General features: G+C 44.9%; 56 protein-coding genes and 1 riboswitch (2 of these 57 cut by a window edge). Of the genes, 17 read left to right on the top strand and 39 right to left on the bottom strand.

Annotated elements, in window-relative coordinates:
- Both ACFWMP_RS07140 and ACFWMP_RS07145 read right to left on the bottom strand, forming a co-directional pair.
- On the bottom strand, positions 1-369 hold the 5' end (the start) of the coding sequence (locus ACFWMP_RS07140) for an alginate lyase family protein (protein ID WP_379422734.1). The gene continues 1794 nt to the left of window position 1, outside the view; the window shows 369 of its 2163 coding nt (coding positions 1-369); the start codon lies at positions 367-369; its stop codon lies beyond the left edge, outside the window.
- Positions 359-1480, bottom strand: a complete 1122-nt coding sequence (locus tag ACFWMP_RS07145) for a glycoside hydrolase family 88 protein (RefSeq protein WP_379422736.1) — start codon at positions 1478-1480, stop codon at positions 359-361. The genes ACFWMP_RS07140 and ACFWMP_RS07145 overlap by 11 nt, the downstream gene beginning before the upstream one ends.
- A gap of 209 nt (positions 1481-1689) precedes the next feature.
- Between ACFWMP_RS07145 and ACFWMP_RS07150 the strand changes: the two genes are divergently transcribed.
- Positions 1690-2952 carry a TraB/GumN family protein gene (locus ACFWMP_RS07150; protein ID WP_379422738.1) on the top strand — a complete coding sequence of 421 codons (1263 nt, stop codon included), beginning with the start codon at positions 1690-1692 and terminating at the stop codon, positions 2950-2952.
- Between the two features lie 300 nt (positions 2953-3252).
- Here the strand turns inward: ACFWMP_RS07150 and ACFWMP_RS07155 are convergent, their stop codons facing one another.
- Positions 3253-4539 carry a Gfo/Idh/MocA family protein gene (locus ACFWMP_RS07155; RefSeq protein WP_379422740.1) on the bottom strand — a complete coding sequence of 429 codons (1287 nt, stop codon included), beginning with the start codon at positions 4537-4539 and terminating at the stop codon, positions 3253-3255.
- 146 nt (positions 4540-4685) lie between these two features.
- On the opposite strand from ACFWMP_RS07155, the gene ACFWMP_RS07160 reads away from it, so the two are divergent.
- On the top strand, positions 4686-5513 hold the full coding sequence (locus ACFWMP_RS07160; RefSeq protein WP_339269678.1) for a helix-turn-helix transcriptional regulator: 828 nt from the start codon (positions 4686-4688) through the stop codon (positions 5511-5513).
- Positions 5514-5516: 3 nt separating this feature from the next.
- Here the strand turns inward: ACFWMP_RS07160 and fucU are convergent, their stop codons facing one another.
- From fucU to ACFWMP_RS07180, 4 genes are read right to left on the bottom strand one after another with little or no spacing between them, the layout of a single operon-like run.
- A complete protein-coding gene (gene fucU, locus ACFWMP_RS07165) occupies positions 5517-5945 on the bottom strand; it encodes an L-fucose mutarotase (RefSeq protein ID WP_076284304.1) in 429 nt (142 codons plus the stop codon).
- Between the two features lie 12 nt (positions 5946-5957).
- Complete coding sequence (locus ACFWMP_RS07170) at positions 5958-6608, bottom strand: class II aldolase/adducin family protein (RefSeq protein WP_076284305.1); 651 nt, start codon at positions 6606-6608, stop codon at positions 5958-5960.
- Between the two features lie 18 nt (positions 6609-6626).
- Positions 6627-8072 carry a rhamnulokinase gene (locus ACFWMP_RS07175; protein ID WP_379422743.1) on the bottom strand — a complete coding sequence of 482 codons (1446 nt, stop codon included), beginning with the start codon at positions 8070-8072 and terminating at the stop codon, positions 6627-6629.
- A 30-nt stretch (positions 8073-8102) separates the two neighbouring features.
- Positions 8103-9869 carry an L-fucose isomerase gene (locus tag ACFWMP_RS07180; protein WP_379422745.1) on the bottom strand — a complete coding sequence of 589 codons (1767 nt, stop codon included), beginning with the start codon at positions 9867-9869 and terminating at the stop codon, positions 8103-8105.
- Positions 9870-10107: 238 nt separating this feature from the next.
- On the opposite strand from ACFWMP_RS07180, the gene ACFWMP_RS07185 reads away from it, so the two are divergent.
- Positions 10108-10878: a DeoR/GlpR family DNA-binding transcription regulator gene (locus tag ACFWMP_RS07185; RefSeq protein WP_042193458.1), complete on the top strand. Its 771-nt coding sequence runs from the start codon at positions 10108-10110 to the stop codon at positions 10876-10878.
- A gap of 43 nt (positions 10879-10921) precedes the next feature.
- On the opposite strand, the gene ACFWMP_RS07190 is transcribed toward ACFWMP_RS07185, so the two are convergent.
- Entirely contained in the window at positions 10922-11590 is a 669-nt protein-coding gene (locus ACFWMP_RS07190) for an SGNH/GDSL hydrolase family protein (RefSeq protein WP_379422747.1), read from the bottom strand.
- 109 nt (positions 11591-11699) lie between these two features.
- On the opposite strand from ACFWMP_RS07190, the gene ACFWMP_RS07195 reads away from it, so the two are divergent.
- Entirely contained in the window at positions 11700-12674 is a 975-nt protein-coding gene (locus ACFWMP_RS07195; protein ID WP_379422749.1) for an aldo/keto reductase family protein, read from the top strand.
- Positions 12675-12732: 58 nt separating this feature from the next.
- Here ACFWMP_RS07195 and ACFWMP_RS07200 read toward each other — a convergent pair whose 3' ends face one another.
- Positions 12733-15408: a YhgE/Pip domain-containing protein gene (locus ACFWMP_RS07200; protein WP_379422751.1), complete on the bottom strand. Its 2676-nt coding sequence runs from the start codon at positions 15406-15408 to the stop codon at positions 12733-12735.
- Between the two features lie 235 nt (positions 15409-15643).
- Here ACFWMP_RS07200 and ACFWMP_RS07205 point away from each other — a divergent pair, with 235 nt between their 5' ends.
- Positions 15644-16171: a hypothetical protein gene (locus tag ACFWMP_RS07205; RefSeq protein ID WP_149647879.1), complete on the top strand. Its 528-nt coding sequence runs from the start codon at positions 15644-15646 to the stop codon at positions 16169-16171.
- Positions 16172-16264: 93 nt separating this feature from the next.
- Here ACFWMP_RS07205 and ACFWMP_RS07210 read toward each other — a convergent pair whose 3' ends face one another.
- Complete coding sequence (locus tag ACFWMP_RS07210) at positions 16265-17224, bottom strand: glycoside hydrolase family 43 protein (protein WP_379422753.1); 960 nt, start codon at positions 17222-17224, stop codon at positions 16265-16267.
- Between the two features lie 12 nt (positions 17225-17236).
- The gene (locus ACFWMP_RS07215) at positions 17237-18502 is read right to left on the bottom strand and encodes a glycoside hydrolase family 27 protein (protein WP_379423542.1); all 1266 of its coding nucleotides are present in this window, start codon (positions 18500-18502) and stop codon (positions 17237-17239) included.
- 326 nt (positions 18503-18828) lie between these two features.
- Between ACFWMP_RS07215 and ACFWMP_RS07220 the strand changes: the two genes are divergently transcribed.
- Together ACFWMP_RS07220 and ACFWMP_RS07225 are read left to right on the top strand one after the other, a co-directional pair.
- Positions 18829-19785 (top strand): ArsR/SmtB family transcription factor, encoded by a 957-nt coding sequence (locus tag ACFWMP_RS07220; protein WP_042131966.1) that lies wholly within the window; start codon positions 18829-18831, stop codon positions 19783-19785.
- 130 nt (positions 19786-19915) lie between these two features.
- Entirely contained in the window at positions 19916-20074 is a 159-nt protein-coding gene (locus ACFWMP_RS07225; protein WP_036675694.1) for a hypothetical protein, read from the top strand.
- 264 nt (positions 20075-20338) lie between these two features.
- Here ACFWMP_RS07225 and ACFWMP_RS07230 read toward each other — a convergent pair whose 3' ends face one another.
- The 15 genes from ACFWMP_RS07230 to spoVAC all read right to left on the bottom strand — a co-directional run bounded on the left by ACFWMP_RS07230 (position 20339) and on the right by spoVAC (position 33157).
- Positions 20339-21109, bottom strand: a complete 771-nt coding sequence (locus ACFWMP_RS07230; RefSeq protein ID WP_042185976.1) for a class I SAM-dependent DNA methyltransferase — start codon at positions 21107-21109, stop codon at positions 20339-20341.
- Between the two features lie 100 nt (positions 21110-21209).
- A complete protein-coding gene (locus ACFWMP_RS07235) occupies positions 21210-22130 on the bottom strand; it encodes a CvfB family protein (RefSeq protein ID WP_042185974.1) in 921 nt (306 codons plus the stop codon).
- Complete coding sequence (gene rsfS, locus ACFWMP_RS07240; protein WP_042185972.1) at positions 22127-22474, bottom strand: ribosome silencing factor; 348 nt, start codon at positions 22472-22474, stop codon at positions 22127-22129. Before rsfS ends, ACFWMP_RS07235 begins: the two co-directional genes overlap by 4 nt.
- Positions 22471-23049, bottom strand: a complete 579-nt coding sequence (gene yqeK, locus ACFWMP_RS07245; protein WP_042185970.1) for a bis(5'-nucleosyl)-tetraphosphatase (symmetrical) YqeK — start codon at positions 23047-23049, stop codon at positions 22471-22473. The genes rsfS and yqeK overlap by 4 nt, the downstream gene beginning before the upstream one ends.
- Positions 23021-23623 carry a nicotinate-nucleotide adenylyltransferase gene (locus tag ACFWMP_RS07250; RefSeq protein ID WP_379422758.1) on the bottom strand — a complete coding sequence of 201 codons (603 nt, stop codon included), beginning with the start codon at positions 23621-23623 and terminating at the stop codon, positions 23021-23023. The genes yqeK and ACFWMP_RS07250 overlap by 29 nt, the downstream gene beginning before the upstream one ends.
- Before the next feature lie 34 nt (positions 23624-23657).
- On the bottom strand, positions 23658-23951 hold the full coding sequence (gene yhbY / locus ACFWMP_RS07255) for a ribosome assembly RNA-binding protein YhbY (protein ID WP_042185967.1): 294 nt from the start codon (positions 23949-23951) through the stop codon (positions 23658-23660).
- A 57-nt stretch (positions 23952-24008) separates the two neighbouring features.
- The gene (aroE, locus tag ACFWMP_RS07260) at positions 24009-24884 is read right to left on the bottom strand and encodes a shikimate dehydrogenase (protein ID WP_269321813.1); all 876 of its coding nucleotides are present in this window, start codon (positions 24882-24884) and stop codon (positions 24009-24011) included.
- Between the two features lie 15 nt (positions 24885-24899).
- The gene (gene yqeH / locus ACFWMP_RS07265; protein WP_379422761.1) at positions 24900-26027 is read right to left on the bottom strand and encodes a ribosome biogenesis GTPase YqeH; all 1128 of its coding nucleotides are present in this window, start codon (positions 26025-26027) and stop codon (positions 24900-24902) included.
- 2 nt (positions 26028-26029) lie between these two features.
- The gene (locus ACFWMP_RS07270) at positions 26030-26551 is read right to left on the bottom strand and encodes a YqeG family HAD IIIA-type phosphatase (protein ID WP_379423544.1); all 522 of its coding nucleotides are present in this window, start codon (positions 26549-26551) and stop codon (positions 26030-26032) included.
- Between the two features lie 88 nt (positions 26552-26639).
- A complete protein-coding gene (locus tag ACFWMP_RS07275) occupies positions 26640-28877 on the bottom strand; it encodes a DUF4129 domain-containing transglutaminase family protein (RefSeq protein WP_379422763.1) in 2238 nt (745 codons plus the stop codon).
- 1 nt (position 28878) lies between these two features.
- Positions 28879-30123, bottom strand: a complete 1245-nt coding sequence (locus ACFWMP_RS07280) for a DUF58 domain-containing protein (RefSeq protein WP_379422765.1) — start codon at positions 30121-30123, stop codon at positions 28879-28881.
- Between the two features lies 1 nt (position 30124).
- Positions 30125-31081, bottom strand: coding sequence for an AAA family ATPase (locus tag ACFWMP_RS07285; RefSeq protein ID WP_076284318.1), 957 nt, complete (start codon positions 31079-31081; stop codon positions 30125-30127).
- A gap of 191 nt (positions 31082-31272) precedes the next feature.
- Positions 31273-31623, bottom strand: coding sequence for a stage V sporulation protein AE (spoVAE, locus tag ACFWMP_RS07290; protein WP_036675923.1), 351 nt, complete (start codon positions 31621-31623; stop codon positions 31273-31275).
- A gap of 2 nt (positions 31624-31625) precedes the next feature.
- A complete protein-coding gene (spoVAD, locus tag ACFWMP_RS07295) occupies positions 31626-32657 on the bottom strand; it encodes a stage V sporulation protein AD (protein ID WP_339269651.1) in 1032 nt (343 codons plus the stop codon).
- Positions 32654-33157, bottom strand: a complete 504-nt coding sequence (gene spoVAC, locus ACFWMP_RS07300; RefSeq protein WP_042185955.1) for a stage V sporulation protein AC — start codon at positions 33155-33157, stop codon at positions 32654-32656. Before spoVAC ends, spoVAD begins: the two co-directional genes overlap by 4 nt.
- Before the next feature lie 548 nt (positions 33158-33705).
- On the opposite strand from spoVAC, the gene ACFWMP_RS07305 reads away from it, so the two are divergent.
- Entirely contained in the window at positions 33706-34779 is a 1074-nt protein-coding gene (locus ACFWMP_RS07305) for a M42 family metallopeptidase (protein ID WP_042185952.1), read from the top strand.
- 79 nt (positions 34780-34858) lie between these two features.
- Here the strand turns inward: ACFWMP_RS07305 and ACFWMP_RS07310 are convergent, their stop codons facing one another.
- The 4 genes from ACFWMP_RS07310 to ACFWMP_RS07325 form a co-directional block, all read right to left on the bottom strand.
- Positions 34859-35758, bottom strand: a complete 900-nt coding sequence (locus ACFWMP_RS07310; RefSeq protein WP_379422768.1) for an aldo/keto reductase — start codon at positions 35756-35758, stop codon at positions 34859-34861.
- Between the two features lie 134 nt (positions 35759-35892).
- Entirely contained in the window at positions 35893-36207 is a 315-nt protein-coding gene (locus tag ACFWMP_RS07315) for a DMT family transporter (RefSeq protein WP_042125359.1), read from the bottom strand.
- Entirely contained in the window at positions 36208-36552 is a 345-nt protein-coding gene (locus ACFWMP_RS07320; protein ID WP_042125357.1) for a DMT family transporter, read from the bottom strand.
- An 86-nt stretch (positions 36553-36638) separates the two neighbouring features.
- Positions 36639-36747, bottom strand: a riboswitch (guanidine-I (ykkC/yxkD leader).
- Positions 36748-36868: 121 nt separating this feature from the next.
- A complete protein-coding gene (locus tag ACFWMP_RS07325; RefSeq protein ID WP_379422771.1) occupies positions 36869-40996 on the bottom strand; it encodes an S-layer homology domain-containing protein in 4128 nt (1375 codons plus the stop codon).
- A gap of 273 nt (positions 40997-41269) precedes the next feature.
- On the opposite strand from ACFWMP_RS07325, the gene ACFWMP_RS07330 reads away from it, so the two are divergent.
- The gene (locus ACFWMP_RS07330) at positions 41270-41605 is read left to right on the top strand and encodes a hypothetical protein (protein ID WP_379422773.1); all 336 of its coding nucleotides are present in this window, start codon (positions 41270-41272) and stop codon (positions 41603-41605) included.
- A 69-nt stretch (positions 41606-41674) separates the two neighbouring features.
- On the opposite strand, the gene ACFWMP_RS07335 is transcribed toward ACFWMP_RS07330, so the two are convergent.
- From ACFWMP_RS07335 to ACFWMP_RS07365, 7 genes are all read right to left on the bottom strand, one after another.
- Positions 41675-42088, bottom strand: a complete 414-nt coding sequence (locus ACFWMP_RS07335; protein ID WP_379422775.1) for an HIT family protein — start codon at positions 42086-42088, stop codon at positions 41675-41677.
- A 37-nt stretch (positions 42089-42125) separates the two neighbouring features.
- A complete protein-coding gene (locus ACFWMP_RS07340) occupies positions 42126-44957 on the bottom strand; it encodes a glycoside hydrolase family 3 protein (RefSeq protein WP_379422777.1) in 2832 nt (943 codons plus the stop codon).
- A 152-nt stretch (positions 44958-45109) separates the two neighbouring features.
- Positions 45110-45529 carry a hypothetical protein gene (locus ACFWMP_RS07345; protein WP_379422779.1) on the bottom strand — a complete coding sequence of 140 codons (420 nt, stop codon included), beginning with the start codon at positions 45527-45529 and terminating at the stop codon, positions 45110-45112.
- Positions 45530-46207, bottom strand: coding sequence for a winged helix-turn-helix domain-containing protein (locus ACFWMP_RS07350; protein WP_379422781.1), 678 nt, complete (start codon positions 46205-46207; stop codon positions 45530-45532).
- Positions 46208-46468: 261 nt separating this feature from the next.
- On the bottom strand, positions 46469-46813 hold the full coding sequence (locus tag ACFWMP_RS07355; protein WP_379422783.1) for a rhodanese-like domain-containing protein: 345 nt from the start codon (positions 46811-46813) through the stop codon (positions 46469-46471).
- Between the two features lie 17 nt (positions 46814-46830).
- A complete protein-coding gene (locus tag ACFWMP_RS07360) occupies positions 46831-47244 on the bottom strand; it encodes a rhodanese-like domain-containing protein (RefSeq protein WP_197071272.1) in 414 nt (137 codons plus the stop codon).
- A 9-nt stretch (positions 47245-47253) separates the two neighbouring features.
- Positions 47254-47574 (bottom strand): rhodanese-like domain-containing protein, encoded by a 321-nt coding sequence (locus ACFWMP_RS07365; protein WP_076298156.1) that lies wholly within the window; start codon positions 47572-47574, stop codon positions 47254-47256.
- 102 nt (positions 47575-47676) lie between these two features.
- Between ACFWMP_RS07365 and ACFWMP_RS07370 the strand changes: the two genes are divergently transcribed.
- The 6 genes from ACFWMP_RS07370 (at position 47677) to ACFWMP_RS07395 (ending at position 54147) form a co-directional block, all read left to right on the top strand.
- Complete coding sequence (locus ACFWMP_RS07370; RefSeq protein WP_379422786.1) at positions 47677-47961, top strand: ArsR/SmtB family transcription factor; 285 nt, start codon at positions 47677-47679, stop codon at positions 47959-47961.
- A gap of 6 nt (positions 47962-47967) precedes the next feature.
- Positions 47968-50538: an FAD-dependent oxidoreductase gene (locus ACFWMP_RS07375; RefSeq protein ID WP_379422788.1), complete on the top strand. Its 2571-nt coding sequence runs from the start codon at positions 47968-47970 to the stop codon at positions 50536-50538.
- A 209-nt stretch (positions 50539-50747) separates the two neighbouring features.
- Entirely contained in the window at positions 50748-51440 is a 693-nt protein-coding gene (locus tag ACFWMP_RS07380; protein WP_379422790.1) for a response regulator transcription factor, read from the top strand.
- An 82-nt stretch (positions 51441-51522) separates the two neighbouring features.
- A complete protein-coding gene (locus ACFWMP_RS07385) occupies positions 51523-52446 on the top strand; it encodes an ABC transporter ATP-binding protein (RefSeq protein ID WP_076220426.1) in 924 nt (307 codons plus the stop codon).
- Complete coding sequence (locus tag ACFWMP_RS07390; RefSeq protein ID WP_341125900.1) at positions 52439-53200, top strand: ABC transporter permease; 762 nt, start codon at positions 52439-52441, stop codon at positions 53198-53200. Before ACFWMP_RS07385 ends, ACFWMP_RS07390 begins: the two co-directional genes overlap by 8 nt.
- Before the next feature lie 20 nt (positions 53201-53220).
- Complete coding sequence (locus ACFWMP_RS07395; RefSeq protein WP_379422793.1) at positions 53221-54147, top strand: sensor histidine kinase; 927 nt, start codon at positions 53221-53223, stop codon at positions 54145-54147.
- 132 nt (positions 54148-54279) lie between these two features.
- Here the strand turns inward: ACFWMP_RS07395 and ACFWMP_RS07400 are convergent, their stop codons facing one another.
- The gene (locus tag ACFWMP_RS07400) at positions 54280-54738 is read right to left on the bottom strand and encodes an Lrp/AsnC family transcriptional regulator (RefSeq protein WP_076298160.1); all 459 of its coding nucleotides are present in this window, start codon (positions 54736-54738) and stop codon (positions 54280-54282) included.
- A 172-nt stretch (positions 54739-54910) separates the two neighbouring features.
- On the opposite strand from ACFWMP_RS07400, the gene ACFWMP_RS07405 reads away from it, so the two are divergent.
- Positions 54911-56086 (top strand): serine hydrolase domain-containing protein, encoded by a 1176-nt coding sequence (locus ACFWMP_RS07405; RefSeq protein ID WP_379422795.1) that lies wholly within the window; start codon positions 54911-54913, stop codon positions 56084-56086.
- 121 nt (positions 56087-56207) lie between these two features.
- Positions 56208-57416 carry an MFS transporter gene (locus ACFWMP_RS07410; protein WP_379422797.1) on the top strand — a complete coding sequence of 403 codons (1209 nt, stop codon included), beginning with the start codon at positions 56208-56210 and terminating at the stop codon, positions 57414-57416.
- Between the two features lie 166 nt (positions 57417-57582).
- Here ACFWMP_RS07410 and ACFWMP_RS07415 read toward each other — a convergent pair whose 3' ends face one another.
- Positions 57583-57671 carry the 3' portion of a beta-glucosidase family protein gene (locus ACFWMP_RS07415; protein WP_379422799.1) on the bottom strand. It continues 2176 nt past the right edge of the window, so the window shows 89 of its 2265 coding nt (coding positions 2177-2265); its start codon lies off the right edge, out of view; the stop codon is at positions 57583-57585.

Raw genomic sequence — 57671 nt, forward strand, 5'->3', positions numbered from 1 at the left:
TACATCCTTATCCGGAATATAACGCCAGTCAATTTCTTCCTCAAAGGTAACCGGAATGCGGCTGCGCTCCATATCCCAGGGAAACCGAAAAAGAAACGTCTGCTCCATAACTTCATCCGCCGTCTTTATTACGACTTCCAGCTCATCTGCGCAATATTGCTGTATATAATCGATATGCTGCTGTTTCCGACTGTCCTCTGCCCGCCAGCCCGGCGTGCTCCGACTAGTCAAATACCGATGCAATTCAGTCAGCGCATCGTCCTGCCGTGCTTGGCTGAGCGCATCCTTCACGGGCGCTAGAGCAGGTAACTCAAGGTCGAGTAGCGTAAAGACAGCATAGGGAGAGGTTGATCGGACATCAGCGTTCATACCAGTACCCCCTGGTGCCTTTTTGCAGCCGCAGTAACGCTTCGAGGTAGAAATAATCTCCCCAGATCATGAAATCATCCGGAGACAGACCGCCGCGTACATGGTAAGAGCCGTGCTTCAGCAGCCCCTCCGCATCTTCACCGATCGTGGAATAGTTCTGCACAAGTGAAGTCATCGACTGTATTAATCCCTGCTGAAAATAAGCCCGTTCGGGATCTCCCTCTTCCATTAGCTCCAGCAGTTCCTGTAGTCCAGCCGCAACAATTGCAGAGGCCGAGCTATCCCGGTACGTATCCGCAGACACTGGAGCATTAAAGTCCCAGTAAGCGACATGATCCTGTGGCAAATGCTCCAGAAAATAGCGGGCCATCCGCTTGGACGTTTCCAAATACAACGGATCCTTAGTATAGCGGTAAGACAATGCAAAACCGTAGACGCCCCAGGCTTGCCCGCGTGTCCAAGTCGATCCGTTAGTATAACCTTGGTGTGTAGCACCGCCAATCGGCTCTCCGGTCTTCTGGTCGAAGAAAAACGTATGGTAGGAGCTGTCATCTCCCCGCACCAGATAACGTTTCGTCTTATCCGCCTGCATGACCGCCACCTGCCGATATAGGGAATCACCGGTCTGTTGTTCCGCCCAATACAGAAGAGGGAGATTCAACAGACAATCAATAATGATGCGCCCACCTTCCTGGGCATCTCCCACAGGTCCCCAAGCCTGAATATAACCGCCGCCTGTGCGCCAGCGCTTCAGTAATAAGTCCGCCGCCTGCAGTGTCAACTGACGCGCGGATTCGTCTTTATCTATAATCCACTGGGCCTTGGAGGATAACGAATACAAAAATCCGATGTCGTGATGATCAAGGACCGTCTTTGCCGCGAAACGGCGGCGGAAATCCTCTACGGTATGAGATGCCGCGATACGAAAGCTGTCATCCTGCGTATATTCATAGCACAACCACAACATGCCGCTCCAGAATCCATTGGTCCAGTCGTCATTGTTATTGAGCTGGTAAGTTCCATTCATGCTCACATGAGGGAATCTGCCCCCGAATCGGTCTATATTCTTACGTACCTTCTCTATCGCATCTTCAATCGCATTGCTCCACATAAGTTCCTTGCTCCCTTCGGGCTCTTCGTTTCTTATGTTTCATGATAAGGAGAGTCAACAGGATCTAATAGGGGCGATTTTTGCTTTGATGTGCATTATTTTGACTTTTGTACGAAGTAACAAAACGTATAACTATTTATGGAAAAATACGTTAAAATCAGAAAGTGACTTACAACTTTCATTTTTTTTAGAAACGGAGTGTCCTATTAATGAAAAAGCTAGGTGCATTATTTTTATCCATTTTCATGGTTATGTCTGTCTTTACCACTGCCCATGCGGCTGAAAAGCCTGTCGGTGTGTGGATTGATGGAACAGAAGTAAAGTTAGGAAATTCTAACCCTGTTGTAGAAAAAGGAACTACCTTGGTTCCTATGCGTCCACTCCTAGAGAAGCTTAATGTAAATATGAATTGGAATAAAAAGACCCAAACCGTAACGGGGACCAAAAATGGACTAGCCCTCTCTCTGACTATCGGCAGCACCACAGCAACGGTAAACGGGGAGAAGAAAAAACTAGAGGTGGCTCCTAAAACCATCAACAATGTCACCTATGTTCCTGTCCGCTTTATCGGTGAAACTATCGGCTATAAGGTAGAATGGAATGCGGCGCAGCGCACCATCACCTTTGCAGCTAATAACGAGGCTGCAGGGAGCACCGGATTCTTATGGAAAGTGGAGAACAACGGTAATACCGTCTATCTACTTGGCTCTATCCATGTGGCTAACGACAAAATGTACCCGCTACGCCCGGAAATTGAAGCTGCTTTTGAAGCATCTCAATATCTCGGGGTCGAAGTTGACTTAACAAAGGTTGATCAAACGGAGATGCAAAAGTTCCTTACGGAGAAAGGTTCTTATACAGATGGGACCAAGCTCAAGGATCACGTTTCCGCTGATACCTATAACAAAGTTGTTGCGCTTCTGAAAGCGAATGGTCTTGCAGGAAATGCATTCGATTCCTATAAGCCATGGGTCGTTACTCAAGGTATCTCAAGCCTACAAATGCAAACAACAGATTATACACCGGATACGGGTATCGACCTATATTTCACACAGAAGGCAGGTAAACTGAATAAACCTATCATTGAATTGGAAAATATGCAATTGCAGCTGAACATGTTCAATCAATTCTCAGATGGATTGCAAGAAAAGCTTCTCCTTGATACACTCGATAGCCTCAAGCAAACGGACAAAGCTGCAGCAACGGCATCGCTGGATGCATTATCCCAAATGTGGATGCAGGGGGATGAACAATCCCTCGTAGCTATGACACAAGCGGTCGCTAAGGAGCCAGAATACTATAAGGGTCTTGTTTCGGATCGGAATGCCAACATGGCGAAGCATGTAAAAGAGTATTTAAATAGTGATAAAAAAGCGACTTATCTTGTCGTTGTTGGTGCACTACACATGCTGGGTGATGATGGCATTGTGACTCAATTGCAAAAAGACGGCTTTAACGTCGTCAAACAATAAATACTAGTGTCAAAATAAATAAGGCTGTCTCTTAGTCATCTACAATGACTATGGAGGCAGCCTTTTATTTTTACTTTTTTAGCTCAATCTAAAAATAGTAGTAAATTGACGTGAAGACAGAGCGGAGGGGTGGAGGGATTCTGGAGAAACGCCAGTGTTCGCCTTTAAAGACCCATTTCAACTGCTAATCTTTCTACTATTCAGAAATTGGGCTTTAACAGCGATCGTAAGAACCCTCCACTCCGCAGCGGTTTATTCACAAACAGGCTACTACTATTTTTGGTTTTGAGCTTTTTCCTTCTACCATTTGATTAACTGATCCACCTTCACCGGAAGTCCAGTAGCGATCGAACGATTAGCCGCAATCCCGGTCATAATGGACAACGCCCCATCCACATGGGAAGCTGCACGATTAAACCGATCCTCCACAGGTCGTTCAAAAATATCACGAAGCATGACCGGATCTCCGCCCCCATGTCCCCCAACGCCTTCTTCAATTTCAACTTCATAAGGCGGCGCAAAATGAGGGAATACAGTTATTTGCTTGTCCTTTAGTGCCCCTTCATCTTCTTTCTTCCCCCCGGCGTTTACATAGGACTGTTCAACAACCTTAACTTCCATCCGCCCCTTCGTCCCATTAAATACTACAATGAAGCCTTCCCAAGGCAAATAAGCATTAAGTGAATAGTTCATAATCATCTTGTTTTTGTATTTGACCATGACTGCCATCGTATCCTCAATGCTGATATTATCACCGAATACACTTTGATCTCGCAGGTACCCATCTTCATGCTCGGCATCCAGATACATTTGCTTAAGCTGCTCGTTGTCTTTTAGATGAAGCGCAAAGGGATCATTTTCCGCTGCACTACTACCATGGGCACGCTGATAAAACTCTGTCCCCCCGCGCTTCTCCGCATTCTCTCTGCCATAGAACCTTAAATCTCCCATGGCATAGACCGTATCCGGACGAGAGCCCAACCAGAAATTCATCAAATCGAAATGATGTGTTGATTTATGAACCAACAGCCCTCCGCTGTTCCGTTTATCCCGATGCCATCTGCGGAAGTAATCCGCCCCATGCTGTGTATTTAGCAGCCACTCAAAATTAACAGATAACACTTCTCCAATCGCCCCATCCATGATCAATTCACGGATTTTGGTATTGTGCGGGGCATAGCGGTAATTGAAAGTAACACGCAGTTTTTTCCCCGTCTTCTCAATCGCTTCAAGAATTTCCTGACATTTCTCTTCATCTACCGTCATTGGTTTCTCCGAAATCACATCACAGCCAAGCTCCATCGCCCGGATAATATAATGGTGATGTGTGCGGTCAATACTCGTAACGATAACTACATCCGGCTTAGTCTCTTCAATCATACGATCAAACTCATGAGCTTTATAAGTAGGAACCGCATGATACTGATATTTCCCTTTCAGTAATCGATTCGCATAATCCATTCTTGCCCCATTCACATCGCAAAAGCCTACAATTTCTGAAGTTTCACGATAATTCGTAGTTATCTCACCATAGAAGAACTCCGCTCGGCCACCGGTACCTACGAATACATATTTCTTCTTCGACACAAGGATCACTCCATCGCTATTGATTTTGATGCCGTTTCTTCTTATAGTTTATAGTATAAAATACATTCAAATCTAAGCGATTATTAGCAAAAATAGCGAAAACTTTGCATATATTAGCTTCATTATCTGAAAGGGGCAAATCTACAATGGAACAGGAGCTAGAACCTCCATTTATCATTGAACAAATCAAAAGAGCCGGCCCATTCAGCATGGATTCCGACCATTATCACGATACATATGAAATTTATTATTTACTCGCAGGAGAGCGCAGCTATTATATCAACAATCTGATTTATACCTTACGCAAAGGTGATTTGATATTTATTAACAAAAATGAACTCCATCGCACCACTTCTAAGGGCTCAGCACGCCATGAGCGAATATTGATTAACTTTGAGGAGGACTTTCTGCAAAAAACATTGGCGAACTACGACCTAAGCATTCCTTTTCTAACTACACAAAGCTTACTTCTGCGTCCCGGAGTACATGAACAAGGAGCCATCGAATCTATCCTTTTCTCCATGCTAAAAGAACAAGAAGAACATCGATCACAGCAAATCCCCTATCTTCAGACACTTCTCATCCAGTTATTTATTGAAATGAACAGAGTACAAGAAATAAGCCGCGAGCCCATCGCTCCTGAGAGCAGTGAGAAGCAGCTTAAAGTCTACGAAATGATCGATTATTTACAGGCACATTATGTTGAAAAGCTTACATTAGAGCAGCTATCCGAAACTTTTTTCATCAGCAGTACCTATCTTTGCCGTTTATTCAAACAGACCACTGGCTTCACCATTGTTGAATATCTAAACTACATTCGGATCAAGGAAGCCCAACGACTCTTGCAGAGCACTAACACTAAAGTCACTGCCATTGCAGAGAATACAGGCTTTGACAGCATCGCCCACTTTGGGCGGGTGTTTAAGCAAATCGCCAAATGCTCACCTCTGCAATACCGCAAGCAGAATCGCTGATCATCAGGCCTTGATTACACCTTTTTTGATAATAATATTTCCATAAAGTGCTTCTTCACCTGTGACTACAACAGCATAACTTTGCTTAGAACGATTGTAGAAATCAAACCGCTCCTCATATTTAATCGTCGCTTCAGCGTCATGTTTGGCGATTATCGACTCGTACGTGGACCAGATCACCGGCACCGTAGGATCTCCCTCAACCACAGCCATAAACGCCACCTGATGTTCCACATAATGATCTAGGGGCAGCAGTTCCAATATTGCATCCAAAAGATCAGGTATCCCAATACCATCATATCTTAGTACTTTTGAGTTTAAGGAGTGTCCTGGATAATTAGCATCTGCCAGTACAAGCTCATCACCATGACCCATTTCCATCATCACACGTACCAGTTCCGGAGATAGTAGCTTAGGAATTTTTTTCAACATCCAAGCACCTCATTACTTCCCATAAAAAGATCTCAAAGCAACCAGCTCATCAATCCGATGCTGTGGCAGCTCTCTCTCCCCGTCAATCATACGTGTAATAAAGGTAATCTTGGCTGTATATTCGAGTCTCTCCATATTCAGATAAGCCTCCATAACATCCGTTCCCCAAGTAAGTGCTCCGTGATTTTCGAGCAGGACTGCTGTTTTTTTGCCAAGGAAAGGCATCACTGAGTCCGGGATTTCTTCTGTTGAAGGTGTTCCGTATTCCGCCAAAGGAATATCCCCGATCATGATAACCGACTCTGGCATCATCATTTTATCGAGCGCCTCACCTTTAATGGCAAAAGCGGTAGCATACGGGGGATGTGCATGAACCACACCATTCATCTCAGGTAGCTCATTATAAATTCTCAAATGCATTTTGGTTTCCGTTGAAGGTCTGTATCCTTCCGCCGCTTCAAGAACTTCACCTTGCAAGTTTACTTTTACAATCATATGTGGCTCTAAATATCCCTTGCTTACCGCTCTGGGGGTAGTGAGAATTTCATTCTCTGATAACCGTGCTGAAATATTCCCATCATTGGCGGCAATGAAATCTTTATTAAACAAATTTCTGCCAATATCACAAATCTGCGAACGTAGTTTTTGTTCCAAGTTATCCATAAGTTCTCTCCTAGTATCCTATTTTTTAGAGTTTTTCACCAAAGAAGGCTGGTATGTCTTAAAGGTAAAAGATCGTGCCACGAACTCTTTCGCCTTAGAAACTTCCAATTTTCCCAGGGCAGCCAGCTGGACAATGATATTGCCAATTCCACTGGCCTCCACTGGCCCTGCAACGACTTCTCTACCCGTAGCATCAGCGGTGAGCTGGCATAATAGCTCATTTTGAATCCCACCGCCAACCATATGAATGATAGTGATTATCTTGCCGGTGATCTCTTCCATTTCTTCAATCGTTCTACAGTATGATTGCGCAAGGCTCTCAAGGATAACGCGTATAAACTCAGCTTTCGTATTAGGCGACTGTTGCCCCGTTCGCTCACAATATTCCTGAATCCGCTGCATCATCACACCAGGTGTGCTGAAAAGCTGGTCATTCGGGTCAATGATCGCTGGCGCCCCATTAATCGTTTGGGCTAATTCCACCATTTCACTTTGACTAAAATTCTCTCCTGCTTTCGCCCAATTCCTCTGGAGCTCCTGTAGAATCCATAGTCCCGTTGTGTTTTTTAGCAAACGATTAGAATTACCGTAGCAACGTTCATTTGTGAAACCATATTCATAGCTTTTCTCTGAAATGACCGGCTCAGGCGTCTCCATACCAACCAACGACCACGTACCACAGCTTAAAAATGCTGCTTCATCCTTACGAGTATAAGGGATCGAAGCTACTGCTGAAGCCGTGTCATGTGAAGCGCCGGCTATCACTTTCATCGGGCCTATATTAAGCTCCTCTTGAATAATCGGCAGGATAGATCCAATAACTGTTCCCGCATGAACCTGTTGTGGAACTAGACTACTCGGAATCCCAAGTCTGTTAAATAATTCAGAGGAGAGCTCTCCCGTTACAGCATCCACTAAGCCGCTTGTACTCCAGATACTGCTTTCTGCTGCTTTTATACCTGAAAACAGGTAATGAAATAGATCTGGCATCATTAAAATCGTATCCGCGGTCTCCATAAGAGAATCATTATCCTGAAAATCAGAGAACAGCTGATAAAGTGTATTAATGACACTTGGCTGAAGACCGGTCATACGGAATTGCTCTGCAGGTGACAGTAGCGCTTCCAATTTAAGAAGGTGAGCCTCCATCCTCCGATCCCTGTAATGATGGGGGGAATAGAGCATCATTCCTTTTTTATCAATAAACCCGTAGTCGACTCCCCATGTATCCACACTTAAGGACGTCAGTTCTCCATGTTGCCTAAAGGCTTTTTGAACCCCTTGCTTCATTTCATGGAAGAGCCTTAGAGTATCCCAATATAAATGCCCGTTGACCTGTACCGGCGTATTCTCAAACCGATGAATTTCTTCCATTTGCAGCTTATCGCCATCATATATCCCCAGCATAACTCTTCCGGAACTGGCGCCGAGATCTATGGCTAGAAGCTTAATCGTATCACCCATTGTTCACCACACCTGCTTCACAGGAAGATTTTAATAGAGGGGTCCAAAGTTCTGACATGCTCTGTAATCTGCTCCCTCCAGATCTTCGGTACCAAATAACGACCATACCCGAGGTCTAAAAATACGTGATTCCTCAACGTTATGCATGCTGACCGGAATGCGCAGAATAGACGCCAGCGTAATCAAATCTGCCCCAATATGCCCATAACTGATCGCTCCATGATTTGCGCCCCAATTATTCATGACATCATACACTGATTGGAAAGAACCACTATTGGTTAACTTAGGTGCAAACCAGGTTGTTGGCCAAGTCGGATCTGTTCTTTGATCCAGTGTATGGTGAACATCTTCAGGCAGCTCAACCGTGTGCCCCTCTACAAGCTGAAGAACAGGTCCAAGCCCTTTAACCAAGTTCATCCGTGCCATAGTAACTGGCATCCCGCCTTTAGTTAAATAATCCGTAGAGAAGCCGCCCCCGCGGAAATATTCTTGAGAAGCCGGGCGGAATTGGGTATGGCTCAAACATGCTTCTACCTCATCCTCCGAAATTTCCCAAAAAGGTTTAATCGCAGGTTTACCCTCTATCGTCTGCTCACCCGTGCCATCAAGTGCAGCCGAACCCGAGTTGATCAAGTGAAGTATTCCGTGTGCTGCCTCACCTTCCAATTGATGACCCGTTACTCGCTTAACTGCATCCGGACTCCAAAAGGTTCGAACATCCGCAAAAATTTGTGCAGTATTCGTAAGCAAATAATTGAACAGCATCGTTACTCCGTTCAGGCTATCATTCTCTGTCGCTACGATATAAGGTGTACGTTTGCCATTCCAGTCAAAAGAGGAGTTCAGTATCGTTTCCATGAAATCCCCATTAGGAAAATGATCCGTCCATTGGCGTTGACCTTGGAACCCACCCACAATCGCATTATGACCGTTGGCCTCTTCCTCAAAGCCCAACTCAGCGAGAACAGGATTTCCGATCATCAGATCACGGGCGATCAATGTCATTTTCACACAAGTCTCCCACTGCTTCTCTTTCTCATCATCACTTATTTGCAGATGCTTCGGATTATTATCGGCACCAACTTGGCAGTTTTCTTTGGTCCACGCGAGTGCTCGCTTATATTCCTCTTTATCATAAATCTCCTCTTCAAAGCGGCGTACATATTCTGACATATCTATATATTCATTACGCATTCCCAGATACTCTTGGAAGAACTGTTCATTCACAATCGATCCAGCAATCCCCATCGAAACAGAACCCATTGATAAATAGGATTTCCCTCGCATTTGAGCGACAGCCAACCCAGCTTTGGCGAACTGCAGCAATTTAGTCTGCACATCCGCTGGAATCTCCTCACTGCTAGACTCCTGAACATCCTCACCATAGATACCGAACGCCGGAATTCCTTTTTGTGCATAAGCAGAGAGAACAGCAGCTAGATATACCGCACCTGGGCGTTCCGTTCCGTTAAATCCCCAAACCGCATGTGGGATTGAGGCATCCATATCCATCGTTTCAGAACCATAACACCAGCAAGGGGTCACAGTAATCGATACGCCAACATTAGCCCCAGCAAATTTCTGAGCCGCAGCAGCAGCTTCTTTAACACCACCAATCGTAGAATCGGCAATGATGCACTCTACGGGGCGGCCATCCGGATAAAATAAGTTCTCTTCAATAAACTTAGCTACCCGCTGAGCCATACCCATGGTTTGAGCTTCTAACGATTCGCGAACCCCTCTTCTTCTGCCATCAATGGTCGGGCGGATGCCAATTTTCGGATAGTTTTCTATCACTGCTGTTCCTCCTCAAGATCATCTTAGTATCATCGGTAATGGACCTATTTCTCCTTCATCATAAAATATGGAAACGCTTTAGTCAACATAAAACAACATATTTATAGATAAATTATGTGGTTTTATGTGGTATTAATATTATTATACTGTGGTATTATGTGAATATGAGGTTATTTCTTTGATTTATTGGGCAATGTAGTAAACTAGGAAGTAGATGATGATAGAGGTGAGTGAACGGATGAAAGCATTTGAACGGCGGGATTTAATCATTAATGAGCTGTATAGACAAAAGAAAGTCCATGTCGCTCAGCTGGCGCAAAAATTCAATGTCTCGGAAGAGACCATTCGGCGGGATCTGGATAAACTGGATAAGGAAGGACTTGCCAAGAAAAATTATGGCGGTGCAATCCTTAATGCCCACACGAATGAGGACCCTCCCTATGTGAGTAGACATCAGGTAAATATAGAGGCCAAACGTACGATAGCTGATCATGTTCTCCAATTAATTAATGATGGGGACAGTTTGGTGACGGATACGAGTTCAACAGTTTTTGAGGCTTTACGGAGAATTATAGAGGAGAAAAACAATCTGACGATTATTACGAATTCTTTGGTTGTATTATCCGAATTTCAACATTCTGGGCAAAAGCTAATTTCTACTGGTGGAATACTAGGCCCCGAGACTAGCTCCTTCGTTGGACATACCGCCTCACAGACTATTCAAAAATATAATGTGGACGTAGCCATATTCAGCTGTAAAGCGTTGTCTATGACTGGTGGGCTCAGTGATTCGAACGAAGAAGAAAGTGAATTGAAGATTCTTATGCAACAGCAGGCGAATAAAGTAGTTCTGCTCGCAGATCACTCTAAGTTCGACAGGACTGCGTTCATTAAATTATTTAGTTTCGATAGAGTGGATTATATCGTTACAGACGAGAAGCCTTCTGAGGAGTGGATCGAGTTTCTGAATAACTATCATATATCTCTTATCTATGCACCCGCTGAGTAATCAGTAGGTGCATAAATAAAGATAAGGGGAAACCTTTATTTCACTAGTCGTTTAAAAGACCGCTTTTCTCTACGATCTTCAGCCACTCCCCAGCAATCAGATCATGCCCAGCCGCTGTCGGGTGAACGCCGTCCCACAGCCAGTAGGCTGCATCTATTCTACGAGTAGCTGCATCAAATGCTTCCTGTAAAGGAACAAACACAGCATTAAATTCCTCTGCAAGCTGCTTAACAACACCCTGATAATGAGTAATCCGCTCTTTCCATTCGTCCCATTGTTCTGCCGGAGCTCCGGTATTTAGAATAAAAGGCTCACACAAGACCAGCTTCGTTTGCGGAAGTACTTCCCCAGTTTCTTCAAGCACATGACGGTACGCACGTTCAAAACGGTCCGTTATACCACTTGGTTCCCCTTTCATTGTTCTCCATAGATCATTAACACCAATTAAAATACTGATGATATTCGGCTGAAGGTAAATCGCATCCTCATTCCAGCGTGCATATAAATCGGAGATCCGATCCCCACTAATTCCACGGTTATAGAACACGAGATTCTGCTCAGCCCGTTCGTTGCCTAGCTTACCGCCAATGATATATGCATAGCTATGTCCTAGAATATGATTGGGATCTTCATCACGACCACGGTTTCCATCCGTAATAGAATCACCCTGAAACAAAATCACTTTTTTAGCTTTAGAAGTTGGAATAGTCATTACTACGATTCATCTCCTTGATCTCGTCTTTTACATGAAACATTCAAGTTGAATGTTTCATAGGATACAAGTAAAATTAACATATACAACTCAAGGAGGGAAGAAAATAATGAAATACAGAAGACTAGGCAATTCAGGACTAAAAGTCAGTGAAATCGGCTTAGGCAGCTGGCTTACATATGGAACAGCAGCAGAGCAAAAGGCAGCAGATGCCTGCATCAGCAAAGCTTTTGAATGCGGTATCAATTTCTTTGATACTGCTAATGCTTATAACCGTGGTGAAGGCGAAAAAGCAATGGGCGCTGCTCTTCGCGCCTATGAAAGATCATCTTATGTGCTGAGTACAAAGGTATTCTTCCCCATGGGGGAAGATGTGAATAATCGCGGTTTGTCACGCAAGCACATCATGGAGCAATGCGAAGCTAGCCTTCGCCGTTTAGGAACCGATTATATTGATGTTTATTTTTGTCATCGCTTTGACAGAGAGACGCCTGTGGAGGAAACTTTACGCGCGCTGGACGACCTAACTGCACAAGGTAAAATTCTGTATTCAGCAGTGAGCGAATGGAGCGCAGCTCAAATTTCTGACGCCACCGGCATTTCACGCAGACTAAATCTGCGTCCGCTTATTTCCAATCAGCCTATCTATAACATGTTCGAACGTTACATTGAAGATGAGGTACTTGAGGTATCTCAGCGTGAGGGCCTCGGACAAGTGGTCTTTTCCCCACTCGCTCAAGGTATTCTGACAGGTAAATACAAACCTGGACAACAGCCTCCGGCAGGAACCCGCGCAGCTGATGATTCGGTAAATGGCGTCATTCGCAGCTACTTCCGCGATGATGTACTGACTGTTGTCGGACAGCTGGATGAACTAGCTAACAGTCTTGATTTGAAGCTGTCGCAACTAGCGTTAGCTTGGACCCTACGGCAACCTGGTGTAAGTTCTGCAATTATTGGGGCCAGTAAGCCAGCGCAGGTGGAAGAGAACGCCCAAGCTGTTGATGCCGTTCTATCTCTAGATACTTTGGAGCGAATTGAAGAGATTCTAAAGCCAGTAGCCGATTTCGCTCCAGCGAGATAATCTAAAAGAGGTTGTACCAAAAGCCACAGCAATTGGCTTAGGTACAACCTCTTTTTTCTTAAGAGATCAATTTGGATTCTTCGGCTTGTTCAGCCGCCTTTTCGATATAACGCTCCAGCGGCTTTTTGAGCGTTAGCGCCAGTAAGAGTGCTATTACACCGAATAGGATCAAATAAAGACAATCGCGAATCGCCACTTCCGGCAGAATCCCCCCTACCGCCTCCCGCATCAAACTAATCGCATAAGTAAATGGCATAAACGGATTCAACATTTGAAAGAAATGGCCTGTTGTACTGATTGGAAACGTACCGCCAGAGCTTGAGAATTGAAGCACCATGAATACGATTGCTATCCCCTTCCCAACATTGCCGAATACGGAGACAAGTGTAAAAACAATCGTCACGAATACGATACTAATTAATACTGCAAAAAGGACAAACCACACCTTGTCCACCACATAACATTTCAGAATAAAGATATTACCAAGTACAGCCACCAACGCTTGCAGAATTCCAACCGTAAGAAACGTCAGCAGACGTCCAAAATACAATTGATACCGCTTGTACACAATTCCCTCAGTATCCACTCCCGTACGGAGAAGTGAGATTAGGAGTGTGCCACCTACCCATAAGGAAAGTACAACATAAAAAGGAGTCATAGCCGAACCATAATTCGGAATAGGATATAACTTATTCTCTTTTAATACTACCGGATTGGCTAAAAAATCACTTTTGCTCTTAATATCCCCTCCGAGCAGCTCAGCAATCTCTCCCAGATCCACCTCATCTTTGATCTGACGGATGGTAGCTGCCGCTTTACGAATCGAATCTTCCAGGATCGGAAGATCATTTCGCACCATATCCGCTGCGATCGCCACTCCCTTATCCGCACGGGGGAGACCTGTACGTATCAGATCAGAAATCTGGTGCACCCGTTCCTCTACAGACGGCAGATCCTGACGGACGAAATTTGCAGCTTGTTGTATTTTTTCTCCTGCAACAGGCAAGCTGCTCTGAATTAGTGGAAGTGTATCGCGAACAAAAGTACCAAAGCTCTGTGTCTTATCTGCGACACCGCTAGCTGCTGTATGTACCGCTTCACGAATAGCTGGTAAGTCCTGCTGTAGACTAGCCAAGCTTGATTGTCCGAACTCAATCGCTGCCATAGTCTCCTCAAGAAGGGTACCCAGCGCCGATAGACGATCCGGAACTTGTTCCAGGGCAGTCGCTGTAGTCTCAGCAGCAGTGGATATTTGCTCTAATGTATTTTTTATAGCAGGGATAGTTGCCGCTTCATATTCGGAAATAAGCTTCGAAATGGCTACGTTCCCTTCGCCAGATTTAAGACCCAATTGCTTAACATTACTCGGATCAGGCTGACTCTCATTTTGTAGATCCGTCGCCAGCGAGTTTACCAAAGAAGACTGCCTGCTCAAGGCATTGTTTACAGCCTTCAAGGTGCCAATCTCAGCATTAGTTACTGTTCCTGGTGAGAATGTATTCAGTGCCGATAACAAAGAAAGCGTATGATCCATCACGTTACTTCCCGACACCAGCTGAGCGGAAACTGACTCAAGTTGCTCGCGTACCGCTTGCGGGTCAATATCTTCTCCCTGCAGCAGTTCAGCAAGCTGAACTACTGCGTTCTCCGTATTTTGCAGCAGATATATATTTTGTTTGAGGGCGGCAGGTACCGCTTCAAATGCAGCATTACTCTTCTCTAAGAACTGTTGAAGCTCTAGAACAAAATCATTTCCAGCAGTTACAATTTTGTCGGCCTTAGGTAGCGCAGTTAGGGCAGTGTTAACAACTTTATTTGCTTCCGCAAGACCCTCCGACGCCTTGACCATGATTTGTTCAACTTCACCAAAATGATTATCAAGTTGAACGATTAGCTGTGCTGCTTGCTCAATTTTGGGTAGCTTATCCTGCAGCTCCCCTAAATGATCTGCAACATTGGCAATTTGAGGCCAATGTTCAGCTATTTTTTCTAATGCCAATCCCGCCTTTTCAACCTCAGGCAGCTTATCCTCCAGCTTAGAGATGCGCGTTGCCGATGCATGAATTTGCGGCCATTGCTCCTCAATTTTCAATACATGTTGGCCTGCCGTTTCAATCTCGGGGAGACTTGCCTCTAACTTAAACAACCCTTTTTCAACCTTGCGTATAATAGGCAATTCAGATTGGAATTTTGAATCAATTTGCTTTAAAGCCGTAAATACGGTTTCGCTAATGGTTTCCGTAAAATTCTCACTGATCTGTGTTGTAATTGAAGAGGCACCTTTATCTGTGATTTTAGGGGCAATCGCATTTATCTTCTCATTGACGGTATATTCAATCTCTGGTTTCACGATCCTGCCTTCGAGGATTCCTGTCATTCTTTTGGAGAAATCAGCAGGGATAACAATACTAGCATAATAATCTCCACGCTTCACACCGTTGTGCGCAGCTTCTGCATCTACGAAGGTCCAGCCTAAGCTTTTATTATTCCGAAGACTTTCCATGACATCATTGCCGATATTGAAGCTCTTATCCTTCACAGTGGTCCCTTCATCCAAACTGGTTACAGCAATCTGAATGCCAGAGGTATTACTGTAGGGATCCCACACCGCCGCAACGTTAAACCAATCATACACAGAAGGTAACACCACCAAAGCAGCGATCAGGAACACGGCCACAGGAACCTTAAATACGTTGCGCCAGTCGTTCCTATAAATCCGTAGTATTCCACCCATTCGTTGCTCCCCCTAATCTGTATGTTTTGACATTTTAATATGCCCGAGGAGACAAACTTTTACTATCATTTTTAGTGGATTCATGACCGGCATCGTTTTTCAGAAATATTTTTAAAAAATTGCAACAAAACCTGCTCGTTTAACGTAATAGAAGTATATAGCCCGTTTAGGAAAAAACGTAGCGGGTAATAAGATATATACAACCTTTTTACATATCTCAAGGGGGAGATTTCTAATGTTTAAGAAAAAGTCAGCGTATGTGTTACCGGTTGTTGTTCTATTGTTTCTTTCCCTAATTACTACTGCTAGTACCGTTGGAACACGAGTAGATGCGCAAGATAGTGGCAAGACTCAGCAACAGACGGTATATATCCATACTATTCAATCCGAGAATGGCAAGCTTTCCATTACAGCCGATGAAATAAACTGGTATCAGGGTGCTGATGCTGACCGAATCTTTGCTGAGAGAGACCCAGAAGGTGCAGCAGAAATTGGCGGAGCTCCAGACGGATATTATGTTGTTAATGATGTTGATACACTGACAACCTATCCGATCGCGGATAACGCAAAAGTCACCATGCAGATCTTTGATCACACTGGTAACATTGAGGACTTAGACATTCAGTGGAACGAAGCCGTTACCTTACAGCAATTTATCGATCAATTTAATAAAACGGATATTTTCGATCTAAGCCAGTTCCCTTATCACCTTACGATTCAGGACGGCGTAATCACTTCCATCGTGCAACAATATATACCTTAAGCAGCAACACGTAACATATGAAAAAGAGGGTTACCCAGCGGCCATTTACGTGGCTTAGGGGTAACCCTCTTTTTTTTGCAAAACGGATTACTTTTATTGTGCATCCTTAACAGGAACTCCAAAATTCGGCGTGCCATCTTCATTCCAATGGAAGACCTGAGCACGAGTATGACGGTTTGGATCATAAAGAGGATCGCCAGTAATTTCTTTATAATTGCGGCAGTGGTAGATGAGCACATCTTCCCCATTTTCATTGACCGTGAAGCTATTATGGCCTGGACCGAATTGTCCATTTTCTTCATTCGTTTGGAATACTGGATTTGGTAGTTTAGTCCATGAAGCTGCCTCCAGAAGTTCGCTGTCTTCATCCGCTACTAATAGTCCCATGCAATAATTGAAGTCTGTAGCACTCGCCGAGAAGCTGATAAAGATACGACCATTTCGTTTCAGTACTGCTGCGCCTTCGTTTACTTTGTACCCTATAATTTCCCAGTCATGCTCTGGAGTAGCAATCATAGTCTGAGGACCTGTGAGTGTCCACGGATTGCTCATTTCAGAAATATACAGATTAGAATTACCCTCAATATTCAGGTCCTTCTGAGCCCATACATAGTACAGTTTTCCTTTATGCTGAAACGTTGTCGCATCCAAAGCGAACGATTCCCAAGCAGTCTTCACTTGACCTTTTTCTACCCATGTTCCTTCTAAGGGATTAGCAGATGCATTCTCGAGCGCAAACATACGGTGATCGAACAAACCATCCGTCGTCTCCGTAGTCCGTGCTGCAGCAAAGTAAATGTACCATTTTCCGTCTATGTAATGAATTTCCGGCGCCCAAATGTTAGCACTAAGCGGCCCCGTCTCATACTTGCGCCATGCTACAACTGGTTCTGCAGTAGTTAATCCTTCGATGGTTGTCGATCTTCTTACTTCGATCCGGTCGTATTCTGGAACAGAAGCTGTGAAATAATAATATCCATCCGTATGTTTATATACCCATGGATCAGCACGTTGCTCCACCAATGGGTTGTTGTACTCTCTACTCGTATCCATAATCTCTCTCCTCTATAAAAGCTTTAACAATGCAGAACCATGCGGTGGAAGAACCTGCGTAACCCCTTCATTAGTAACTTCCAGGTCATGGCTTTGCCACAGATTACGTATCGTTTTTGGAACTGAAACATTTAGCTTTTGGAACGATACCTGAAGTGTCGACTCTTTGTCACTGAGATTAAACAACGCTACATAGTGGTTACCTTGTTCATCCTCAGAAGTCCAGATTGCATACTCTTCGTTCCGCTCTACTTGTCTACCACCCTTACCAAAATGATGTAGGTGAAGCACTTCCCTATTGGTTAACAAAGATAATGTCCACTCATCATTGTCTCTAAGCTCTCCCCCGAACATTAAAGGCGAACGGAATATAGTCCAGAGCGTCATCATGGTAACCTGTTCGTCTGGAGTAAACCTTGTAAATCGGTCTCCCCCGCCATCAACGGAACGAATCCCAAGATGACCTAGCGGCAGCATATCGCAGTCTGGCCAATGTCCAGGCTGAACGTAAGGAGCCCATTTTTCGCAGCGCTCGAACATTCCACGCAGCAAATGCCAATGATCCCAATAATCGTCGGTCATTCTCCACAGGTTAGCATGTTCAGCTAAGTGTTCAGCCTCTTCTACCGGAGCAGGTCCAGGTGAAAGACTAAGCACCATTTCACGACCACAGCGGTCGATAGCCTTACGGATCATGGCAACTTCGTCTTTGTGGTATCCATAAATACGTGAAGCGGCAATATCATCCACCTTCACATAATCTACGCCCCAACTGGCATACAGCTGGAAGAGAGAATCATAGTAAGCCTGACTGCCTTCTTTAGAAGCATCTACTCCATACATATCTGTATTCCACTGACATATAGAATTGGGATGTGCGATATCACGTGCAGTTTGCTCAGATCCTAGAATGGAACTTGCCGCATGAACGGCCTGTCGAGGGATTCCACGCATAATATGGATGCCGAATTTCAACCCTAATCCATGCACATATTCAGCGAGTGGGGCAAAACCTTTGCCTCCCTTTGCGGAAGGAAAACGATTTTCTGCCGGTTGAAGTCTGGAATACTCGTCCATGACCAGCGGTACAAAGTTACGATATTGCGAAGAGTTCGCTCCAGGCTCATACCACTGAATATCTACAACAACATATTCCCAGCCAAATCCCTTCAAATGAGCAGCCATATATTCAGCGTTGCCTCTTACCTCTTCTTCATTAACACTAGCTCCGTAACAGTCCCAGCTATTCCAGCCCATCGGGGGCGTTGCAGCTAACATAATGATTTTCACGTCCTTTTCTAAGACTTTCAGTTTAAAAATAGCATAGACAAAAAGACTTGTAAACATATTTATTTAAACCTTTTAATGCTTTTATAAAATAAATAGTGAAAGTAACATGATTCCGGTGTAAAACCATCTTATTTCGTGAATTAGTTTCATTAATTTTTAAATTAAATTAGATTAAATGCAAAAACAGGAAAAAATCCCCCTTATTTTTATCTTTCTACAAAATAAGGAAGGATGCTTTATTTATATGCTATATTAGTTTATAATTTCATAAAACAGTATTCATTTATGACCATTTGGAAGAAGGTATTGATAAAATGATCTATATTAAAGATTTAATGAGTGGTCTTGAAATATTCAAGGCGCTTAGTTCTGAAATCAGAATCCTCATACTCGAACTTTTAGCTACCAATCAAGCACTGAATCTGAATGAAATTGCCAAGAAGCTGAACCTCAGCAATGGCGCAATTACGATGCATATTAAAAAGTTAGAAGAAAGCGGTCTCATCGAGATAAACACATCTGTGGGTAAACACGGTATTCAGAAGGTCTGCTATTTAAATAAGGATAAGCTTATTGTTGATCTTCGCAGCAAGGATGTTGATAATCTCTACGAAGTAGAAATCCAAGTAGGACATTATAGCAACTATCAGGCTGTTCCGACCTGCGGTCTTGCTACCAAAGACAGCATTATCGGCGACTTCGACGAACCCCGTTATTTCGCTGATCCTCAGCGGATTGAATCCGAAATCATTTGGATGGCTGAAGGCTTTCTCGAATATAGAATTCCGAACTATCTTAAAGCTAATCAAACGTTCCGCGAAATCCAATTCTCGATGGAGATTGGCTCTGAGGCCCCTGGATCTAACGATAACTATCCCTCCGATCTTTATTTCTACTTAAATGGAATTGAAATCGGCTACTGGACTAGTCCTGGAGATTTCGGAGACACCCGTGGAACGTTTAATCCAGACTGGTGGCCTCCACATTTAAACCAATATGGTATGCTCAAACTGATCCGTATTAATAATGAAGGTAGCTTTATTGACGGTTGCCGGATTTCTGACGTGACCCTGGATGATATTCAGCTTGATTACAAGAGCGAGCTTACTTTCCGGATAGCCGTAACGGACAAGCCTGTAAACAAACGCGGGCTCACCATTTACGGCAAACATTTCGGCAACTATAGCCAGGACTTACTGGCGCGTGTACTATATGATGTTCATGAAGTAGAAATTGGCGCTTCTCGTACTGCCGTTACCTTATCAGAGTAAAATATTCCCTAAACAAAAAGACCTTAGAACCAGCAATAACTGGTCTAAGGTCTTCTTTTACTTTGTATATTTTTTTGAGTTTGACTCATAATAACCTTGTCTCCCAAACCACCGAGAAGGAGTGTTTCGAATGCGTGAAGGTCTAATTCCCGCTGTTCTTGGAACCGTCGTAACCGCTTCTAGCGCCGCTTTTCTTGGAAGCAAGTATAAGATGGCAGCAACAGGCGTACTTGGATTTGGTCTGGCTCATGTCGTATTGGGTGCCATTGATCTGTTTGAGCATCGGTAAGGATTGGAAGATGCCGGGTGGCATAAACACTGCCCGGTTTTTTTGATATACATATTTTGCGCAATTAGAGCTACTTCTTCATACACGAATCATGAATCATGAATCCAACATTCCATGAAGCATACGGACTCAGATGACGTTATCTGCTTATTTTTAGCCCCTCGTTTTCAATAGCAGGAACCACACCGAACTCATAAAAAGAAGGGCTCTCCCATCAGCCATTTTCATAGCTTTTGGGACAGCCCCTCTTAGTATGTTGAATATTTATTTTATAGCAATATAAAATAAACGTTCCGCATCATCATCCGCCTCTATCCACTCGAAATCGGCGTAAGTCTTCACATCACTAAATCCAGCCTTAAGCAGTTCATCCTTCATCCACTGGGGATCGTAGGCACGCTGAATATGCGTCTCTTCGAAACGGCGATATACATCACTCCGTCCCTCTTCGCGAGCGAAAATGGACAGATGATGTTCTATTTCGCGGCGTGGAACATCCATCTCACAAGTCCAAATATAAGACACCGATGGTTCGTCCAGGATAAAGGGCTGCTCTTCTTCATAACGGATCAGTGTGTTTGGGTGATGCACATCGAACAGAAAGGTGCCACCTTGCTTTAGTCCTGCAAAGGTACTAGCAAAGACAGCTCTGATATCGTCTTCTTCCAGCACATAATTCAGACAATCACAGAAAGAAATCACAGAATCCACAAGCTCTGGAAGCTCCCATTCCTTCATGTTTTGTCTAATCCAACGAACACTACCTTCGCGCAAGAAACGCCGTCCCTGGGGATGCTCTTCCATTTTGCGCTGTGCCACTGAGAGCATATCTGAAGATAGATCGATTCCGGTCATATGATACCCTGAACCCGCCAAAGGAATAGTGATACTCCCGGTGCCGCAGCCAAGCTCAGCCACGGTTACAGGCTTACCGTATTTGCTCCATGCGGTTTCAGCAAAGGAGATCCAATCAGGATACGGCATATCTGCCATGAGCTCATCGTATACATAAGCAAATTTCCCATAGGAAGACACTAGTACACCGCTTTCTATTACAACATTTAATATGATTCTATTATTGACCCATCTAGCATAAACGCTCTAAGCGACCCCACAAGATCTCTTATATTTTAAATTATTCGGTTGTTTCTTCATTTCCCTCGGTTGAACCTTCCTCTTCCTTAGGAGCAAGATACGTCCAATTCTCTTTTTGGGTTATATGGCCTTCCTTCATCAGCTTTCCAAGCGCACGCTTAAAGGCTGATTTGCTAATTCCGAAACGCTGCTTGATAATATCCGGTGGTGTAGCATCCGAATAAGGCATCGCTCCACCCGGACGGGCATGCAAGAATTCCAAAATCGTGGCAGAGTCTACATCCATGCCTACTTCTTTACGGAGACCCATAGAAAGGTTAACACGACCATCCTCGCGAATATGGGAGACACGTGCTTCGAACTGCTCTCCAAGACGTAGTAGACGACTCCGTTCAGAGGAATGGACCATACCGATAATACCAAAGCCTAAAACCCCAGCATCTACAAGAACAAAAGTCCCCATCTGCAGCGGTTTGTACACCCGGGCTGTCACAGTCTGTCCCATCCAGGATTCAGGCGCAGGAAGAGCTAGCGGAGCTAGTTCCTGTTCTCCAGCTAATTTAGCACGAAGACGCCCCTGTTTATCATGTTCCATAATCGCATACACATAGTCGCCGATCTGAGGGCGCAGCTCTGGAAGCTCTGGAAGCTCACGAATGGGCAGCAGCAGCTGCCGTCCGAGACCCATTTCCAAGAAGCAACCTAGACGCGGATGGATATCAGCCACTTCCAATAAGGCCATTTCGCCCAATGTCAGAAACGGTTTCTTCATCGTTGCCGCTAGACGGTCCTCGGTATCGAAGAAGATAAAGACTTCTACTTTATCGCCTGTCTTAACCTTCTCGGTAAGCTCAGTATAATGCAGCATAACATCCTGATCTCCTGCATTCAGGAAAAATCCGTATGGGGATACCTCTCTTACTACATTAAGTGTAACTGTAGTTCCTGCAATCAGGCTCATACAGTCTCCACTACCTTCGCATCCGACCACAGACGCTCAATATTGTAGTATTCACGTTCATCGCGGTGGAAAATATGAACAATAACATCTCCAAGATCCATCAGCACCCAGCGTGCTGAATCCATTCCTTCGATCCCCTTAATTACTCCGCCTGCTTCATGGACCACTTTGCGGACTTCGGTGGCGATGGACTGAACTTGGGTATCCGAATTACCGTGACATACAACAAAGTAATCACTAATCGGTGAAACAGTACGCAGATCTAATGCCACTACGTTCATTGCTTTTTTATCTTCCACAGCCTTAAGGGCCAGTTCTAACAGCTTGCTTGGTTGTACACTCATATTTTATCCTCCAATATTCTAACTAAATCATTACGCGCCAGTACCGTTAACGGAAAGATCACTCGGCGTTTTTCCAGTAGCAAACTAATCGTAGAATCAAATCCAGCGACTAGTCCTTCTTCCAAACTTACTTTAGCCAGCTTACGTATCTTATCAACGCCTGGAAAATCTCGGCCAGGCTCGATATAGTCGGCGAGACAGACAATCTTCTCAAGTAAACTCATGTCTTCACGACCTGAGGTGTGAAAACGGATCGCATTAAGAATATCCGGATCTGTGATCCCATAATCTTGCTCTGCTACAAAGGCACCTACTTCCGAATGCCACAGCTGCTTGTCATGCTTCAGAAGATTCAAGTTCAGATGATTCTGCTCGATAATCTCCTTCATTCTCTCCACAGGCCAATACTTGGCCACATCATGCAGAATTGCCGCTGTCTCCGCACGCTCAGGATCAGCGCCATATTGCTCCGCTAGTTGAATGGATGACTCCATGACGCCCAGTGTATGCTTCCAGCGCTTAGCAGGCATTTGTGTCGAGACCGCCTCAATCAGAGCTTCGCGGCTGTATGCCATACAATCCACTCCTTTGAACATAATCGAACACTGCCTCAGGTACCATATAACGAATGGATTTTCCAGTTGAAGCCCGTTCTCTTAACATCGTTGACGAAATATCAACCAGAGGCATATCTGCTAGTAGTACCTTTTCTGCTATATAAGTTGGCAATGCGTCTAGATCAAGAGGTGTTCCCGGACGACCTACGCCGATAAATGTAAGCCGCTGCACAAGCTCTTCAATCTCGTTCCATTTCGGTAAATACTGGACCATATCCGCTCCAATGATGAAATAAAGATCGAAATGCGGATACGCCTCTTGCAGCCGTCTTATGGTCTCATACGTATAGGAAACGCCACCTCTGACAACTTCCCAATCTAATGTGCGAAAAGCTTCATGATTGTGTATCGCTTCCTGCACCATTGCCAGCCGATCTGCTCCAGATACCCCTGCCTCATGTTTATGAGGCGGAATATGTGAAGGCATAAACCATACTTCTTGAAGTCCATAAGTTTCTCTAGCTGCTTCCGCTGCCATCATATGACCAATATGAAGAGGATCAAAGGTACCTCCCATAATTCCAACTTTCAAGAGGACGACCTCCTCGGTAGTATGCTTTCAGGTATTAGCGTGGCAGCTCAATAGTTTTGTTATCACGCGATTCCTTGTAAAGGACAATGGTCTTTCCGATCACTTGTACAAGCTCAGAACCCGATTGTTCGGCCAATGCAGCACCGATTTCCTTGGGATTCTCAATATTGTTGCTCAATATACTAATCTTCATAAGCTCACGCTTCTCAATAGCTTCTTCAATGTGACGTACGAGGTGATCGTTTACTCCACCTTTGCCCACTTGAAAAATAGGATCGAGGTGATGCGCCAATGAACGAAGATACCGTGTTTGTTTACCAGTTAACATAAATGAATAACTCCTTAATTAACATATATTATTACCCTAAATTGATGAATCCATTTCTTACTCTTTTCCACCCAGACAATGGAGTATGGTCTGTCGCATGATTTCCGTAGGAGCAGGCTGCCCTGTCCAATATTCCAGTGCATAGGCTCCCTGATAGACAAACATCCCGAGGCCTCCATGAATCGTACAGCCTCGTTCAAGTCCTTCTAACAATAGACGCGTGCGCAGTGGATTATAAATCAGATCACTTACGACCATCCCTGCACGAAGCAGTTCAGGATCTATAGGTGTCTCATCCATATGAGGATACATTCCTACGGAGGTTGTATTGATCAGTACATCAACGCCATCTAGCATTTCCGCTACTTCGTTCATGCTAATCCCGACCACATTCCCTTTGCTCTGGCACTCTGCAGCCAAGTCCTGTGCCTTATCAACACTGCGATTAGCGATAAGGATAGAAGAAGGCTTCTCCTGAAGCAGTGCGGCAACAATTCCTCTTGCTGCTCCACCGGCTCCAATCACCATAATCTTCGTACCTGACAAATCAGAAATAGCTTCCGCTTTAAGCGAACGTACATAACCGATTCCATCCGTATTATATCCGGTGAGTATCCCGTTATTATTAACAATCGTATTGACTGCACCAACGGCTACCGCACTTTCATCTAATAGATCCACATAAGCCATCACCGCAACCTTATGCGGAATCGTCACATTTACGCCACGGAATCCAAGCGTGCGAATCGCTTGCACCGCATCCTCCAGATTCTCTGGAAGGATATGAAGCGGCACGTAAGCACCCGGAATTCCCAGTGCTTGCAGTGCTGCTTCATGCATAATAGGAGATTTGGATTGTATAATAGGATCTCCCATTACGCCCAGTAAAATATTCCCGGTATTGTAGCCCTCGGTTGCAGTTATCAAAGACACTGTAATAGCCTCCCGTTAGATCATCGAAGGGCGGGTAAGCACCTTCACACCACGCGGAACGTGGATAGCCACGACTGCGCCTTCTGTCCCGTTGACCTTAATCCAGCCCAAACCTGAAATATATAGATCGCTCCGACTGCCTTTATTAATTCGGAACTCATGCCGTTGCCATGGTGGCAGCTTGTCCATCCGGTCACTTCCTGGAGGAGACAACATTTCACCACGATGGTCCGCATAAAGGGAATCTGCACGTTCCAGTTTGGTGCGATGGATTTTTAAAGTACCACTAATAAAGCAAGTGAACGATTGATGCGGACCTTGCACGAAATCAAAACGTCCCAGTCCACCGAAGAATAACGTCTGTCCTTCATTCAACTGGTAGACAGCAGGCTTCAACGGATTGGCCGGCATAACTGCATCCAGATCCTGACGCTCAACTAGTTCACTATAACGCCATGGATACACGATCCCTGGCGTATCTATAATATAGTGGCCATCATCTAGTGGGATTTTGACGGTATCCAGTGTTGTACCAGGGTAACGCGAGGTGGTTAACTCCTGCTCCAAATCACTATAGTCCGAAATCAAACGGTTGATAAGCGTGGATTTCCCTACATTCGTAGCACCCACTACATAAACATCACGTTGACCACGCAGTTCTGTTACAGCTTCCAGTAAACGGTCAAAGCCTTGATTACGTTTCGCACTACAAAGTACGATTTCAGCTGTCCGCAATCCTTCTTCTTTACAGCGTTGTTGCATCCAGTTACGCAGTTTATTCCAGTTCGTAACCTTAGGCAGCAGATCACATTTATTCACTGCAAGAATAACTGGGTTATTACCGACAAACCGCTGAAGGCCGGAAATCAAACTGCCTTCAAAATCGAAAATGTCAACAATATGAATAACAAGTGCATTCTTCTCCCCTACTCCACTCAGCAAGCGAAGAAATTCATCCTGGTTCACAGAAACAGATGAAGCCTCGTTATAATTCTTAATCCGGAAACAGCGTTGGCAAATCACAGGGTCCCGATCTAGTGCGACTTCCGGAAGGTATCCTGGTTGATCCTTATGCTCCGTCTGAAGCTTGATACCACAACCGCTACACTTCTCAGCACGCTGTGTTTCACTTTGTTCGTTCATTACTATTTTTCCTCCTCGTGCCACAATCCTTTTTTACGAAGCCGTGTCAGAGCAACTCGCTCTACCCGACGATTAAATCTTGTGCCGAACCCTTCATCCTTAACGGAGATTGGCAGCACCAATATGGTATACAGGCCAAGCCGATTGCCGCCGTATACATCTGTAAGCATTTGGTCTCCCACCACAATCGTCTGCTCCGGTGGCAACTCCATCTGCTTCATCGCTTTGAGAAAAGGAGCATTACTCGGTTTACGAGCCTGATGCACAAATTCAATATTAAGCGGTGTAGCAAAGCGTGACACCCGTTCCATGTTGTTATTGGATACGATGATGAGCTTAAAGCCCACTTCCTTCACCTTCTCAAACCATAACAACAGCTCCGGAGTAGCCACAGGCGCTTTGGCACCGACCAGTGTGTTATCCAGATCCGTAATGATTCCACGGTATCCCTGTCGATACAGCTCTTCTAGAGAAATATCGAATACCGTATTCACCCGGAGTTTGGGAACTAACATTTCAAACAATACGTTCACCTCGATTTCATACAAAAAACTATAACATACTCCATGCGCTACGCAAATAAATCTATAGCAATGATTTACTGCATAAAGGCTATTTCTTGGATCTTATCGTTCTCCGCAGCCGCAAAGCTTCAGTATACACGCTCTGCCAGTCTTTGTCTTCAATAACATCAGGGCTATACTTCGCTTGTTCAAACATCGTTAGCAGTGAAGAAAGATGATTGGCCACAGCAGGTCGTTCCTGACTCCAGCGGACTACGGCTTCACGCAATGTTTCATGCTCTTCCTTCATCATTCCCTTACGATGCAAATACCTTACCCAACGCTCAGTTTCAGCCACAACTTTCTGATCAGGCGTTAAAGGTCGGCCCATTCGCATCTGTTGAACGAAGAAGCGAAGCTTAAAGCGAATATGCCAAACTTTAAAAATAGTCCAGGATAATAATACAACCACTGCCGCCAAAATTACCCATAAACCCATATGGAAGCCTTGATCTCCTTGTGCATTAGTCACAGGTGCAGGTGTTGGTTCTGCCATTTCATCTTGATCTTCCGGGTCTGTCTCCGGTATTTGCTCATTCTTAGTCAGGAGAGGAACATTAAACCCCGGTGTAGCTTCAACAGGAATCCAACCATACTCACCAAAATAGACCTCAGCCCAGGAATGGGCATCTGCATTGGTAATCGTGTAATTATTATTTGCCGCACCCACCTGCTGCGCCAGATTCATAGGCATTTCTGGCTGTTCTCCAGGTGCATAACCCTTAACCCATCTTGCAGGGATGTTTAGGGAACGTGCCATAGTGACTAGTGCCGTAGAATAATAATCACAGTAACCTTCCTTCAGCTCGAACAAAAATCCATCTACAAAATCCTCACTTGAAACACGTGTTATATCCGGCTTGTTGGTATATGGAAAGGTTTGTTGTAAGTATTGTTGCAAAAGTGCTGTTTTTTCATACGGTGTTCTTCCTTGGGCTGTAATTTCCTCGGCCAGATCTTTAACCCGTTGAGGGAAGTCATCAGGCAGCTGAAGGAAGCTTTCCTCCAGATCATTACCTTTGTATAGCTCCTCATAGGTCTTTGCTGTCAATTCCTGAACAGGAATGACGGGAACTTCAGAAGTCAGCTCGAAGGTCGAGGGATAGTCTAGTTTCTTCTTATCCATATCCCATAGAAGCTCACTATCACGATCTCTCCAGAAAAGACCCTTCCCGGCTGCCTCACCATTCAATGAATCCACCGAAGTTACAGAATAAGCACCGAATAACACCGGAAATTCATTATTGTTAAGCACTTTAACCGTCTGTTTCAATGTGCGGGTAGTGACCTTAGAAGCCACACTTTGCTCCAAGGATTTCCCCGTCTCCACCTCTTCTATTGGTCCTCGCTTCAATCGATCCTTATCCGACCATCCACTTCCAGAATAGACTCTGCGTGTTTCTCCTCGCATATAAACACGTAAATCTGAAACTACTGTCATCACCGGGGTATAATCGAAGTTAAAGCCTCCGCCCAGGTTGTCATCATTCAGACTATAGCCAGACGAAGTATTGTTAACCGAGGAACCTGAGCCCGTATTGGAATTAGTTGTTCCAGTTGTGCTCTTACCAGAAGACTTTCCAATTCCATTCCACTCTTGCCACGCCGTATAAGGATCCGTCAAAGTAGGCCTTACATCCGGCATATTCACACCGATTAAAATAACCAGAGAGAAGACGATTGCGATATTCATGACTATTTTCGAGGGATATTCCAGCAAATGTACCCATCCACGCGGATAATGTAGCTGAAAACTTCTCAGGTGCTGGCTGACAAGCCAGCCCATACCCGCAAATACTGTCCAAGCCACTTCCTGCCACAATACAATAGATGTAAAGGAATCAAGCGCAGCCAGCGCTACAATGTTCATTCCTATAAACCATAAGATACGCTTCTTAGAGGATACCCACCAAGACGATAGCAACAGCAAAGCAGAGGCACCAAGAGCAAACCAGATATACGGCACCATATACACACTAATATCCTGGAGCTTATCAAGAAGGCTTGTGGCCCATGGATCAGGAACATAAATTCCATAATTAGTAATGTTGCGATAAACGATATAGATAATAGCTACTGCTTCTATAATCAGTCTGAATTGGACTTTAACAGGGATAAAAATCTCAATGACAGTGATCGTTAATAGGGCAGCCCATACAGAAGCAGTGGTTTGATTTAGCCAGATGGGTTCCGTATAAGAAATCCACTGCTGTGCAATAATCAATAGCCATAATAGGCCGACGGAACGGTGCCAGGAGAATTTTATCTGATTCCACCAGGTTCTCATATCAACCTTCCCCTCCTAACACTGAGGGAAGCTCTTGAAGCGAGCTAATACCATAACCGGTTATTCCACGAGATCTAAGGACGTCTATCCAATCGTTACCTCTATTTACCTCTGCCAAATTTCGCACATGAATGTGAGAAGCAGTCATTCCTCTGCTGTCAGCCCAACGTAGTGCATCAAGTACAGGCTGTCCACGCTGTGGACTAATTAACACGAAGTAAGCGCCTTTAGGAAACATACGGTATCCTTTTTCCAATCGGGAGATAAGCGGACCGCGTCCCTCAGCGTTTAGATCGATTAAATATTGAATCATCTTCTGACGCTCAGCAGCACCTTCAACTGGTGCGAACACCTTCGTCGTCTTATCCAAACAACACAGTCCAATTCCAATTCTCTCCCGAATGCCGAAGCCGAGTAGTGATGCCGTCACCGAAACTGCTAGTTCGAATTGATTCGTATTCATATAAGCTGATGTGCTTCCATCAAGGACTAGAATGGTTTTGGGAATCGACTCATGCTCAAACTCTTTGGATTTCCAAGAGCCTGTCTTAGCAGTAGCGTTCCAGTGAATTCGCGTCAAGCGATCACCATATACATAGTCACGGACGCCATTAATCTGTGTGGTTTCACGCCGAGATTGAACAACGGATGTCTGCGGTCCAGATAGCCGAGATTTTCTCTCATATAACTGCCAGCGCGGAACGTAGATCGCACGAGGCAAAACCTGAAATTGTCCTTCCGATAAAAATGTTCCCTTATGCTCGACAAGCCCAAATATATCTTGGCTGATAATATCCGTATTAGCGAATGTGTATGTTCCACGCTCTAAGGCTGGTGTCTGAAACTTCAGTTCCCCAATGCCTCTGAGGCTTGGAATCACACTTTCTTCAAATACCCACGATTCTCCATTATGCCGCTTAAGAACTTCCCTTACAACAACGTAAGGCAAGGGCAAAATCCCGGGGATTGTAACCTTTAGTTTTACACGAAGATGCCCTCCGGCAGAGAGCAAATCTCCCTTGTCTTGTTCAGAATAAAGACTGCGAGTGCCCTTAGCTCGCCGAACGCCTCCTAAACCTCCAGCAATCAAATATGCAATAAGTACAGAGACCATGATAAACAACATAAATGCTGTTTTCCCGCCCTGAAAAAGTACATATAAGAGTGTAATACTCCAAATTACAAGGATGCTTGCAAGCTTAGAGGGCTGAATGATGGCTGCAACCGACGACAAATAACGTCTCATATCATTGCCTCATCGTAACAGGCACATGAATACTCTGCAGAAGCTTTTGAAGCAAAGATTCTACGCTAATATTATCTAGGCGCGACTCTGGACGCAGCAATATTCGATGACCCAAGGCAAATGGAGTAAGGATCTTCACGTCATCAGGCAGAACGTAATCTCGTCCTTGCAAAAAGGCATAAGCTTTACAAGCCATCATAAAGGATAGTGAGGCACGTGGACTTGCACCCAGCATTACAAGTGGATGTTCTCTTGTCTGCCGCACAATATCTAACAAGTAATTCAGCACAGGATCACTCATGAAGATGTCGCGAATTTCTTCCTGAATCCCTGCAATTTGTTCCATGCTTGTTACTGGCGAAAGCCTGTCCACCGGTTGGCCTTCCTGATGGCTCAGCAATAAATTTTTCTCCGTCGCTGCATCAGGATATCCAAGGCTAATTCTCAGCATGAATCGATCTAATTGGGCTTCAGGCAGTGTATAGGTTCCCTCAAAGTCTATCGGATTCTGGGTAGCGCATAACATGAAAGGATGAGGAAGTGGATACGTCTCTCCATCTACGGTAACGTTTCGTTCCTCCATCACTTCCAGAAGTGCGGATTGTGTCTTCGTAGTAGCACGGTTAATTTCATCGGCTAGCAAAATATTCGTCATCACCGGACCAGGCCGGAAATGAAACATCTCATCCCTAGGATGATAAACAGATACACCTGTAATATCACTCGGAAGTATATCTGGATTACACTGAATTCGGCGATATTCACCGGACATTGATCTTGAAAGTGCGCGTATTAGCTGGGTTTTTCCTGTTCCCGGTACATCCTCGATCAATACATGACCACCAGCAAGCAGAGCGGTTAACAATAATTGTATTTCAAATGATTTTCCAAGTATGCAGGATTCCAAATTAGTGCGTACAGCATTCATAGTGTGCATCGATTCTTGACGTACGGGCATATATGATCCTCCTAGTCAGAATAAACAGTATTATTTATATTTTACATGATTAGGGGACCCAAAGTACATTGTTGAAGATCACGAAGTGAGGATACAAAAAAAACCATAAGATGAAACATCCTACAATTTTAAAATAACAAAAAAAGGATGCCGTCTTTTTCTGACGACAACCTTTTCATGTAGCATCGACTTTACCCCTTCGGCCGTACAACTAAAGCTGCCAAAAAGGAGAACACAATAGCTGACGAGATGCCCGCACTTGTAATATCAAAGATACCCGTAACTACACCGATCCAGCCATCCCGCTCCAGCTCCGTTAATGCCCCATGAACCAAGGAGTTCCCAAAGCTTGTGATCGGAATAGTTGCCCCAGCACCCGCAAATTTCACAAGTGGGTCGTAGATACCAAAAGCATCAGCAATCGCTCCGGCTACAACTAAGGTACTCATCGTATGTGCAGGTGTCAGCTTCAATACATCGAACATCAGCTGTCCTATAACGCAAATGGCTCCTCCAATCAGAAAAGCCCATAAGTAAATCATCATTATGCTTCACCTCCGCTCTCTATGGCTACGGCATGAGCAACACATGGAATACTCTCTCCCTGCTGATAAGACAAAGGTGATAAAAGTGCGCCCGTTGCCACTATAAGAACCCGTTTAAGTTCACCTTTTTTTAACCGCTTAAGGATATGACCATAGGTTACAACCGCTGAGCACCCGCAGCCGCTTCCTCCAGCGATCACATATTTCTGTTTCTCCAAGTCGTAGATAAGCAAACCACAATCGTCAAAGGTTGTTTGCTCCATAGGAATTCCTTCTTTAGCCAATAGGGTCTTGGCTATAGGTAACCCTACGGATGCCAGGTCGCCGGTAACAATTAAATCATAGTGCCCGGGCGATAGACCTGTATCCCGAAAATGCGCAGTGATTGTATCCGCGGCCGCGGGTGCCATAGCCGTCCCCATATTAAAAGGATCTGTCAAACCAAGATCCATAATACGTCCAAGCGTGGCAGACACCACGACTGGATAGTTACCCGAACCGTCATTCTGACCCACTACAGCACAACCCGAACCTGTAACTGTATATTGCGCCGTTGGGGGTTTCTGCGAACCATATTCCGTTGGATAACGAAACTGCTTCTCCACCGTACAGTTATGACTTGATGTTCCCGCTAGCGCATACTTACCGCCTCCAGAATCAACGATCATTGAGGCAATCGCAAGGCTCTCCATAGAAGTAGAGCAAGCACCAAAGACTCCGAGATAAGGCACCCCTAATTTTCTTGCCGCGAAAGAGCTGCTGATAATCTGGTTCATCAAATCTCCGCCGACAAAAAACTCCAGCTTTTGTTTATCGATATTCGCATTAATCAGAGCCAGATGGGAAGCCTTCTCGAACAGAGCGCGCTCGGCCTTCTCCCATGTCTTCTCATCCATTTCCAGCGTATCAAATATAAAATCAAAATCTGAAGCTAAAGGACCTTCTCCCTCCTCCGGTCCAACTACTGCGGAAGAACCTAAAATAACGGGGCGGTTCGTGAACTCCCATGTCTGACTACCAAGCTGTTTCATGTATGGTGTGCACCTCCTGTGCCCAAAAAGATATAGACGATACCAATTATGAAAGCAGCGACGGCACCAAATACGATGACCGAACCCGCAAGCTTAAACATATTGCCGCCTACACCAAGTACAAGACCCTCAGCGCGATGCTCCAGAGCTGCAGAGCACATACTGTTTGCGAACCCGGTCACTGGAACTGCGGTTCCTGCACCAGCCCATTGCGCCATTTTGTCGTATACGCCAAAGCTGGTCAGAATTACAGAGAGTAGGATCATCACCGCGACTGTGGGACTGGCAGCTTCTTTGGAGGTCATATCGAAGATTGCCATAAAAGCCTCCTGAATCCCTTGTCCAATAACGCAGATTATGCCGCCAGCAATAAACGCTCGTATGCAGTTTTTGAATACGGGCCTAGCAGGAACAAAAGGCTTGGACAATTTCTCATAATCTTGTGGAGTCAGGGTGTCAAGCTTCAGCTTGACACCCGATTTCTTAGTTTTCGCCGGCATTGAGGCACCTCCTGAAAGTTAGGCGAAGGGGGCTGACAAGCATCATAGTACTCACTTTTAAGCCCCTTAAGTTATTCTTCGCTTAGAAGTTTTCCTTATTGTTTGCCATCCTCCGCTTCGTTATGTCCCTCCAGTTCAGGAAAAATACAGTAACACAACAATCAGCAATAAAAAGAGCACAAAAATAAGTACTGCTTCTCTTTCCCTTGGATTGTGGCGCCAGTATCGTCTGCGCGTTCCGTTTCCTTGTAGGCTCCTACTTGATAATCCTCCCTGCACCCTTCTTGGGGGTACGCTACCCGCTACCCTCATTCATCTTCGCATCCTTTCTAAGGCTCCTGCCACCAAAGCCTCTAATGCATAGTATTCGTGGAGCTCGTGCCCGGTGTTCATTGTCTCTTGTCATGGACAAGTGAGCTCAGAATGTTCATACTAGGTTGCAGGAAGAAATAACGATGTGGTCCATTATGGATAACATCCGTTTCTCGTAGAAATATAAGAATGATGTATAAATGAGTTCTTATATTTTAATAAAGGAGTGAATTCATATGAATCAAGAAACATTGGACATGTTCAAAACACTTACCGAATTTCCCTCAGCCCCAGGATTTGAGCGCGAACTCCGCGCTTACGTCAAGGATGCTATGACTCCTTATACTGAAGAGTTCGTACAGGATCGTCTCGGTAGTTTGTTCGGCGTACTGCGCGGCGAAGAGAACGGGCCAAAGATTATGGTCGCTGGGCATTTTGACGAAGTAGGTTTCATGGTAACTGGAATTACTAACACCGGTATGATCCGTTTTCAACCACTTGGCGGCTGGCTTGCCTCTGCTGTTGCATCGCAGCGCCTACATATCATTACACCTAAAGGAACGCTGACCGGAGTTGTTGGCAGTACGCCTATCCATTTGCTAAGCAACGAAGAACGTGGTAAGACTGGTGAAATCAGCAAAATGTATATTGATATCGGTGCAGACAGCCGTGAAGAAGCAGAAAGCTTTGGCGTTAGACCAGGCCAACAAGTTCTGCCGATTTGTCCTTTTACTCCCCTTGCTAATCCCAAAAAAATCTTGGCGAAAGCTTGGGACAACCGTTACGGCGTAGGTCTCGCCATTGAACTAGTTAAAGCATTGCACGGTAAAAAGCTGCCGAATACCGTTTTCGCTGGTGCCACTGTACAAGAGGAAGTAGGTCTTCGGGGTGCGCGTACTGCGGCTAATCTCCTGTCACCAGACATCTTCTTCGGTCTGGACGCGAGCGCTGCTGCCGATATGACTGGTGACAGTCAGGCATTTGGCCATCTGGGCAAAGGAGCTCTCTTGCGTATTTTTGATCCTACGATGGTTACACATCGCGGTCTGATTGAATATGTACAAGACACAGCGGATACCCACCGGATCAAATATCAGTATTTTGTATCCCAAGGCGGAACAGATGCAGGTCAGGTTCATGTTAGTGGAATTGGCGTTCCTTCCGCAGTAATCGGAATATGCTCCCGCTACATACACACCGCTTCATCAGTGATTCACAGTGATGACTACGATGCTGCTAAAGAGCTTCTGATCAAGCTGGTAGAAGGCCTTGACCGGACTACACTACAGACAATTATTGAGAACAGCTAATCGCACAAGGAATGACAGAAGAAGCCCTCAAACACTTTTACAGTGATTGAGGGCTTCTCTTTATGTGAATAGAACTAATTTAAATCATATCTAGCGGTACTTTCCAAGAAGGTATTGGGAAAGCTTCGTCCAGCTTCCAAATTTCATCGTTACTTAGCGTAATTAAGCCTGCAGCAGCATTCTCAATGACGTGCTTACGAGAAGAAGCTTTTGGGATAGAAATAACATCCTCTTCACGCATCGTCCAAGCTAACATAATCTGAAGCGGTGTTGCCTGATGTGCACTGGCGATTTCCTGAACGACTTCACTCTCGATTACTCCTTTTCGGAGTGAACCAGCTTGAGCAAGCGGTGAGTAAGCCATTACCGGGATCTTGTGACTTCTCTGCCATGGCAGCAGTTCAGTTTCAATTCCTCTGGACCCTAAATGATATAGAATCTGATTGGTTGCACAATGAGTTCCTCCAGCAATACCAAGCAGTTCTTTCATATCGTCGACATCGAAATTGGATACACCCCATCTTGCTATTTTTCCTTGTGAGACTAGTTTCTCCATACCGACAACAGTCTCTTCTAGTGGAATATCTCCCCGCCAATGCAGCAAATAAAGATCCAGATGATCCGTATTCAAGCGTTTCAAGCTTTCTTCACAGCTGCGGATAAGTTGCTCATTCCCGGCATTATGTGGATAGACTTTTGACACCAGGTAAACTTGATCCCGAATGCCTTGGATGGCCTCACCTACTAAAAGCTCCGAACGTCCGTCCCCATACATCTCAGCCGTATCTATTAAATCCATGCCTAGCTCCACGCCTAATCGCAGGGCAGCAATCTCTTCCTCCCTACGGGCATTGTCGTCACCCATATTCCAAGTTCCCTGCCCAATTCTGGGAAGTGACGTTCCATCTGGAAGCAGCATGCGGTTAGATTGGTTCATTCTTGCGATTTCAGCCAAATGTTCGATTGAATCCTTAGTCATATTAAAAATCCCCTTATTGAAGTATTGTATACTTACTTTATACGACCTATAAGAACCTTTCTAAACATCTGAATCGTGTCCAATTTATAACTAATCTCTCTTTTGAAGAGAAAAAGTAAAGAATGAATACCTAACTAAGCTATCAGCTTTAGTCCCACAGCGGCCCCCAGAATCATAATAATACAGACGATCCGGCGCCAGTCTTTGGCCTCTCCATACAATATCATCCCCAGAATCGCTCCGCCGGATGCGCCGATCCCCGTCCATACCGCATAAGCTGTTCCCATCGGCAGACTCTTCATAGCTAAAGACAGAAACAGAAAGCTTGCTCCAAAACCAAGAAAGAGCAGCGCGAACGACAGGAAATTCCGGTGTTTATTCAACCTATTAATCATAGCTACTCCAAACATTTCAAATAAACCAGCAACGACCAGAAATACCCATGCCATTTAAGACTCCCCCTTTACTTCGGCTTCTTTGGTCACCATTTTCAATCCTATAACGCCTGCCAGCAAAATAACCACTAGAACCAGCTTCATCAACTTGAACGGTTCTCCGAATAAAACCATGTCTGCTACTACTGTCCCTGCAGTTCCTAGACCAACAAACACGGAATATACCGTGCCGACCGGCAATTTGGTACTCGCTGAAATCATCACATAGAAGCTTATTATTATAGCTACCACAGTTATCAGCCACTCCCACATCGTGGAGGCATGTTTTAAGCCGATGACCCACATGACCTCGAAAACAGCTGCACCAACTACCTTTAACCACTCTGAATTGTTCTTCATTCCAAACCCTCCTTCAATTCACTAACTTTATAATTGCCCACGAAACAAACAAATAAGCCCGGAAGGTCATCGTCATTTATAACGATACCTCCCGGGCTTTTATCCCTCCGTGTAGACACGAACGATGCTGTTCGTGCGTTTTCCCTCGGACCAGACCAGCTGTGCACCAACTGCGGAACCCTAGAAAACAATAACTATTAAGTTACATCGTATGGTAGCAAATCGGGGTGATAAAATCAACCTTTTCTAAATAAAAGTTTGACAACAATTCTGAAATAGGCGTGAACCAGTCGATCCACAATCCCCCTGCATCTTACTAAGCGTTTGTAAGTTTAAGGATCTTCATCAATTGGAACAATAGCATTGCACTCTCTTGGCGCTCAGTTTTTTTACCCAACTGGAATTGGAACGGACCGTCCGTCGGCAGAATTCCATTATCCAAAGCAATAACATAATAAGGTTTTACCCAATCCGGCAACTTAATAGGAAGTGCTGTCGAAGAGGTTTTATTAACAGTTGTGTTCATTTCGCCATATTTCAAGGCGTTGACAAGCATAACAATCATCTCTTGATGCGTAATTTCTTGATTCGGGCGGAATGTTCCATCTGTAAAACCGTTTATCAGACCAGCATCGATGGCAGCATTGACCTGAGATACATACCAAGCACCTTCCTTAACATCCTTAAAACTTCTAGAAGCCTCCAGCTTCGGTAAAATACCTAAAGCACGATTTAGCATGGTGGCAAACTCAGCACGCGTGACAACAGATTCCGCCTTAAAACTTCCATCAGAATAGCCATTGATCACGCTTCGGTTCGCTAAGGCTAAGATACTGTTTTTAAACGGATTGCTGTTATTCAGATCATTAAATTGTGTATGGTTTTGAACTACAGTATATACAGAGTTCCCTTTACGTTTCATTGTGACCTGCAAAACTCCATCCTTCCATTCCCAGATGGTCGGAACCGGAACGTAAGTCCGTGTGACCGAATCATAGGTCAGGCCAGTATAAACAGCGTTAGCATCTTGGGCTACGTTAAAATTCATCACATGACCGACATAACTTGAGAAATTGGAAAGAATACGATCCTGACCACTTCCAATCAATTTAACTTCATACTCCACAGGTCCTCCCAGCGTAACACTGGCAGAGCCACTCAGTTGAGTAGTCAATTTGGCCTTGTAGTCACTTGCTGCTTGCGCAATCGTAATGATAACACTCTGCCCCGAACCACTGTTCCCGGAAACTGCCAAGAACAAGGAATTTACAGGGAGCTGAATCTTGCCCGATGATGATTCCAGAATAAGTACAGCATCCTTAGAGTTATTATTAATACTTGTTAATAAACTTAAATCTATCTGAAATTGACTGCTTTGAGTTGGCGTTTTTTCATCAGCCTTGATAATGATTACTGGATTTTTCTTGAATTCAGGATCATTTATTGTCTTTGAAATAAACGCTGTTGCCACTTCTGTCATAGATGACTTGGTTCCATCTGTGTTTTCTTTGATTGTGGTTACTACCTTGGCACTGTCAGTAGGGACAGCACCCGTGCTGCCACCGCCACCAGTTCCTCCGCCACCACCAGCTCCACCGCCGCCAGTTCCACCACCACCATTTCCACCACCACCATTTCCACCGCCGTCAGTACCACCGCCGCCGGTTCCATTGCCGCCGCTATCATTTGTAATAGGAGGTACAACGACTAAAGTCCCCATACTTTCAATTTTCTTGGCTGATTGCCGGGTTATAAGGAGTTTCTCCCCCGGATTTCCAACGTTACTTATAGTAATCGTAATTGCGGTTTTGTTTGGATCAACGATCCCGTAACCAAGTAAACGGGTTAGTCGCTCATTGTAAACACGAACGATATCTCCGGCGACCAGGTTATTCACAACGATGTTATCCGCTTGCACCTGGTATTTGTGTATAGTAATGGACGATACCAAGATATCTGGTGTGACTTTATCTTCAAGAATTGATCTGCTATAGAATGGTGATATGAAATCATCATTTTCCATGAAAATGCCGATTGCTAAAGCTTCCACCGGCACATTTCTTTCAGAAATAGTAAGGGAGTAACTCTTTTGCCCACCATTTACTACTGCGATGGCATCTCCAAGCTCACCTTCTTCATTGATAAAGAATAAGGAATAGCGGACACCTGGTAATTCAGCGATTCCAGATTTCCATGTCACTGTACCCGAAAATTTATTGATGTCCGGATTCGTATCTGTGACTGAAAAGTCCACAGGCAGATAACTCGGCGCATCATAGATTGGAGCCGTTGTATGAACATCAAGTGTTCTTTCACTTCCATAATCTACAAAACGAACAACCGGGTATACCCCAATACTTACCGCTCCTGCGGGCAGAGTCGAATGGGATATTTCATAAACAAGGAGTGAATCTGTCGATAATTCTGTCTTCTTATAGATACCAATCTGCTTAAGTTTATTTCCATTCTGATCAAGATAATAGGCGGTATAATTCGTAATACCATCTTGGTTAGCAGGAGGTTCAAAAGATAAATAACCGTCAATCGCGCCAAGTGTCAAGTTTTCGTCCACGAAGATGGCATTAGAAGGCTGACGCCCCTCATTCATTATCGCCTGCATCTCTTGAAGGTTATTGAATTTATATAACCTACCTGCATCGGATACAAAAATAGTATGATCCGCATCAACATATGTGTGCTGGTTGAACATTAACAAATCATACAGTTTGGTAAAGCTGTCTCTGTCGTAGACGGCGCTGTTACTGAATACGAGGCTGCCGCGCGCGTAGATAATTTGCTCCGCATAGGTCCCGTACAGGGTAGACGTTTGATTCGCATCCATTCTACGGTTCCCAAAGTACAGACTACCTTCATCGAGAAAGAGCTTTGCATCATAAGAACCACTTTGTACGTCTTTTCTCTCTATCACATCAAAATTATCAGAGTTGTATTTATAGAGGGAGAAGGTATCTCCACCATACAAAATATGTTGATCCGGGAGAAGCAAATAGGTGCTGGAGCGATTGATCCCAGTTTCCTTTTCATATACCGTATCTGTAACCGAGGTATAGACTGCCGAGGTTACGCTGATACCGCCTCCAAATGTCCCGCCGTAATATAAAATTCGATTATTGTTATCAGGATAGACATCAAGCGGATAGTGCTTAGTGGTAATTTTACTGACAGCAGCATCTGATGGAATACCATTTTGCAGATCCATAATATTGATATTGTTTTCACCTTTAAAGAGGATATAGAGCTTATTATTAAGTATTTTGATCTTACTCGGGTTGGAACCAATGAACATCTTCTTTACATCTCTCATATCTGCCTTACTGATAGTGACAAGCTCATTAGTGCTTGCCATAATAGCATAGATATAAGGAGAATTATCCGTAGTAGTCCAATCCGTAATCGCTTGATTGCTTCGAATGGAATAAGCATCTGTCGTTAACAGCGAAGTGGGTCTAGACGGGATGGTAAGTCCAATTCGGGTAATACTTTTGGCATTATCGAACCAGTTCGATTCACCTGCCAGATAAGCTTGACCGTTCGAGTCGAGCAAAGCAAATCTTTTGTCGGAAGGGAATAACGCCAATGGAGTATAGGTCTCCTTATCGTATACCCCTTGCGTAGTAAGAACATATGTATCTGATACATCCAATATAACAGCTTCGAGATAGGTGTAATCGCCATTCGTTCTCGAGTAGGTACCCGTGGTCTCTATCAAATTCCTTTTATTGAACTGATGCCCACCAAAATATACGGATTGATCATCCACAAAAATATGCTGAAGCGATATGGAATTTCCTCCAATCTCCATATCGTCGTCAATATCCTGGCTCAGCACGGCACCGGTCTTAATATCTACAGCCGTTATTCCGGCATACGAGGATATTTCACCGACAAACAGCATATTGGAGGACTCATCAACTGCCAGAGCCACACCGTTATATAAAAAGTTTCGGAATAATAGACTGTTCGACTGATTGGACTTGTCATATTTATAAACCCCATTACTAGTACCATAGAAAAGATATTTGGAAGTAGCAGCGACTGAGTTGGGGATTCCAGTTGTGATTATCGTGTTCGAGATTTGTTGAGTGGACAAGTCTACTGTCTTGATCATCGTCGCTCCGGAAAGCGCGATCTGCAGAGATTGCCCATCCCTTGCAAGATAAGACGGGTTCGAGCCCACATTGAGCGTCTTCTCAATCTTAAGATCACTAAGCCGAATAAAATAAAGATTATTCTCCGCGCTGGAGATGGCATAAATATAGCCAGCTTCTTCATCCATTACCCAGTCTGTCAAATTAGCCGGAAGCGAAAGTTCTAAAGGCACCGCTGAGGAATCTGCACTGGCTGTGGGAACCCCAACCCCCAGTGAGTTAATCAGTAAAATAAATAATAAAAGTAAAATGAAATAATTCTTCCCCTTTTTCATGTGCGGCGCCCCTTGTATTTTTTTGTAATTCTAGCAATTTTGATCATACTATAGAATACCAATATTTTCTACTTGGATTTAAAGCTACTGCCCTCTCGACACAACGCTACACATAGACAGCACAATTCATGTTCAAGGATTGAACTGCAAAGAAACCAAGTTTCTGTTCAAAACAGCTAGCCGCTTATATTCTTTTTCACAATCCATTTATTCAATATTATGGTACAATTTAAGAGAATACAGCTTATAATGAACAACTAGGAGGGCGATCTAATGGTCTTTGGGATACTGTTTATTGGAGTCGTTGTATTTATAATCATACAGTCCATAGTTAGTAATGGTTCAAGCTCGAACAGTAACAGATTTGAGAGAAATAGACGAGATGACACCGCCCGCATGTCTTTTATGGCAGCTAGCCATCCAGATCTGCTGGATCCAAATAACCCGAATCATTCTAATCACCAATATCACCATCAACACCATCACGGGAGCGACTCCCATCACCATTCTGGACATGACAACGGTCATAGCTGGGGCGGGGATAGCGGGCACAGCAGCGGGGGAGATTTCGGTGGCGGAGATGCTGGTGGCGGTGGCGGATGTGATTAGAGCGTTACTCTATAACAAAAGGAAAAGGGCATCCCTGATATTGCTTCAGGAATGCCCTTTTTATGTTTATTACTTTTTTAAAACACCAATAATCTTTGCTTGCGTGTGACTTAAAAAATTCTCAGCACCGTGCGGGTGTAGTGGTTCACTCAAAACAAATCCGTCTCCTTCGTATCTAGGGATGAGGTGCATATGGTAATGGGTCAGGTCGTTAAACTTCCCTCCATTTTGGCATATGCTTATGCCATCTGGTTTGAATAGATCCTTCAAGACGATTGACAGCTTCTTTGATGCGTCCATTATCGCATAGGAAGTCTCTGAATCGATTTCTTCGAGATCCCAATAATGCTTTTTAGGAAGGATCAGGAGATGTCCTTCGTTAAACGGAGCGATATCTAGCACACAAGTAATAAATTCTTTCTCATATACTACTTTTACGTTAGGCTCAATTCCGTTAGCAATCCGACACCCCAAACACTCCATATAGCACACTCCATCCCATAATCAAAGGTCATCTCTATTATTGATTAAATTGAAACCGGCTGAGAAGCACCTCACCGTTAAAAACTACATAAACATCGCTAGTACCCGTCTCCACGGATACTTCGCCTTTCAATGTGCTCCACTGTTGCAGAACTCCACCAGAAGGGACGGTCACGGTTCCAACCAGTTTCCCAGCTGCGCTTCCGGTTCTGATCTCAATGCTGCCACCTTTTGCAGAGGAGACCTGAGCTTCAATTGCTACTGCTCCATGATCGAACAATACGTCATTAAAAGCGATCCAAGCGCCCTCTTTTACCGGATGTACCGAAGCCCCGCCTGCTTTGCATTCGTCCAGATATACGCCTTCGTAGTCATCATAGTTCTCTGCTTTGGTGTTGTTATATAAATTACGGGAAGGAATGATGTCCCCTTTCACCGTTACTACTGAAGATAATTTAATATCAGCAGAAGAACGGCCGATCAGAATTGCGTATTCTCCATTTTCGACGCAATATTGTTCGCGTGTAACATCCCAGAATGCTAACTCTGAAACTGGTAATGCAAACTCTATAGTATTCGATTGACCTGCGGCGATGCTCACTTTTCCAAAACCCTTCAACTGTTTAATCGGACGTTTGACCCGGGAATTCAAAGCTTGCACATATAACTGAACAACCTCGTCCCCATCAGCTGCTCCAGTATTATCCACTTGAACGGAAATGTTAAGCGTATCGTCTTGCTGCAGTTCCTTTGTGCTCAAATTTAGATTCTTGTAATTCACTTCAGCATAACTTAGGCCGTGACCAAAAGGATACAATGGCTTACCGTCAAAGTACATATAGGTTCTTTTACCTTTGATAATATCATAATCCATCAGCTCAGGCAGCTGCTCCACAGAACGGAACCAAGTCATATTCAGCTTACCAGAAGGACTGTAATCTCCGAACAACACTTCTGCAACCGCATTACCAAGCTCTTGTCCACTGTGGGATGTATACAATACTGCCGGGATATTCTCGTCAATCCAAGTGGAAGAAATCGGATAACTGCCGACAATAACTACCACTGTATTTGGATTCGCTTCATAGACTGCTTTGACCAGGCGCTCCTGCTCCTCCGGAAGTACAATATCAGGTCTGTCGATTTCTTCTTTTCCGTTAAGGAGTGGATGATTACCGACAAAAACCACTGCTACTTCAGCTGCTTTGGCAGCTTCTACCGCAGCGTCCAGTCCGTTTGTAACGATGTTCTTTTTGAAAAGACGAGCGTCCGCACTTGCGACCTGATCAGCAACCTGCAGCGTGCCATCCTCAGCATTCACAGAGATCAATTTGTCATTCCAAGTCCGCAAAGAGACTTTACCCTCAGCTTCCGGGACGATGTTCAAGGATTCTTTTACAAACCATCCGTAGATTTCATCAGCAGATGCTGTAAGTGTCTCCGCTTCGCTTAAAGTTACATACTGTCCACGACTTGTCGCCTTCAGAGTATTGCTAGTCCAGCCCCAAGCGGTATGTTGGAACAATTCTCCGTGCTCTGCTATGTCATGTTGTACAGCCAGTCTTCCGTCCTCACCCGTGATTCCGATGGCTTGGCCGTTTGCAGCTGAAGTAAGAATAATCTGATCTGCGCCGCTCTCAAAAGTAACTTGTTTACCAGGCAGTTTCTTACTAACACCTTGCAGTGGAGTCACTCCATAAGGTAATGTGCCGGAATACCAGTCTCTGAAAGCTTCATCGCCAAGTGGACCAATAATCGCCACTTTGTTTAATTCAGTCTTGCTCAGTGGCAATGTTGCCTGATCATTCTTCAGCAGCACAATGGATTGTTTGGCAGCTTCCAAGGAAAGTGCGGCATGTTTTTTGCTAAGAATTACGGAATCGTCGATTGCTGTGTATGGATTACCTTCAGCGGGATCAAACTCTCCCAGACGGAAACGAACTCTAAATGTGTTAGTTAGTGCACGATCCAGATCTTCCTCTGCCAGTAGGCCTTGGTCTAGTGCTTCATGAAGAACCTTGATCGTCTCTTCAGTTTCTTCTGTTACGCTGTCAATACCGTTTTTGATAGATTCCGCCATCGACTGTGCAAAAGATTCATAATACTTATGATCCTTCACAATCCCGAATAAATCACCAGCATCACTAACGATAAAACCGTCCATGTCCCATTCGCCTTTGACAACATCCATGACTGCCGGATGAAGAATAACAGGCACGCCATTCACCGAGTTATAGGCGGTCATCATAGACTGTGCGCCACCTTCTTGAAAAGCAGGCTTGAATGCTTCCAGATAATACTCACGCATATTTCTCGGATCGATGCTGGCGGAACAATTTCCGCGTTCGATCTCGTTGTTGTTCCCTAGGAAGTGTTTAAGCGTTGCGACCGCTTTCAAATACACCGGGTGATCGCCTTGGATTCCTTGCACAAGTGATGTGCTCAGTTGTCCAGTTAACTCTGGATCTTCACCGTAGGCTTCTTCCGTTCTACCCCATCGTGGGTCACGCTCCATATCCACCGTTGGTGCCCATAACGTCAGGCCATTCACCGTTGGATTCTTTTTGTAAAATGCTCTTGCTTCATCTCCAATGGCCGAGCCGATTTCCTTCATTAGCTCTGGATTCCAAGTACAAGCCAGTCCGCTTGGCTGAGGAAAAGAGGTCGCTTTTCCAAGCCAGGAGATTCCGTGCGCCGCTTCTGTACCATGCTTATAGGCTCCAACGCCCAAACGCTCTATGGCCGCTTGATACTGGGGGATCAGGCTTACTTTTTCATCAAGCGTTAATCTGGAGATCAAATCCTGCACTCGGTCATTTAAGGGTAAATCAATCTGTTGAAATGGATATTTAGATGTCACTGTTTCCATTATAATCGCTCCTTCGATTCAAGTTGATAGCGGTTTCATATGTTCTCGAGGTAGTTGTCTGTGTCTAACACAAATCTGGTCTATCAACATAATCATAGAAGATTAGCTCGATAAGTAACACCTTAACAATCTAAGTGAAAATCAGGTCAAAATTAGAGGTTTATCGTATGCTTCGCTCGCCCGTCTCCCTTGGTGAAGTGAGATGCGGATGATAACGGGACGAGGTGGATTGGAGAGGGCTGATCTGGGGTATTTTTACCCCTCTTTCGCTCAATTTCCGTCTCACGGCACCATTCTACGGGATTTATACCGTTCTTTTGCCCATTTTCCGTCTCACGACACCATTCTACGGGATTTATACCGTTCTTTTGCTCAATTTCCGTCTCACGGCACCATTCTACGGGATTTATACCTTTCTTTTGCTCGTTTTCCGTCTCACGGCACCATTCTACGGGATTTATACCGTTCTTTTGCCCATTTTCCTCATCACGACCCCATTCTACGGGATTTATACCGTTCTTTTGCTCGTTTTCCGCCCCACGGTACCATTCTACGGGATTTATACCGTTCATTCACCACATATGAAAATCACTAAAAGAATGAACATATTCATAACGACAAACTCTACCGCTTGCCTGGGAAACTACCGGATTGAACCTTCCTTTTTCAGAGAGAGACTTCATATACTTCCTAGCCGTCCTAAGATCAATCCCAAGCTCCCTCACCAAATCAACCGGACGAATGCACCCATTCGTGCGAACCGCAATCCGCAAAATATCACGCTCCAGTCGGCAAAACTCCCCCTGCTCCTCCATCTTCACAGCGAGGTAAGGCATCAGCAATGGTCTTAACAAAGTAATCGTAAGTTCAGGATTCGCATCCAGATCATCATAAGGAATCGCCACGACCCGATAACCCGCGATTTGCAGATAAGTCTCTCGATTCAGCTCCTGCCTGTAGCGTGTTCGGTCTGTATTTTGCACATGTGGGCCGTAGCCTTTAACTTCAAACGCAAACTTAACCTGGCCAGGCTTCCACACAAAATCAACAAAGTAGGGCTTACTACGCCAATCCAACACTTCATATTCAGGATGAAGGTCATTGAAATGCCCCATCATAGGCCACCATACCTTCTCCAAAAACATCCCCTCACCATGGCCATGTCCACGCTCCAATCTCCCCCGCCGTTCTCCCGTTCTTCTACTAATATGATCCTCTACCCACTTACGATGCTCCTCCGTAAATCCCATACGTCACCCTCCTTCTTGGCATAAAAAAATCCCGCACCCAATATGGGTACGGGACGTGCTTCGTCCTATTACTCAAAAGTATAGTGTTCGCTTTCTGATGCTGTCAATAAACACTCTACATTCAATGGTAGATCCAGCAAAATTTAACTTATCGATCAAAAAAGCTAGTTGGTTTAAGTACGTTGCGTTAAAGCAAAGCCAGCTTTAGTAAGCTCATTTGGAGTTAGCTCTATTAGAGTTTGTTCAGAGGAATTAGTTCAGTTACCGTCGACTCAACTTCCCATCCCAGCTACTTACCCCGCCCTGCAGATGTGCAAGCCGAGTATACCCCTGCTTACTCAGAATCCGCGCTGCACTTTTGCTTCGCATACCGCTGCGGCAGTAGAGCAATACATCCCGATCCTTAGGGATTTCACCGAGCCGCTTTTCCAACTGAGACAGCGGGATGTTTTTCGCCCCCGGAATAAATCCACTCTTGTATTCATCCGGTTCGCGGACATCGATCAGCAGCCTATTTTTGGATTGCTCCATTTCGCTCCGAAACTCTGACACCTTCAACGTTCTTACACTTACACTTGCGCTTTTACCAAATCCGAGACGGGACATTAATGAGCTTAAATCCATTATCCTTCACAACAACCTTTCACCGAAATGTCGGAGAGTGTTCTTTTACTTCCTAAAAAATCACCATTTACCGCATATAACTTTCGAAAGCCCTGTTTATACAGAATTCTCGCAGCTTTGTTTCTTTTATAGTAACTATCAGCAAGGATTAGAACCGAATCGTCAGTAGATAGACAATGTTGCCAGACATAGGCTAACCGCCCGATCGATATATTTATCGAGCCACGGATACTATCCTTCTCATAATCTACGGCATCTCTAACATCGAGCATTTTCATGTCCAGTGATTGATCTGCTAATTCGCGAACGTCACGGGCTTCTACATAGGAGAGTGAACGGACTGGCCAAGCGGAACGTAAGAACCTTACTATACTAAAAGCAATTACTATACTCAGTAGGATCCTAAACATCATGTTCATCTATTACCCCCGTACCAAAAAATCATCCGTCCAAGCGCTTAATCCACCCGTCATGTTCACAACGTTATAACCCTTTTCGCTCAGCAGCTCACAAGCCAATCCGCTTCGACCACCACTTAAGCACATTACAATCATCTCTCCATTAGGATCTAGTTCATCTATACGCATTAACAGCTGCCCAAGCGGAATATGCTTCGCACCGATCACATGTCCCTCCACCCATTCGGCGGGTTCGCGTACATCCAGCAGCGTAGGAGCCTCTCCATTCTTCAGACGTTCCGCCACTTGCTGAGGGGTAATTTCCTTTGAAATTTTAAAAGACATCGAGCATCTCTCCTTCTCTTTTTTTAAAAATAACTTGATTTTAATATCACTATATCATAATATTACGATATAAGGATATTGTAAAGCGAGGAGTTCATAACCATGGACAAAAATTTCAAAGCCTATAATCAAACCGCCGAAACCCTAAAGGCTATCGCTCATCCCGTTCGCTTGTGCATCATTAAAGGTCTGCTTGAAAAAGGCAGCTGCAACGTTAGCTTCATGCAGGACTGTCTCGACCTTCCACAATCTACGGTATCCCAGCATTTGCAGAAGCTTAGAGCTCTAGGCATTGTCGAAACCGAACGTAAAGGACTGGAAATTAACTATTCTGTTAAAGACGAGAAAATCAAACATCTAATTCAGCTATTTTTAGGGGAGGAATAAATCATCATGAGTAAAAAAGTACTGATTGTCGGAGGAGTTGCAGGAGGCGCATCAGCGGCCGCCAGGCTTCGGAGATTAGATGAAGAGGCTCATATCATCATGTTTGAACGTGATCCGTACATTTCTTTTGCCAATTGCGGACTGCCTTATTATATCGGAGGTTCCATTCAGGATCGCTCCAAGCTGCTGGTTCAGACACCAGAGGCGATGCATAAACGTTTTAACATCGATGTTCGGATTCAAAGTGAAGTGGTGTCTATCGACCCTGTGAACAAGAAAGTAAGAGTAGAAAGTATAGAAAAAGGCTCCTATGAAGAGAGCTATGATGCGCTTATTTTATCACCCGGCGCTAAACCGATTCGTCCGAATCTACCTGGTATCGAGAGTTCCAAAATTCACATGCTGCGCAACATTCCCGACACCGACAAAATCAAAACCAAAGTCGCAGCCGAAGACACTCGTTCCGCCGTTGTGATCGGTGGTGGGTTTATCGGTGTTGAGATGGCGGAGAACCTCAGAGAAGCAGGTCTGGAAGTAAGCTTGATCGAGGCGGGTCCACAAATCTTAGCTCCGTTCGATACTGAAATGTCTTCTATTTTGGCAAAAGAGCTCGACGAGCATGGCGTTAATCTTATTTTTTCGGATATGGTCCAGGGGTTTGCAGAAGTGGGTGAACAAATAGAGGTTCAGTTGGCAAGTGGCACTGTGCTGCAAAGTGATATGGTTCTGTTGGCCATCGGCGTTTCGCCGGATACCTCTTTCCTGAAGGATAGTGGTTTAGAGTTCGGTCCACGCGGCCATATCTTGGTCAACGAGCGCATGGAAACAAATTTGGATCAGGTCTATGCAGTAGGTGACGCGGTCGAGGTGGTTGATTTCGTGAACGGAACTAAAACTGCTATTCCACTAGCTGGTCCTGCCAATAAGCAAGGACGGATTGCTGCGGACAACGTCAGCGGTCTAGGCACTACTTACAAAGGATCACAAGGGACTTCTATTATTAAGGTTTTTGGAGTCACGGGTGCTTCTACCGGCAATAACGAAAAAACATTACAACGTTTGGGCTTACCATATCACGTGATTTACGTACATCCAAGCTCTCATGCAACTTATTATCCGGGGGCAACTCCAATATCTATGAAGCTGATTTTTGATCCAAAAGGTACAGTACTCGGCGCACAAGCTGTGGGTTACAGTGGAGTAGATAAACGTATCGACGATATCGCTACAGTGATTCGCTTTAGAGGTACGGTCACTGATTTAACGGAATTGGAGCTTACTTATGCCCCTCCTTACTCTTCTGCTAAAGATCCAGTGAATATGGCTGGCTTTGCTGCTGAAAATATTTTGAAAGGCATGACTACAGTATTCGTTCCTAAGGATTTAGAAGGTCGTGACAACAACAATACCATTTTAGTTGACGTACGTTCGGAAATCGAGCATGCCAACGGTCATATTGAAGGCTCCATTAACATCCCTGTGGATGATTTGCGTGGTCGTCTAAGTGAGCTTGACCCTAGTAAAGAAATTTGGGTGTATTGCCAAGTTGGACTCAGAGGCTACACAGCTTCCCGGATTTTGCAGCAAAAAGGTTTTCGTGTGAAGAATCTGACCGGAGGCTATAAGACATATCAACTGAGTAAATATTCACCTAAAAAAAAAGATAGTCTGACGCCAAACGCAGGTATTTCAGCAGCAGCCCGTAAAGAAATCGCAGCAACGGGAGCTCCGGCGGGAACTTACACTGCTTCAGCTGCAGCCAATACCAACACTACAGCTTTCGCAGCCAACTCTAGCCCATCTGTATCCACCCCTTCCAAACAAGAATCGGATCTAACACCTGATTCCGTGCTTGATGCTTGCGGACTATGCTGCCCTGGGCCGCTGATCCAAGTCAAGATGAGCATGGACCCGCTCTTGGACGGGCAAGTCTTAAAGGTAACGGCTTCCGATCCGGGATTCTATGAAGATATTAAGGCATGGGCTCGCATGTCGAAGCACACGCTTTTGCAATTAACGAAGCTGCCTACTGGCATGATTGAAGCTTATCTGCGCAAAGGCATTACCGCGGATTCCGTACCAGCAGGAGCACAACCCGTCCAAACTAGTAATGCAAGTACGATGGTGGTTTTCAGCGGTGATCTGGATAAAGCGATCGCTTCCTTCATCATTGCCAACGGAGCTGCCTCCAGCGGCAAAAAAGTGACGATGTTCTTTACCTTTTGGGGTCTCAATATTATCCGCAAGGATGAGAAAGTGCCTGTGAACAAGAATATTATCGGTAAAATGTTCGGAGCGATGATGCCGCGCGGCAGTCGGAAGCTAACACTTTCGAATATGAACATGATGGGCATGGGCTCCAAAATGATCCGCTCTGTAATGAAGAACAATAATGTCTCTTCTTTGGAAGAATTGATTCAAATGGCTGTCGACCAAGGCGTCGAGATCGTTGCCTGCCAAATGTCCATGGATCTTATGGGCATTACCCGTGAAGAACTGATCGACGGTGTTGGAATCGGCGGTGTAGGATATTACCTCGGTCAAGCTGATCAATCTAGTCATAATCTATTTATTTAAATACCTTAACACCGCAAAGAGACTCCTCTATTTATATAGAAGAGTCTCTTTGTTATATAAAAATGAACTCACCAGAATCGGTGATATAGATTTGAATAACCAAAATGCAGAAATTGGCTGGATCTGGATACAGAATCTAAAACCTGCTATCCTATTTAATAGGCATTCATCCGAATAATGACCTATTTTAGGTGGAATAAGGAGATTAAATGAATAACCCGATACATATTCTCGTTGCTGAGGACGACAGCGACATCAACCGATTGCTGTGCAACATTATTAAGAAAAGTGGCTACATCCCCCAACCTGCTTACTCGGGAACGGAGGCACTTCTCTATCTGGAGCAACGTCAATGGAGCATGCTGCTACTGGATCTGATGCTGCCTGGCATGTCGGGAGAGGAACTACTTGAGAAGATTGCCGGGCGGGACGATATGTCCGTAATTATCATTTCAGCCAAGGGTGAGCCCCAGACCAAGGTATCTGCCCTGCGGGCGGGGGCGGATGATTTCATTACGAAACCCTTCGACGTTGAGGAAGTCTCTGCACGGATCGATTCTCATCTACGTTTGTATTCGCGGATTGCGCAATCGGCTATGCCTAACGTGCTCCAGCATCAGGGCCTTGTACTTCATCGAGAGGCGATGTCGGTTACGGCAAATGGAGCGGAACTGACGCTCACAGCTCTAGAGTTTGAGATTCTCTCGTTGCTTTTGTCGGCCCCTAAGAAGGTGTTCACGAAAGCGAATTTGTACGAAAGGGTCTGGCACGAGCCATATTACGGGGATGACAATACGGTCAATGTCCATATGAGCAATTTGCGCAGCAAGCTAACCAAGGCCGCACCAGGAAGCGAATTTATCGAGACAGTATGGGGCATAGGTTATCGGCTCAAGCCTTAAGACATTCTTAAGATTTGGCTTTAGCTCTTCTTATGTTTTCAATTCTATACTTGGTCTATCACGAAAAGGAGGCCAAGACGAGATGTACGAGTATGTATTAAAAACAAATCAACTATCCAAAAAGTTCAAGGGCCATACAGCGCTGGACAAAGTCAATTTGTCAATCCGTAAAGGCTCTATTTATGGTTTTATTGGGCAAAACGGAGCTGGAAAATCAACATTAATCCGGATTGTGACCGGACTTGCTTTTCCGACTAAGGGGACGATCGAGCTGTTCGGAGCCAGTGAAGAGCAGGCCTTGATCCAGGCTCGTAAGCGAATCGGCTCGATTATCGAGAGTCCCGCTTTGTTCCCCCATATGACTGCGAGCGAAAATTTAGAAGCAAACCGGATTCTACGTGGTATTCCCGGCAAAGATTGCGTTCCTAGAATGCTAGAGCAAGTTGGACTGCAGGGCGCCGGCAAGAAGAAAGCCAAGAATTTCTCACTTGGAATGAAGCAGCGGTTAGGTCTTGCCATCGCCTTGCTGGGAGATCCAGAATTTCTGATTCTGGACGAGCCGACCAATGGGTTAGATCCGATGGGTGTCGTCGAAATGCGCGAACTGCTCAAGCGACTAAACCGTGAGCTTGGCATTACGATAATGATCTCAAGTCATATTCTAAGTGAGCTGCATTTAATGGCAAGTCATTATGGCATTATTCATCGCGGTCAGTTGCTTGAACAACTCACTGCGGAGGAATTAAACGAGAAATGTCAGCAGTATTTGTTTATCAAAGTGGATGATCCGGGCAAGGCAACAGCCGTCATTCAGAACGAGCTGGGTACGGCCGATTTCGAAGTGATGCAGGATGGAACCATCAAGTTGTATAGCCGTATTGAGCAGCCAGGTAAAGTATCAACAGCGTTATTCTCTGCAGGCCTCGAGATCGAGAAGTTTATGCCTATGGGTGAAGACTTGGAAAGTTATTTTACGAAGCGGATTGGGGGAAATCCAAATGTATAATCTGATCAGAGTTGAGTTTTTCAAGCTCCGTAAGAATAGATCATTTTGGACTTTTCTATTGGCACTTTCCGTCCTCTCGCTTGCTTACCCATTGCTATATTATTTTGATCATCGGTCCAATGGGGAACCTCAGATCACCGGCGCTGAATTTCTGACTACCTTTATTTCAAGCAATGCCTACATTATTAAATTCGGCGTAGCCATTCTGGCTGGATTCTTTATCTCTAACGAATATTCCACAGGAGTCATGAAGACGATCGCATCTTCGGGCAACACCAGAGGCCGGCTGTTCGCGGCAAAACTAATCGTATTCGCAGTTGGGGCCATGGCGATTTCTCTCGTCTTTCCTATTGTCAGCACAGTCGAAGTCACGCTGCTTTCGGGCTTCGGTCATCTGCCGGAAGGAAGCACTACACTTTTTATACCGCGAGCCCTCGGGCTAACGTTGTTGTACACAGCTGGTTACGCAGCCATCGGGGCGCTGTTCACCGTAATCCTAACCGACAGCGGCAAAACTATCGGCTTCTCAATGATTTTCTTCCTTATGATCGATACGGTTTTGGCTGGTATAGGTTCGAAGATCTCTTTCTTTAGTAATTTGTACGATTATTCCATCTTCAAACTGGTGAGCGATATCGGTAAGCCCAGTATCGACAGTGGAGATTGGCCAGCGCTTTTACTTGTACCGTTGTTGACAATAGCCGTTTCCGGGGTACTCGGTATTCTCGTATTCCACAGAAAAGAAATCAAATAATAAATAGGAGGTGCAGGAGAGTGTTGCTTATTCTGACAATCATATTGTTTGCGGCAGGAGCTCTCCTGCTTTTCCGTTTGTTGATGTTAAGGCGAGAGCTAGGGCGGATAACAGGGCAATTGCATACCTACAATGAGCGATCAACCGGTAAAAAAATCGATGTGGCTCTATTCGACCAGAAGCTTGAGGCACTTGCGGGACAAATCAATCGTCAATCTAATTTAATCGTCGAAGCGGAAGCCCAACGAAAACGTGTCGAACAAGAATTCCGTCAGGCTGTAGCGAATATTTCACATGATATCCGTACCCCCCTCACCTCCATCTTCGGTTATATTCAACTGTTGGAGGATGAGTCAATTACCCCTGATGAAAAACTTGAATATGTTGCCATCGTTAAAAATCGGACGAAACGGCTGCAGGCACTGCTGAATGATTTTTTTGAGCTTTCCTTGATCGAATCGCTAGATTATCCTCTACATACCGAAAAGCTTGGGATGACGGCCCTACTCTCGGAAATTCTGGTCGGATTTTACGATTCTTTCAACGAACGCAATATTACACCGGATATACGGCTACCTGAGGAAAATGTATCCGTATACGCCGATGAGTCCGCTGTGCGGAGGGTTGTCGAGAATTTACTTGTCAATACGGTCAAACACGCGACCGGGTATGTGGAAATCCGTTTCGAACGACGGCAGGTAACAGCTGACTTAACGATAGTAAACGATGCGAAGGAACTAGCCGGAAGCGATGTTAACCTCTTATTTGACCGATTCTATACCGCAGACCGTACCCGATCTTCTCAAGCCTCCGGGCTTGGTCTCTCCATTGCCAAAAGTCTGATGAATAAAATGGGTGGCACGCTGACAGCCGAACTGGAGGGTGAGAAACTGATAATGACCTGCCGTTGGAAACTAGGCGATGCTGGCAATGTCTTAGCTAATTAATTTGAATGTAAAGGGGACCGACAACGATTTGTGGAACCATTTATCCTGAAAAATATTCCAATCAAAAAGACTCCTCTATTTATATAGAAGAGTCTTTTTGCGTTGAAGGGCTGGCAGAAGTAATGTTCAATTCTAACTCAGCAAGTTGATGCTTGCTTCTTCAAGCGAAGGTATAAGAAATTTATGATCGATTGGCGATGACATCACGATTAGAATCGTATAGGTACCGTATTTGTCACATTGATTTCCGAAATCCTCGAGGGCTCGTGTAGAGTCGGTTACTACTTTCAATAAGTAGTTGTGTTCCCCACTTATACGGTAACATTCGACGACATCAGGACTTGAGCGGCAGAAATCAAGGAATGCATTACAATCCCTAGAATGAAATAACATGTAGGCAGCAGCATGTTTTCCAATTTTTTCAGGGGAAATAATGGTGCGATACTCGCTGATGATGCCTTTCTCCTCCATACGCCTAACTCTTTCCGTAACTGCAGGTTGCGATAAACCGACACATTTTCCCAGCTCTGTCATAGAAATTCTTGCTTGATTTTGAAGATGAAAAAGAATTTGCTTATCAATATGGTCCATCAAAATCACTTCCTTTAAATTTAAGGTTACCCCTACAAACTAGCTTGTAATTAATCGTTATAAGGCTAATTTAACTTAGTTACCTTATGTAATCAAGATAACTTGTTATATATAATAACCCTACAATAGTAAAGTGTTCATGGCTTTAACTATTCCGAAGGGATGAAGACTGTTGAGTATATTGGACTCAAACAAAATAAATACAGATTGTTTATCAGGTCGCATCGATGAAGTAATTGATCGAACCCTTGCTGACAAGCGCCTGGTCGGTGCTGTCATTAAAGTGGCGATAGATGGGGAACTGGTTTATAGCCGCGCTGCCGGTCTTGCCGACCGCGAGATGAGCAGACTTATGCAAGAAGACGCCTTATTCCGGCTCGCCTCAGTTAGCAAACCTATCGTTTCAACGGCAGCCCTAGTATTAGTTGCGCAAGGTCGACTACAGCTGGATGACCGCGTTGATCGTTGGCTCCCAGAGTTTCGGCCACGTTTGCAAAATGGCGAGTTCGCGACATTGACGATTCGTCATTTGATGACGCACACCGCAGGCCTTTCTTACCGATTTTTCCAAGAAGAGAATGGTTCCTATCAGTCAGCAGGGGTATCAGATGGTATGGATCAGTCCGGCATCACATTGGAAGAGAACCTGCGTCGTCTTGCCTCTGTCCCCCTCCTCTATACGCCAGGTACCGAGTGGAAATACTCCATCGCGACAGATGTGCTAGGAGCAGTAATTGCAAAGGTCACAGAAACACCGCTCAATGAGGCCGTACATTCACTCGTGACAAAACCGCTTGGCATGAGCGACACGGGTTTTATTGCAGTCAATCGAGAACGACTGGCTACTTCCTATGCCAATGATACTCCAGAGCCACGGCCTTTACATGATCCCGACAGTATTGCCTTTATGGAGGGAACGGCTGGATTCCTGCTTGCCCCTGGTCGAGCACTTGACGATACTGCCTATCATTCTGGAGGAGCTGGCATGGTCGGCAGTGCTGGGGATTTTTTGCAGCTGCTGGAAACATTACGTAAGGGCGGAGCACCGCTGCTACCAGAGTCTCTGGTTCACGATATGACGATCAACCAGATCGGTGATCTGCCAATGGCCTTTTGGCCAGGACGAGGCTTTGGTCTTGGCATTACGATTCTAAAGGATCCTGTCGCCGCAGACACTTCGGAATCCCCGGGTACATGGCGTATGGGTGGCACCTATGGTCATTCGTGGTTCGTCGATCCCGAGCAACAGCTCAGCGTCGTGGCGTTCACTAATACTGCACTAGAAGGCATGTCGGGTCAGTTTACTGTTGACCTTTGTGATGCCATTTATGATAGACGTAACAAATAAAGAACGTAGTACAAGGAGCCTTGGTCCGGAATGAACTGGCCTAGGCTCTCTGTCTAGTAAACCCTATTCGAGTGTATATCATTGAATTTTCTACAATTATATAAAGAGAGGTGCTTCTCCAATGACCCAAAACACAACTTCTGCCATACAAAGTGCCTCCAGTACTCCCTCTTCTGAACATCTACCATGGGCAGGATTACTCGCCCTTGCTATGACGGGGTTTATCTGTATTCTTACCGAAACGATTCCGGCCGGCTTGTTGCTCCAAATAGGTGATGGGCTTGGTGTCTCCGAGGCACTTGCAGGTCAACTTGTCACTTTGTACGCCCTGGGTTCACTGTTGGCCGCGATTCCCTTAACCACCGTGACGCGTGGATGGCGGCGGCGACCACTGCTACTAATATGCATCCTTGGTTTTCTCGTATTCAACACCGTCACCACTTTTTCTTCCAATTATATACTTACGCTGGCAGCACGGTTCTTCGCAGGCGTATCCGCTGGAGTCTTATGGGGCATGATAGCAGGTTATGCCCGGCGCATGGTGCCGGAGTCACTCAAGGGACGAGCAATGGCAGTAGCGATGGTTGGCACACCTCTCGCTCTGGCACTCGGTGTCCCTGCCGGAACACTTCTTGGCACCCTTGTGGGCTGGCGCTCCATCTTCGGGATCATGTCGCTGTTGGCTCTGATGCTGGTCGCCTGGGTGCTTTGGAAGCTACCGGACTATTCAGGGGAGGCTCCTGATAAGCGGCTCCCTCTCTACAAGGTTTTTGTTATTCCAGGGGTACGGCCGGTACTGTTTGTCGTTCTGACATGGGTGCTAGCACATAACATCCTGTATACCTACATTGCACCCTATCTTACTCAGGCTGGGCTTACCCAGCGCGTTGACTTGGTACTGCTTATTTTCGGCATTACTGCGCTTATTGGCATCTGGGTCATCGGTATTTTGATCGACCGTAAACTACGTCCATTGGTTCTTAACAGCCTCGTTGCTTTCGCCTTGTCATCCATTGCACTGGGCATTAGCAGCAGCCAACCCATAGTGATCTATCTAGTGGTTGCTGTATGGGGGTTGACGTTCGGAGGAGCGGCTACTTTGCTACAAACAGCAGTTGCTGAAGCAGCTGGCGAAAGTGCAGATGTGGCCCAGTCGATGTTAGTGACGGTATGGAACCTAGCTATCGGCGGCGGCGGCGTGATGGGTGGGATTCTTATTGAAACAGTTGGTGTCCGCTCCTTCCCGTGGGTACTGTTTATTCTATTGATTCTTGCGCTACTAGTAGCGTGGCGCGCTAAAGAATACGGATTTCCTTCAAGAAAGCGTTGAAGCACACCTATGAAATCATGCCACAATCATCAAGTTTACGGAGCACGGTAGCCGAACACGAAATATAAAAAAAAGCCAGTGGTGCATATTATATTTGACTAATATGAACTACTGGCTTACTTATATTAGATTTTTATTAAAGATCAGACTTGGCCTTTTCTATCTCCTACTCTACAGCCAAAGCATTGAATTCTTGCAGATCCTTGGCTAAATCTTCTTCTGTATATTTCCCTTGACCGAACCCAACCAGCGCCC

The organism is Paenibacillus sp. NPDC058367 (assembly GCF_042723305.1).
In the GTDB taxonomy this organism is placed as follows: Bacteria; Bacillota; Bacilli; order Paenibacillales; family Paenibacillaceae; genus Paenibacillus_AQ.

Bases quoted from the DNA above. Each gene is read 5' to 3' on its own strand.
- ACFWMP_RS07385 (WP_076220426.1), top strand. From the start codon at position 51,523: ATGTACGAGTATGTATTAAAAACAAATCAACTATCCAAAAAGTTCAAG.
- ACFWMP_RS07325 (WP_379422771.1), bottom strand. From the start codon at position 40,996: ATGAAAAAGGGGAAGAATTATTTCATTTTACTTTTATTATTTATTTTA.
- ACFWMP_RS07145 (WP_379422736.1), bottom strand. From the start codon at position 1,480: ATGTGGAGCAATGCGATTGAAGATGCGATAGAGAAGGTACGTAAGAAT.
- ACFWMP_RS07220 (WP_042131966.1), top strand. From the start codon at position 18,829: ATGATCTATATTAAAGATTTAATGAGTGGTCTTGAAATATTCAAGGCG.
- ACFWMP_RS07365 (WP_076298156.1), bottom strand. From the start codon at position 47,574: ATGTCTTTTAAAATTTCAAAGGAAATTACCCCTCAGCAAGTGGCGGAA.
- spoVAE (WP_036675923.1), bottom strand. From the start codon at position 31,623: ATGATTTACTTATGGGCTTTTCTGATTGGAGGAGCCATTTGCGTTATA.
- ACFWMP_RS07370 (WP_379422786.1), top strand. From the start codon at position 47,677: ATGGACAAAAATTTCAAAGCCTATAATCAAACCGCCGAAACCCTAAAG.
- ACFWMP_RS07175 (WP_379422743.1), bottom strand. From the start codon at position 8,072: ATGGGTGATACGATTAAGCTTCTAGCCATAGATCTCGGCGCCAGTTCC.
- ACFWMP_RS07390 (WP_341125900.1), top strand. From the start codon at position 52,439: ATGTATAATCTGATCAGAGTTGAGTTTTTCAAGCTCCGTAAGAATAGA.
- ACFWMP_RS07355 (WP_379422783.1), bottom strand. From the start codon at position 46,813: ATGTCCCGTCTCGGATTTGGTAAAAGCGCAAGTGTAAGTGTAAGAACG.
- yhbY (WP_042185967.1), bottom strand. From the start codon at position 23,951: ATGTTAACTGGTAAACAAACACGGTATCTTCGTTCATTGGCGCATCAC.
- ACFWMP_RS07330 (WP_379422773.1), top strand. From the start codon at position 41,270: ATGGTCTTTGGGATACTGTTTATTGGAGTCGTTGTATTTATAATCATA.
- spoVAD (WP_339269651.1), bottom strand. From the start codon at position 32,657: ATGAAACAGCTTGGTAGTCAGACATGGGAGTTCACGAACCGCCCCGTT.
- ACFWMP_RS07195 (WP_379422749.1), top strand. From the start codon at position 11,700: ATGAAATACAGAAGACTAGGCAATTCAGGACTAAAAGTCAGTGAAATC.
- ACFWMP_RS07200 (WP_379422751.1), bottom strand. From the start codon at position 15,408: ATGGGTGGAATACTACGGATTTATAGGAACGACTGGCGCAACGTATTT.
- fucU (WP_076284304.1), bottom strand. From the start codon at position 5,945: ATGTTGAAAAAAATTCCTAAGCTACTATCTCCGGAACTGGTACGTGTG.
- ACFWMP_RS07170 (WP_076284305.1), bottom strand. From the start codon at position 6,608: ATGGATAACTTGGAACAAAAACTACGTTCGCAGATTTGTGATATTGGC.
- ACFWMP_RS07275 (WP_379422763.1), bottom strand. From the start codon at position 28,877: ATGAGAACCTGGTGGAATCAGATAAAATTCTCCTGGCACCGTTCCGTC.
- ACFWMP_RS07350 (WP_379422781.1), bottom strand. From the start codon at position 46,207: ATGGGATTTACGGAGGAGCATCGTAAGTGGGTAGAGGATCATATTAGT.
- yqeH (WP_379422761.1), bottom strand. From the start codon at position 26,027: ATGAACGAACAAAGTGAAACACAGCGTGCTGAGAAGTGTAGCGGTTGT.
- ACFWMP_RS07190 (WP_379422747.1), bottom strand. From the start codon at position 11,590: ATGACTATTCCAACTTCTAAAGCTAAAAAAGTGATTTTGTTTCAGGGT.
- ACFWMP_RS07410 (WP_379422797.1), top strand. From the start codon at position 56,208: ATGACCCAAAACACAACTTCTGCCATACAAAGTGCCTCCAGTACTCCC.
- yqeK (WP_042185970.1), bottom strand. From the start codon at position 23,049: ATGGCATACAGCCGCGAAGCTCTGATTGAGGCGGTCTCGACACAAATG.
- ACFWMP_RS07185 (WP_042193458.1), top strand. From the start codon at position 10,108: ATGAAAGCATTTGAACGGCGGGATTTAATCATTAATGAGCTGTATAGA.
- ACFWMP_RS07235 (WP_042185974.1), bottom strand. From the start codon at position 22,130: ATGAGCCTGATTGCAGGAACTACAGTTACACTTAATGTAGTAAGAGAG.
- ACFWMP_RS07320 (WP_042125357.1), bottom strand. From the start codon at position 36,552: ATGAAGAACAATTCAGAGTGGTTAAAGGTAGTTGGTGCAGCTGTTTTC.
- ACFWMP_RS07285 (WP_076284318.1), bottom strand. From the start codon at position 31,081: ATGCCCGTACGTCAAGAATCGATGCACACTATGAATGCTGTACGCACT.
- ACFWMP_RS07305 (WP_042185952.1), top strand. From the start codon at position 33,706: ATGAATCAAGAAACATTGGACATGTTCAAAACACTTACCGAATTTCCC.
- ACFWMP_RS07380 (WP_379422790.1), top strand. From the start codon at position 50,748: ATGAATAACCCGATACATATTCTCGTTGCTGAGGACGACAGCGACATC.
- ACFWMP_RS07150 (WP_379422738.1), top strand. From the start codon at position 1,690: ATGAAAAAGCTAGGTGCATTATTTTTATCCATTTTCATGGTTATGTCT.
- ACFWMP_RS07280 (WP_379422765.1), bottom strand. From the start codon at position 30,123: ATGAGACGTTATTTGTCGTCGGTTGCAGCCATCATTCAGCCCTCTAAG.
- ACFWMP_RS07360 (WP_197071272.1), bottom strand. From the start codon at position 47,244: ATGATGTTTAGGATCCTACTGAGTATAGTAATTGCTTTTAGTATAGTA.
- ACFWMP_RS07210 (WP_379422753.1), bottom strand. From the start codon at position 17,224: ATGGATACGAGTAGAGAGTACAACAACCCATTGGTGGAGCAACGTGCT.
- ACFWMP_RS07225 (WP_036675694.1), top strand. From the start codon at position 19,916: ATGCGTGAAGGTCTAATTCCCGCTGTTCTTGGAACCGTCGTAACCGCT.
- ACFWMP_RS07205 (WP_149647879.1), top strand. From the start codon at position 15,644: ATGTTTAAGAAAAAGTCAGCGTATGTGTTACCGGTTGTTGTTCTATTG.
- ACFWMP_RS07340 (WP_379422777.1), bottom strand. From the start codon at position 44,957: ATGGAAACAGTGACATCTAAATATCCATTTCAACAGATTGATTTACCC.
- ACFWMP_RS07375 (WP_379422788.1), top strand. From the start codon at position 47,968: ATGAGTAAAAAAGTACTGATTGTCGGAGGAGTTGCAGGAGGCGCATCA.
- ACFWMP_RS07335 (WP_379422775.1), bottom strand. From the start codon at position 42,088: ATGGAGTGTTTGGGGTGTCGGATTGCTAACGGAATTGAGCCTAACGTA.
- ACFWMP_RS07310 (WP_379422768.1), bottom strand. From the start codon at position 35,758: ATGACTAAGGATTCAATCGAACATTTGGCTGAAATCGCAAGAATGAAC.
- rsfS (WP_042185972.1), bottom strand. From the start codon at position 22,474: ATGAGTGTACAACCAAGCAAGCTGTTAGAACTGGCCCTTAAGGCTGTG.
- ACFWMP_RS07215 (WP_379423542.1), bottom strand. From the start codon at position 18,502: ATGTTAGCTGCAACGCCCCCGATGGGCTGGAATAGCTGGGACTGTTAC.
- ACFWMP_RS07400 (WP_076298160.1), bottom strand. From the start codon at position 54,738: ATGGACCATATTGATAAGCAAATTCTTTTTCATCTTCAAAATCAAGCA.
- ACFWMP_RS07345 (WP_379422779.1), bottom strand. From the start codon at position 45,529: ATGAACGGTATAAATCCCGTAGAATGGTACCGTGGGGCGGAAAACGAG.
- ACFWMP_RS07315 (WP_042125359.1), bottom strand. From the start codon at position 36,207: ATGGCATGGGTATTTCTGGTCGTTGCTGGTTTATTTGAAATGTTTGGA.
- spoVAC (WP_042185955.1), bottom strand. From the start codon at position 33,157: ATGCCGGCGAAAACTAAGAAATCGGGTGTCAAGCTGAAGCTTGACACC.
- ACFWMP_RS07160 (WP_339269678.1), top strand. From the start codon at position 4,686: ATGGAACAGGAGCTAGAACCTCCATTTATCATTGAACAAATCAAAAGA.